Genomic DNA, 51,428 nt, shown 5'->3' with positions numbered 1-51,428 from the left:
CGCACGTCCGGTGGTGTGAGAGGAGGGCCGGGAAACCCGGCCCTCCTACTCGATTATGCACACAGGTGTGGTCCGGGCGTACGGCATGCTCGCGGTGCGGCGCGCCAGCGAGCATACGTGGTTGTAAACAGACTTTGCCAAGTCAAATGAGGTGGGACACGTAGACATCGGGCATGGCGGGCGTTACCCTACGCTGTAGTAACCTACGTACAGGTAAGTTACTGGGGAGTCGGGCGGGGTTGGCCGCGAACCGGTCGACAGACCGTCTGGCATCGGGGTGAATCGCCTCGGGGTGAATCGTGTTGTGGGCCAACAGGGGGGCTTGACGGCCGGGTGTCGCAGCGCGAGCAAACCACCGAGGGTGAGAGGTTTTCGGCCGGTCGAGTTGTGCCTTTCGAGGGGTGAGGCATACACGGCGGAACGGCGGACGGGGTCGCAGACCGGGGGAGGGGCCGCGTGGTCGGATGGGGGTCGGGTAGGGGAGTGCTCGAATCATCCGGCCACGCATTTGGCCCCGGAACGTTCTTCCTGGCGGCTTGGGGGCGACAGGAAGAACGAACAATGGGGGAAGATCCACCCCGTTTCGAGTGGAACCCATAGGTCAGCCGTGCAGGATCAGGTCGGCGCCGCGGTGGGCGATCATCATGGTGGGGGCGTTCGTGTTTCCCGACGTCAGCGTGGGCATCACCGATGCGTCGGCGATCCGCAGGCCGGCGATGCCGCGTAGACGCAGGTCGGGGTCGACGACGGTGCCCATCGCGCAGGTGCCGACGGCATGATAGATGCTGCCCTCGTGCTGGGTCAGCCAGTCCGGTCCGGTGAGGTCGTCGCGGTTCTTGCTGCGGCCCCGCACGGGTGTCATCGCGGGTGATTCGACGAGGTCGCGGACCAGCCGGGCGCCGCGTAGCAGGGCGTCGACGTCGGCGGGGTGGCCGAGCCGGGCGAAGTCGACCACCGGTCGGCTGTCGCGCAGGATGACCCGGCCACGGCCCTGCGGATGCATGAGCACCGAATAGACGGTGAACGCGTCCTTGCGTTCGATGCGGGTGCGGCCGTCGACACGCCCGATGGTGTAGTGGATGGGGGTGACCGCCACCTGAAACTCGTCGGTGAACAGTTGCGCCTCAAAGGGACTGGCGGCAATAGTGCCGGTTCCGGAGGCTGCGAAAGATGCCGCGGCCCTGACCGCGTCGATCGGTCCCATGGTGTTGGCGGTGGGGACTTTCGATTCCCAGTACTGGGTGACCGAAAGGTGATCCTGGAAGTTCTCGCCTACTCCGGGCAGATTCGCGATCTCCCCGTCGGGCCCGATCCCGGATCGCAGCAGCAGTGCCGCCGATCCGATCGCTCCGGCGCACAGTATCACTTCCTCGCGGGCCCGCAGAATCGTTCCACCACAGTCGATTCCGGTTGCCCGACCGTTCTCGACGACGATCCGCTCCGCGTGGGTGCGGGTCAGCAGTCGTGGTCGCCGGTCGCGTGGGGCGCGGTGCATAAACGCCCGCGCCGACGACGACCGGAACCCTCGTCGCTGATTAGTCTGACTCTTGGACACACCCGTCTGCGATGCGCCGTTGTAGTCCGGGTTCGGCTCGTGTCCGGCGTCGACGGCCGCGGCGATGAACGCGTCGTCGACGGGGTGATCGTGTCCGCACCACGACACCGAGATCGGGCCGGCATCGCCGCGGTACTCGTCGGCGCCGTCGACCCAGTTCTCGATGGCCCGGAAATGCGGCAGCACATCGTCATACGACCAGCCGTCGCAGCCGGTCGCGGCCCAGTCGTCGTAGTCGGAGCGGCGCCCGCGCACGTAGACCATCGCGTTGATGGAGCCGCTGCCGCCGACGATGCGACCGGATGCGAACCGCTCGGCCACCCCGCCGCGACTGGGGTCGGGGGTGCATTCGTATTTCCAGTTGGCGGTGGCGAACAGCGACAACATGCCCGGCCCGGCAACCACATCGGGCCGGCGGTCGGTGCCACCGGCCTCGACGACGATCACGTCGGCACCGGCCGCGGCCAGCCTGGTGGCCACGATCGAGCCGGCCGAACCAGCGCCGACCACAATGTAGTCAGCTATGACGGGCGCTGAACTCATTGTGCCACAGCACTTTCCGATTCCGTGGGCACCGCTGTCGCCGCGGAAATCCGGTCACCGTTCTTCAAGACTGCCACGGTCGGTGCTGCTCCAATGCTCGTCGGTGCCGGCTACCGATAGTGCAGGGTCTCATCTCCCCATGCCTGCCGGATTGCCGCGTCCAGGTCGTCGACGACGCTGTCGGTGGCGTCGATGACCAACGTCGAGCGTACGTGTTCGTCGAAGGCCGGCCAATGGGGCTCGACACCCGACGGTGTCGCCAGATGAGCGAACGCGGTCCAGCGTCTGCGCATCCGGTATGAGACGTCCTCACCGGTCTTGCGGCCGTCGAGGCGGAACGCGGCGCCGACCTTGCCGCGCAGGATCGGATTGCCCCACACGTACGGGAGTTCGGTGGCGTGGGTGGCGCCCATTCGCAGCGCCTTCATCACCTTTGTGGCCCAATCGAATCGGTACAGGTACACGGGTGCGTGGCGGCTGTGTGCCTCGGCCAGCCAGATCGTAGGCATACGGAAGGCGATATCGCGGGCGATGCCGAGACCGGCCACCTTGGTGCTCGTTCCGGCGTATGCCGCCGATAACGACTCCCGGGTGGGCACCGCCGCCGTCGGATCCTCGGCGAGGATGGTGTCGAACATCTTCTTGATCCCGGGGAGCTTCACCGGCATCAGCGGTGGCCGCAGCAATGCGAACAGCGAGGCCTCGTCCTTGTTGGTGCCGATCAGCAGCGGCACCGACAGCGATCGGCCGGCCCGGAACGCATCCATCGGGTGCTCCGGAACCAGATCACCGTCGATGACGGGCGCGAAGGCCAGAGTGCCCGGCGTTTCCTCAGGCACCTGCCCGTACACCTTCATCGTCGCGCGTACGAGTTGCTTGACGTCGATGTCGTGCAACTGCGCTACGTCGCGGACCCCGATGTCGAGTACCGACAGCAGGTTGCCGGCCACCTTCGCGGCCCGCGTATTGCTGTAAACCGATGAGGCGGGGGAACTTTCGGCGATGGCCCGATGGAACAGGCCCTTGGCGGCGGGCATCGTCAGCAGGGTGGTGACGATGCCGGCGCCCGCCGACTCGCCGAACACGGTGATTCTGCCGGAGTCACCGCCGAATCCGGCGATGTTCTCGCGCACCCAGGTGAGTGCGGCCAGTACGTCGCTCATCGCGGCATTCGACTCGAATCCGTGCTCGCCGGGTTCGTTGAACGCGGTCAGGTCCGCGAAGCCCAGCGCACCGAGCCGGTAGTTGACGGTGACGATGACGACCTGGCCGTCGACCGCGAGCCGCGTCCCGTCGTACAGGTTCTGGCTGCCCGCGCCGAGCACGTACGCGCCGCCGTGAATCCAGACCATCACCGGCAGCACGGTCCCCGGCGTGACGACCGTCGGCCGCCACACGTTCAGGAACAGGCAGTCCTCGCTCGACGGCGTTCCGGTGTCCATGCCCGGGATCGATGCCTGCGGGCTGATCGGGCCGAATGCCGCAGCGTCGACGACCTCGGTGTGCGGTTCGGGCGGTGTGGCACGCCGCCAGCGCTGCGCCCGCGCGAACCGGATCCCTTTCCAGACATCGGCACCGGATTCCCGGACGCCCCGATACGGTCCGTACGCGGTGTTCACGACAAGCCCATCGTTCATGCCGTACATCCCACCACGAGCGCGGGTGGATTCACCCCGAATCGGAACGGCCGGGTATGTCGGTCTGTTCGGCGATGTGTTCTCGTGCGTGCGCGATCGCGTCGTCGAGGTCGCCGATCAAGTGCTTCTCATGACGGAGCGAATCGAAGACCCCGACACCGCTGAGCAGTTGGTGATGCTCGTCCTGGACACCTTTGAGGATGACGGTGACGCCGCGGCCCTCGAGTTCGGTGACGATCTCGGCGAGCGTATGTGCGCCGGTCGCATCGATCATGCCCAGCCGCGACATCCTGATGATCACGACGCGCACGTCGGGGTGGTCGTCGGCACCACCGGTGATGGCTGTCGAAATACGTTCGGCCGCACCGAAGAACATCGCTCCGTCGAGCAGCAGCAGGGCGATGTGCTCGTCGCCGGGGCGGGCCGGGCCGGGTAGCGGTTCGCGGGTGACGCTGGAGCGGCGGGCCACTTGGCGCAGCGCGAAGAACGCCGCCACCACGATCCCGATCTGCACCGCCTCGATCAGATCGAAGCAGATGGTGATCACGGCGGTCACCGCGAAGATCGCCGCGTCGGCGCGGGTGGAGCGCAGGATGGACCGCGCGGTGTGCGGCGAGACCATCCGGAACGAGGTCACCATGAGCACACCGGCGAGTGCGGCGAGCGGGATGCCGGAGACGGGGCCGGTCGCCAGGTAGACGACCGCCAGCAACACGAGCGAGTGCACGATCGCCGCGACCCGGGTACGGGCGCCCGCCCGTACGTTGACGGCGGTTCGGGCGATGGCGCCGGTGGCGGGCATACCGCCGAACAGTCCCGACGCCACCGACGCCAGGCCCTGACCGGTGAGTTCGCGATCGGGGTCATACGGCCCGGTCGGCGACATGGTGGCCGCGACCCGTGCCGACAGCAGGGATTCGATAGCGGCGAGCGCCGCGATCGCTGCGGCGGCCCCGGCCAGTGACTTCAGCGCACCGAGGTCGACGTCCGGCAGTGCGGGCGCGGGGAGTTCGGACGGCAGTTCGCCGATCTGCGCCACGTCGACATCGAGCAGTCCCGCGACGATCGTCACCACGATCACCGCGGTGAGCGATTCGGGGATGGACCGGTGGATCCGCGGCAGGATCAGCATCATCGCCGCGACTGCAGCGACCACCGCGAGCGCGGGCAGTGCCTTGCCCCACTGCACGTGTGCGACGACGTCGATGGCCGCGAACAACGTGCGTTCACCGGCGGGTGCGGTGGCGCCGAATGCGGCCGGAACCTGCTGGAGGAAGATGATCGCGGCGATGCCGAGGGTGAACCCCTCGATCACCGGCCACGGAATGAACGTCACGGCCCGCCCGAGGCCGACGACCCCGGCGACGAGCACGATCAGACCGGACATGATGGTGACGATCGCGATGCTGCCGATACCGTGTTCGGCGACGATCGGGGCGAGGATCACCGCCATCGCGCCGGTCGGTCCGGACACCTGGACGTGCGATCCGCCGAAGACCGCGGCCACCAGCCCCGCGACGACGGCGGTGATGAGCCCGGCGGCGGCGCCCACACCGGACGAGATGCCGAATGCCAGCGCCAGCGGTAACGCGACCACTCCGACGGTGACTCCCGCGAGGACGTCGGCGCGCCAACTCGTGCGCAACTGGCTGTAGTCGCTCGGGCGCGGCAGGAATCGGGCACCGCGGCTCAGCGTGCCCGCGGGAATCGGTTCACTCACGGGGAATGCGCAGGGCGCGTAGAGTGCCGCCGCCCGGCTCCAGACCGATCCCGGCCCAGGGCACGGACACGTCGACGATCGCGTATGCCGACGTCGGGAACCGGTCGATGTCGCCGTCGGGGTCGAGGGTCAGTGCGGTGGCCGGCATACCCGGCTCGTGGCCGACGACCAGCACCGTTGCCGCGTCGTGGGGAACGTGGATGCGGATCGCTTCGAGGATCTCGAACGGGGAGCCGCCGTAGATGTCGTCGATGAAGATGGTCGGCGCGTCGACGCCGGTCCGCATCAAGGTCTGACGGGTCCGGGTGGCCGTCGAGCACAGCGTCATATCGACGTTCAGCCCGTCGTCGGACATCCATTCTCCGGCCAGGGCGGCCTCCCGGATGCCGCGGTCGGCCAGTGGCCGGTCGTGGTCCCAAACGCCGGGCGGATAGCCGGATTTGCCGTGACGCATCAGCACCAGGGTACGGACGGTCATGCGATACCGGCCCTGCTGACATGGGCGGGGGTGTCGGCGTGGGGTGCGCATTCGGTGGTGCGGCCGTGGATCTCGAGCCGCTTGAGGGCGGTCACCGTGGCGCGCCACGCCGCGGCCTCCTGATGCAGGTACATGGCCTCGTCGTTGTCGCCCGCGGCAAATGCCGCATCGGCCTGGTCATCGAGGTCGAGATACTGGTCGACGGCGTTCGAGATCAGCGGGTACATGGCACGCGGGTCGCGCAGGGCGATGTCGATGGTCGCCGCGTCGAGCGTGGCGAGCCGCTCGAGTTCGGTCCGGTGCGTGCACCGCACGGAACCGGTGGTCTCGGGGCGAGGGTGGCCATCGGGCTGGTGCATGGGAACACCGTAAGGGGCGGTATGCGCGGCAACAATGAGCAACAGGCCTCTATTTTCACGAACAGGGGGTGAAATATGCGCTGGTCTCAGGCGCCGACCGCCCCCGCTGGTCAGGCGGTGACGGAATCGATGACGGAGGTGAGTGCGCCGGCCCATTCCTCGGCCTGCGTGGTCGGCTTGACGGCGGATGCCGCGTCGTGACGACCGTGCTCGCCCACCTGGGTGGCGCCGAGGTCGCTCAGCTTCTTGGCCATGATCTCGCCACCGTGGTTGAACGTCTCGTCGTAGATCGAGTCGCCCAGCCCGAAGACGGCGAAGTTCAGCCCGGTCAGGTCCGGCTTCTTCTCGTCGAGTTCTTCGGCGAACGGTTCGGCGCCGGTCGGCAGTTCGCCGTCGCCGTAGGTGGAGCAGACGATGACGTAAAAGTCGGCGGCGTCGAGATCCTCGACCGCGTAGTCGCTCATGTCGTAGATCGACGGGTCGTAGTCGGTGAGCACGTCGGCCACCGAATCGGCGACGATCTCCGCGTTGCCGCTCTCTGTTCCGTAAAGGATGACGACGGACATGTGGCAGCTCTCCTTTCGTTGTGAGGCACGCTACCCCAATCGGCTTCTTCTGCCGAATATGCGCAGGTAGGTGGGGCTGGGCAAATTTACTAGGATGTCCTAGTATTATATCCCGTGGGCCACGCCCCCGACTTCGGGGGACCGGGCCGGATGTGCACATCATCGGCCCTGACAGGCGCAATCCAACTCGCCGCAATCCGCTCGACGGAACCCGCGGCGCCCCGCGAAAGGCTGAACGACTATGACGCAACTCACAGAACTGCGGAGTGTTCCGCACTACCTGAACGGTGCCGCGGTGACCGTCACCGAGGGCCGCCAGGCCGACGTCCTGGACCCCAGCACCGGCACGACGCAGGCGCGGGTGCCGCTGGCGTCGGCCGACGAGGTGTCGGCCGCGGTCGCCACCGCGGTGCAGGCGCAACGCGGCTGGGCGGCCTGGAACCCGCAGCGCCGGGCCCGCGTCATGATGAAGTTCATCGACCTGGTCAACCAGAACGCCGACGAACTGGCCACCCTGCTCAGCTCCGAACACGGCAAGACCCACGCCGACGCCCTCGGTGACATCCAGCGCGGCATCGAGGTCATTGAGTTCTCCGTCGGCATCCCGCACCTGCTCAAGGGCGGTTTCACCGAGGGCGCGGGCCCCGGCATCGACATCCACTCGATCCGCCAGCCGCTCGGTGTGGTCGCCGGCATCACCCCGTTCAACTTCCCGGCGATGATCCCGCTGTGGAAGGCCGGGCCCGCGCTGGCCTGCGGTAACGCCTTCATCCTCAAGCCCAGCGAACGCGATCCGTCCGTTCCGGTGCGCCTGGCCGAACTGTTCACCCAGGCGGGGCTGCCCGACGGCGTGTTCCAGGTGATCAACGGCGACAAGGTGGCCGTCGACGCACTTCTGACGCATCCCGACGTGAAGGCGCTCGGCTTCGTCGGCAGCTCCGATATCGCCCAGTACATCTACTCGACGGCCGCCGCCAACGGCAAGCGCTCACAGTGTTTCGGCGGCGCCAAGAACCACATGATCATCATGCCCGACGCCAACCTCGACCAGGTGGTCGACGCGTTGATCGGTGCCGGCTACGGCAGCGCGGGCGAGCGCTGCATGGCCATCTCCGTCGCAGTCCCGGTGGGGGAGCAGACCGCCGAGCGGCTGCGCGCCAAGCTCATCGACCGCGTCACCGCGCTGCGGGTGGGCCACAGCCTCGACCCGAAGGCCGACTACGGACCGCTCGTCACCGGCGCGGCCCTGGCACGTGTACGTTCCTACATCGACAAGGGCGTCGAAGAAGGCGCCGATCTGGTGGTCGACGGCCGCGAACGTGGCAGTGACGAACAGCAATTCGGCGACCACGACCTGTCCGGCGGCTACTTCATCGGCCCCACCCTGTTCGATCACGTCACCAAGGACATGGTCATCTACACCGACGAGATCTTCGGCCCGGTGCTCTCGATCGTCCGGGCCGCCGACTACGAGGAAGCCCTCGCTCTGGCATCGGATCACCAGTACGGCAACGGTGTCGCGATCTTCACCCAGGACGGCGACGCGGCCCGCGACTTCACCGCCCGTGTTGAGGTGGGCATGGTGGGTGTCAACGTGCCCATCCCGGTTCCCGTGGCGTACTACACCTTCGGCGGCTGGAAGCGCTCGGGCTTCGGTGATCTCAACCAGCACGGCCCGGCGTCGATCGAGTTCTACACCAAGACCAAGACCGTCACCACCCGCTGGCCCTCGGGCATCAAGGACGGTGCCGAGTTCGTCATCCCGACGATGGACTGACCCGGGCGTACGGAAGGACAACGGTGACAGCAACTTTCGATGCCGATCTCGATGAAGACGCCCGCGTCATCGCCGAGACCGCGGCGGCCTTCGCCGCCAAGAAGATCGCGCCGTTCGCGCTCGAATGGGACCAGACGCACCACTTTCCGGTCGATGTCCTGCGGGAGGCCGCCGAACTGGGCATGGCGGCCATCTACTGTGCCGAGGACGTCGGCGGAAGTGGACTGTCCCGGCTCGACGGCGTTCGGATCTTCGAGCAACTCGCACACGCCGACCCGGCCGTCGGCGCGTTCCTGTCGATCCACAACATGTGCACGTGGATGATCGACCGGTACGGCACCGACGATCAGCGTCGCGCCTGGGTGCCGCGGCTGGCGTCGATGCAGGCCGTCGCCAGCTACTGCCTCACCGAGCCGGGCGCAGGTTCGGATGCGGCGGCGCTGGCCACCCGCGCCGTACGCGAGGGCGACGACTACGTGCTGACCGGGGTCAAACAGTTCATCTCCGGAGCCGGAGTCTCCGACGTATACGTCGTCATGGCGCGCACCGGCGGTGGCGGTCCCCGCGGCATCTCCACGTTCATCGTCGACCGGGACACGCCCGGGCTGAGTTTCGGTGCGCAGGAGCGCAAGATGGGCTGGCATGCCCAGCCCACCGCGCAGGTCATCCTCGACGGGGTGCGGATTCCGTCGTCCCGGCTGCTCGGCAACGAGGAGGGTATCGGTTTCGGAATCGCGATGAACGGGCTCAACGGCGGCCGGCTCAATATCGCGGCCTCCTCGCTCGGCGGGGCGCAGTCGGCGTTCGATCGCGCCGCGGCGTACGTCGCATCGCGAGAAGCGTTCGGTGGCAAGCTGATCGACGAGCCGACGATCCGCTTCACCCTCGCCGACATGGCCACCGCGCTACGCGCATCGCGGCTGATGCTGCACGACGCCGCGCGGGCCCTCGACAACGAGGCACCCGACAAGGTCGAGCGCTGTGCGATGGCCAAACGTTACGTGACCGACGCCTGCTTCACGGTGGCCGACCAGGCGCTGCAACTGCACGGCGGCTATGGCTACCTCGCCGAATACGGACTGGAGAAGATCGTGCGCGACCTGCGGGTGCACCGGATCCTGGAGGGCACCAACGAGATCATGCGCGTCGTCGTCGGTCGTTCGATCGCCGCACGATTCGCCGAATCCTGACCGGCCAAACCTGACACCGAACGTGCGCATTGCGTGACAATATTTATCGACAACCCGATGCGAAAGCGATGAACCAATGACGACGATAGCTTTTCTGGGACTGGGTAACATGGGCGGACCGATGGCCGCCAATCTGGTGAAAGCCGGGCACACGGTGCACGGATTCGATCCGGTACCCGCCGCGGTCGAGGCCGCGGAAGCCAACGGCATCAAGGTGTTTCCGACCGCCGTCGAGTCCGTGGTGGGTGCCGAGGTGGTGATCACAATGCTCCCGAGCGGATCGATTGTGAAGACCCTGTACGCCGAAATCCTGCCGGCCGCCACTTCCGGTGCCCTGTTCATCGACTCGTCGACCATCTCCGTCGACGATGCCCGCCGCATCAACGCCCAGGCGAACGACCGCGGCTTCGCGCAGGTCGACGCGCCGGTGTCCGGTGGTGTCAAAGGTGCGGTGGCGGGCACCCTGGCTTTCATGGTCGGCGGCACCGAATCGGCGTTCGCGGCGGCCCGCTCGACGCTGGATCCGATGGCGGGCAAGATCATTCACTGCGGTAGCGCCGGTGCGGGGCAGGCGGCCAAAGTGTGCAACAACATGGTGCTGGCCGTGCAGCAGATCGCCGTCGGCGAGGCGTTCAAGCTGGCTGAGAAACTCGGCTTGTCCGATCAGGCGCTGTACGATGTGATCACCGGTGCCACCGGCAACTGCTGGGCCGTGCAGACCAACTGCCCGGTGCCCGGACCGGTGCCCACCTCGCCGGCCAACAACGACTACAAACCCGGCTTCGCCACCGCTCTGATGAACAAGGACCTCGGCCTGGCGATGGACGCGGTGACCAGCACCGGCGCCCGGGCCCCGCTCGGTACGCATGCCGCGCAGTTGTACCGGGCGTTCGCCGAACAGCATTCGGATCTGGATTTCTCGGCAATCATCAAGACGCTTCGCTAGGGATCACCAAGACGCTTCGCTGAACCGATCTTCAGAAATCACCGGCGTCGTGGCGCAGCGAGTTGATCGCGGCCACGAGGCCGGTGATCTGTTCCGGCGGGATGCCCACGCTGCCGAACACTTCGCGGTTGAGGGCCGTGGTGGCCTCCTCGGCGGTGGACCGGCCCACGTCGGTGATCTCCACCAAAGTGGTGCGCCCGTCGGTGGGATGCGGTTGCCGCCGCACCAGACTCGTCTCCTCGAGCCTGCGGATGGCATGGGTGACGCTGGTGACGTGTACTTGCAAACGGTCCGACGCCTTGGTGATCGGCAACGAGCCGCTACGTGAAAAGGCAAGCAGGCGAAGCAGTTCGAATCGGGCGAAGGTGAGGTCGTAGGGCCGCAGCACCGACTCGACCCGGGCCAGCAGGATCTGGTGCGCGCGCATCACCGAGGTGACCGCCACCATTCCGTCGGCGACGTCACCCCACCCCGCTTCGGTCCAATTCACCCGGGCCTGCTCGATGGGATCGAATCTCATGCTGCGCCCGGCCATGGGATTCAGACTAGAGCGTGTCTCCCATATCCACCGTGCAAAGGGATATGGGAGACACGCCCTAGACATCCGAGGACACTCCGGTGCAGCGGATCAGGCGCACGAGCCGAACAAGTTCACGGTCGTCGGTTGCGGATCTACGATGGACGCGTGAACGGAGAGACTGCCCGGCCTGATCCCACGAGGCCGGTTTCCCCGAGGGCCGCCGTCCAGAGATTGGATCGTCCGGGCCCCGACCCTCAGCGTCGCGATCCCATACGTCCCGACCCTCAGCGCCCCGACTCTCAGCGCCTCAATCCTGAGCGCCTCAATCCCGAGCGCCCCAATCCCGAACACCCCAATCCCGAACGCCCCAATCCCGAACGCCATCGTCCACGATCGGGACCGTCCCCACGCGGCCCGATGCCTCCGCGCCCGACCGGTGCCGGCGATCGGCCGCCCAGCCGTCCCTTTGCGGCTCAGCCGCCGAGTCAGCCCTTTGCGGCGCAGCCGCCGAGTCAGCCCTTTGCGGCGCAGCCGCCGAGTCAGCCGTTCGCCGCGCAGCCGCCGAGCCAGCCCTTTGCGGCGCAGCCGCCGAGTCAGCCGTTCGCCGCGCAGCTGCCGAGCCAGCCCTTTGCGGCGCAGCCACCCAGTCGGCCGTTCGCGGCTCAGCCGCCCGGTCCGCCGCGTCCCGGCAGGCCTCCCGGCCAGCCGTTTCCCGGTGAGTTCGGACCTGCGGGGCCGGGTTTCGGTCAGGGCGGCTACCCGGTTTCCGACGGATCGCAGTTCGATGCCCCCGACGGTGCCGGTCGGCCGGACCTCGGATGGTTGCCCATCGGCAGGCTGCGGCGCAGGCCCCGACAGCGGGTGCGGCGCAGGCCCCGGCTGCCGGGTCGGTCGACGATCCTGGTGCTGATCTCGGCGCTCGCCGGCCTGGTCACCTACACGATGGGTTTTGTCGACTGGGTGTCGTTCGACGGCTCCACCGCCGGGGACGACCTGAGCCGGTGGGGTGAGGGCCTGACGGCGCTGCCCGGCTTCTTCTCCTACGAGGTCCTGCTCAATCCGGGCAAGTTCCTGATTTTGATGGGTGCGCTGGCGGTGGCCGCGGCACTGCTGGTGGTGCCGGCCTATCGGCGGGCGTTGCCGGTGCTGGCCGTGCTCGCCTCCGGTGGGTGGCTGGCGTTGCTGTCGGCGGTGCTCACTCTGCCGGTCGTCGTCGATGTCGGCGCCGGTGCGATCATCGCCCTGGTCACCGGCTTCCTGCAGGCGGCGGCACTGGTGGCAGCGGCGTTCATACAGGGTTTGGAGCAGCGTTCCTGAACCGCTACAGCACGCGGGCGATGGCGTCGACGATCGTGTCGACCAGGGCCGTCGCGGTGTGGGCGCCGGCCTCGCCGCGGGCCTCGTCGGCTCGCACCATGATCACCGATTCGACGAGCCGGAACGGGATGGCCGAGCGCGGGTCGTCCGGGTCACCGATCGCCTCGCCGGCGAGCGTTGCGTACACGGCGGCGAGTTCGGTCCGGGATCGGCGGAAGTCGCCGAACCGTTCGGCGGAGATCTCGGGCAGTAGATAGAGCGCGCCGAGGTTCCACCGGCTGTCGGCCAGTTGCCGGACGTCGAAGCGGGCGAGGTCGAGCAGCCGGTCCAGTGCGGGCCCGTCGCCGTCGAGCAACCGCCGGGCATGGTCGAGGGAGCCTGTGACGGTCGTGTCGAGCAGCGCGGCGAGGATGTCGTCCTTGGTGGCGAAGTAGTGGTACATCGATGCCTGCCGGATTCCGACGGCTTCGGCGATCTTGCGGGTCGATGTGCCGGTGTAGCCATGGGTGGTGAACAGTTCGGCGGCGGCGTCGAGGATCTCGTCGCGTGCGGTGGGTCCGGAGCGCCTGGGCTGGACGAGTCGCGGCCGTCCCGGGCCCGGTTGGGCACGTTCGGTGGGGGCGGTCGTCGATGGCCGTGGCATGGCACCCAGCGTAGGACACCGCCGGCGCCGGCGATCGCCGGTGAGCCGCGTAACACAACCGTAGTGTTCGGTAGCGCGCCCGCAACATTTCTGTCATTCGACAGAAAAGGTGCGGGAGTTATCTATCACTCGACAGATACTCGGCTCGACGACGAGCCTCACCACCAGTGAGGATGCCCATGACAACCACAGCGACACCCGAATCGGCGCCTTCCTACGCGAGCTCGGACAAGGCGGGCTCGGGCGGGGTCCCGGCGGGGAACGACGCCGACGACCTGTCCGAGCTCGGATACCACCAGCAACTCCATCGATCACTCGGCAAGTTCGCCTCGTTCGCCGCCGGGTTCTCCTTCGTGTCGATCCTGACGACGATCTTCCAGCTGTTCGGCCTGGGCTTCGGTTTCGGCGGTCCCGCCTTCTTCTGGACCTGGCCGATCGTCTACGCCGGCCAGTTCCTCGTGGCCCTGTGTTTCGCGGAAATCGCGGCACGCTACCCGATCTCGGGCGCAATCTACCAGTGGTCGCGGCGGATGGGCGGTGAGGTGATCGGCTGGTTCGGCGGCTGGTTCATGATCATCGCGCAGATCGTCACCGCGTCGGCGGCGGCCATCGCGCTACAGGTGGTGCTGCCGACCATCTGGTCCGGTTTCCAGATCATCGGCGACGACACCGCGCTGACCAGCACCAGCGGTGCCGCCAACGCCGTGCTGCTGGGTTCGGTCCTGCTGGTGATCGTGACGACCATCAACTGCGTGGGCGTGCGCTGGATGAGCCGGGTCAACAGCATCGGTGTCACCTGCGAACTCATCGGTGTCACCGCGGTGATCCTTGCCCTGTTCACCCACGCCCAGCGTGGCCCCGACGTCGTCTTCGACACCGGTGCGCCCGGTCAGCAGCCCGGCTACATCTGGGCGTTCATCGTCTCCGGGCTGATGGCCGCCTACGTGATGGTCGGTTTCGGCTCGGCCGGTGAGCTCGCCGAGGAAACGCACAATCCGCGCCGGGTGGCGCCGCGCACCATCCGGCTGGCGCTGACGGTGTCGGCGGTCGGCGGTGGCCTGATGCTGCTCGGCGCGCTGATGGCCGCCCCCACGCTCGACGACGAACTCGCGATCGGCGGTCTGCCCTACGTGCTCGACTCGGTGCTCGGCAGCTTCTGGGGCAAGGTACTGCTGTGCGACGTCGCCGTGGCCATCCTCATCTGCACCCTCGCCATCCAGACGGCGTGCTCGCGGCTGATGTTCTCGATGGCCCGTGACGGCCGGCTCCCGTTCTCCAAGCAGCTCGCCCACATCAACGAGCGCACCGGAACCCCCATCGCCCCGTCGATCCTCATCGGAGTGCTGTGCATCGCGGTGCTGCTGGTCAACGTCGGCAACGCGGCCATCTTCACCACCCTGGCCAGCGTGTGCATCATCCTGATCTACCTTGCCTATCTGGCAGTCACCGGACCGATGCTCTACCGGCGCTTCCAGGGCTGGCCCCGCCGCAGCGAATCCGATGCTCCCGCAGTCGATGCGGACGGTAAGAAGCTGTTCAGCCTCGGCCCGTTCGGGATCGTCGTCAACCTGCTCGCGGTGATCTACGGGGCGCTGATGGTGGTGAACCTGTCTTGGCCTCGTGCCGAGGTCTTCGACCCGGCCGGTGAGATGCCCGTCCTGCGCTGGGCCGGCCCGATCTGCATCGCCGCAACCGTGATCGTAGGCATCGCCTGCTACCCGCGCGGCAAGGAGCATCCGAAGCCGGTCAAAGTCGGTTTCTAGCAATATTTTTCGATACTCACTCCAGGAGTGTTCATCATGATCACCGCCACCATCACTACCGCCACCACCACCGGCGCCCGTGACCATGCCCGGGCACAAGCGTCGGCGCACACCGACTCGATGCCGGTCGTCCCGGCCCGCGACTGGCCCACGCCGCCCGTCGGTGTCGACGCCGAGCGGCTCACCTGGGCCGAGACCGTCCCGGGTGGGCGCTACACCAGCAAGATCTTGGCCCGGGGAACCCGAATCCGATTGCGCGACATCGACGGCGCTGCTTGCGCGCACCTGCTGCTGTGGCGCGCCGACGCACCGTGGGAGCGGCTGAACGTGGCTGACACCGTCAAGGTGCCGTGGCAGGCCTACCTTGGTGCCGGACATCCGCTGCTCAGCGATCAGGGCCGGTTGCTGGCTACGATCGTCACCGACGATTCGGGTCATCACGACGCCCTCTGCGGTACTTCCACACTCGCCGGCAATGGTGCGAAGTACGGTGCGGGGGAGGTGTATTCGGCCAGCCCTGCCGGTCGGGAACTGTTCACCCTCGCGGCGGCCAAGAACGGTCTGACGCCCACGGACATCCCGCCCTCGGTGTCGTTCTTCCACGGTGTCGTCGTCGAGCCCGACGGTTCGCTGACATCGAAAGGTTCTGCCGGACTGAACAAGTCGGTGGAGCTGATCCTGCACCTGCCGTGCATCGTGGCCATCGCCAACACCGCCCACCCCCTCGATCCGGCGCCCCGGTTCGCCACCGGACCGCTCCAGGTGCTGGCCTGGCGGGCGGCGGCCGACCTCAACGACGTGCTCGCCGGCGACCACGACCCCGAATACCGGCGGGCCGCCGACAACACCGAGGACGCCTGGGCCGCCGCGCACCTCCCGTCGTAACCACCGTGCCACTGCGAAGAAGCGAGCAAAATATGACCACCGCAACAGATTTCACGCAGCTGTCGGCCACCGCAGCAGCCCTCGTACCCGGTATCGTCGTCGCCGATGTCATCGTCACCGACCGTGCCCCGTGGTCCGGGGTCGTCGCGGCCGGCGACACCCTGACCATCGTCGACCTGTACGGAAATCAGGCCGTCGATACGCTCTTCTACGGTGCCGCCGATCATTCGCTGCGATACTCGGCGCAGACGACGATCGCCGCGCAGGGCAACATCTTCCTGACAACGGGATCGGTTATCCGCGACCAGGAATCGCAGCCGATGATGACGATCGTCGCCGACGAGGTGGGCAATCACGACACCATCGGCGGCGCCTGCTCGCAGGAATCGAACACCCTGCGCTATGGCCACCACACCAAACATCAGCACGCGTGCGTGGAGAACTTCCTGATCGAGGGCAGCCGTCACGGGCTCGGCAAGGCCGACCTGGTGGGCAATATCAACTTCTTCATGAATGTGCCCGTCGATCCCGACGGATCGCTCGGCATCGTCGACGGACTGTCGGCGCCCGGTAAGCGGCTGGCGTTGCGCGCCGACACCGACACTCTGGTGCTGATCTCCAACTGTCCCCAGATCAACAACCCGTGCAACGGTTTCGATCCGACCGCGATCCGGCTGATCATCACCACGCCCGGCGTAGACGGACAGGTGTAGCCGTGGCGATCTGTGAGGTCCTGCGCGCCGGGCCGATGACGACGATCCAGGACTGGCCCGGGCGCCTGGGTTATTGGAAGGTCGGCGTGCCGCCGTCGGGTCCGATGGACGACCTGTCGTTCCGGCTGGCCAATATGGCCGTCGGCAACTCCGCCGACGCGGCCGGACTCGAGGCGACACTCATGGGTCCGTCACTGCGATTCGACGAGCCGGTGGTGGTGGCGGTGACCGGCGCGCCGGTTCGTGTCTCGGTTGGGGAAAATTCAGTGCCGCAATGGGTTCCGATTAAGCTGGCTGCGGGCGAAGTGCTCGGTGTCGGCGCTGTCGGTGAGGTGGGCATGCGCGTCTACATCGCCGTCGCCGGTGGCATCGACGCCGACGCCTACCTGGGGAGCCGGTCCACCTTCACCCTGGGGCGTTTCGGCGGACAGCACGGCAGACCGCTGGCCGACGGCGATCTCCTGACCTGCCCCGGACCCGCGGTATCGGCCCGCACGCCGCGCCGAATCCTCAGCGATGAGCAACCGGCCCTCACCAACGACTGGCAGCTCGCGGTGACGATGGGTCCGCATGGTGCGCCGGAGTTCTTCACCGACACCGACATCGATGATCTGCTGGGCACCGCGTACGAGGTGCACTTCAATTCCGACCGCACCGGGATCCGGTTGACCGGTCCGCAGCCGCGCTGGGCCCGTACCGACGGCGGCGAGGCCGGCCTGCACCCGTCCAACATCCACGACACCGCCTACTCGGTGGGGGCGCTCGACTTTACCGGCGACACACCGATTCTGCTCGGCCCCGACGGTCCGAGCCTCGGTGGATTCGTGTGCCCGGTGACGGTGGTGAGCGCGCAACGCTGGAAGCTGGGACAGCTCAAACCCGGCGACACAGTCCGGTTCGTGCCGGTGCGCTCGGAGCAGACCGCCTCGCCCGCGGTCACCGGTGCGGCACGGCGCGCGCACATCGTCGAAGTACTGTCGCCGGGCGGTGACGAGGACGCGGGCGTGCTGGCCACCGGGTACACCCGCGACGGCGCCACGACTGTCACGTACCGGCGCTCCGGTGACGACAACGTTCTCGTCGAATACGGCGACATGGCACTCGATCTGGCGTTACGGGCCCGCGTGCACGCGCTGGCCGAACGGATCGACGCCGAAAAGCCGTCCGGTCTCATCGATCTCACGCCCGGCATCCGGTCGTTGCAGGTGAAGGTGAATCCCGATGTGCTGCCGCAGCACAAGCTGCTGGACTGGCTCACCGAATGCGAGAGCCAGTTGCCCGCCGCCGACGATCTGGTCGTGCCCAGCCGCATCGTCGAACTGCCGTTGTCGTGGGACGATCCGGCGACGCGGGAAGCGATCGAACGGTACATGCTGGGTGTGCGTTCGGATGCGCCGTGGTGTCCGTGGAACATCGAGTTCATCCGCCGCATGAACGGGCTGAACTCGGTGGACGACGTGTACCGCACCGTATTCGACGCGAGCTATCTGGTGCTCGGCCTGGGAGATGTGTATCTCGGTGCGCCGGTGGCAGTTCCGCTCGATCCCCGGCACCGGCTGGTCACCACCAAGTACAACCCGGCCCGCACCTGGACGCCGGAGAATGCCGTCGGAATCGGCGGGGCATATCTGTGCGTGTACGGGATGGAAGGCCCGGGCGGATATCAGTTCGTCGGCCGCACCACCCAGGTATGGAACCATCGGCATCCGTTGCCGACACCAGGGTTCGACCCCGAAAACCCTTGGTTACTACGCTTTTTCGACCAGATTCGGTGGTATCCGGTCGGTGCCGACGAACTGCTGGATATGCGTGCCGACGTCGCGGCGGGACGCGGAAATGCCATGCGGTTCACCGACACCACGTTCTCCCTCGCCGAACACCAGCGATTCCTCGACAGCAATGCCGGGGACATTGCCGACAAACGCACCCTGATGGAGCAGGCCCGCGCCGAGGAACGCCGACGCTGGTCACTGCAGGGCGAATTCGCTTCCGGTGGAACGACTACCGAGTCAGCTACCGTGGAACCGCGCGAGGAGAAGGTCGCATGAGCAGGCTCACAGAGATCTACGAGCGGATAGACGCCGCCGACCGTCCGGAGGTGTTCATCACGCTGCGCGCGTTCGCCGACGTCGAACGCGACTACCGGGTATCAGTGGCGGCGGGCGGACCACTGGCCGGAACAATTCTGGCGGTCAAGGACAATGTGGACGTCGCCGGTCTGCCCACCACCGCGGCCTGTCCCGGATTCGCCTACGATCCGCCCGACGATGCCCCCGTGGTCGCGGCGCTGCGTGCGGCGGGTGCGGTGGTCATCGGCAAGACCAACCTCGACCAGTTCGCCACCGGACTCGTCGGCACCCGCAGCCCCTATGGGGTGGTACGGGATTCGCGACGGCCCGATCACATCTCCGGTGGTTCGAGTTCGGGTTCGGCGGTCGCGGTGGCGCTTGGCTTCGCCGACATCGCCATCGGCACCGACACCGCCGGATCGGGCCGCGTACCGGCCGCGTTGCAGGGGATCGTCGGTATCAAACCCACGCTGGGGGTGATCTCCACGCAGGGCGTGGTGCCGGCCTGCGCGAGCTACGACGCGGTGACCGTCTTCGCCGCCGACATCGACCTGGCGGACCGGGCCATGGCAGTGATGGCCGGGGCCCGCGGCCCACGCACCTTCGCCGACGCGGGCGGGCGGATACCACTTGCCGCACCCGAACAGCCGGTGGTGGCGATCCCGGCTGAGCTTCCCGAACTCGACGATGACTGGCGCGCAGCATTTTCCGACGCGGTGGTCCGGGCACAGGAATGCGGGATGCGCGTCAAGGCGATCGACCTGTCGTCATTTCTGTCCGCGGCGAAACTCCTGTACGACGACGCGCTCGTGGCCGAACGCGCCGACGCGGTGGGGGATTTCCTCGCCGCCGCGGACCCGGACCGGGCTGGAATCGATGCCACGGTGGCCGGAATCATCACCGCCGCAACCCGATTCTCCGCCGTCGACCTGTTGCGCGGTCGCCGCAGACTCGACGCGCTGAAAGTCGAGGCGATGGCGCAACTCGACGGCGTCGACGCGCTGCTGGTGCCTACCGCCCCATACCATCCGACGATCGAGCAGGTGTCCGCCGACCCGGTGGGCGTGAACTCACGCATGGGCACCTACACCAACTTCTGCAACCTTCTGGACCTGTGCGCCGTGGCGGTTCCCGCCGGAACCGCTGGTGACGGAGCACAGTTCGGGGTCACCTTCCTCGGCTGGGCACACCACGATGCGGCGGTCGCCGACCTCGCGCGGCGCTTCACCGGCGCCCCGGAATCGGTGTCGTGGCCCGAATGCGCGGGTGCGCCCGCCGTCGAACTGGCGGTGTTCGGAGCGCATATGCGGACCGGACCGCTCACCCACGAACTGTCCTCGCGGGGTGCGCGGTGGGCAGGAGAGGTCAGCACCGCACCGTCGTACCGTCTCGTCGCCCTCGACACCGTGCCGCCCAAGCCCGGCCTGATCCGCGACCCCGGCAACGGTCGGACGATCCGAGGCGAAACATGGCTCCTACCATCGCAATCGCTCGGCGACTTCCTGGCCGCGCTGCCCTACCCGATGTCCCTGGGCCAGGTGGAACTAGCCGCAGACACCGGGTCACGAATGGGCCGCTGGGTGGTCGGTTTCGGCTGCTCCGCAGACGCAGGGACCGCCGCCACCCCGCTGGACACCGATCGCTGGCCACTGCCGGGCCCGGTCTCAGCTGAGTAGGGCGGTCAGGTTGCGGCGCAGCGTGTCCCGGTAGCGGGCCACGTTGTCGAGTTTGATGTGCTCGTAGCCGCGCACCATGTCGGGCAGCGACAGCAACTCGGTGACCGCCGCCTTGTCGCCCGCACCTATCCGACCTGACCGCCATGCGTTAAGCACCTGCTCGATCACTTCGCGGTACTCGCCGATCAGTTCCCGTTCGGTGCGCCGTACGTCGGTGTGGCCGAACGGATCCAGTGCGGTGCCGCGCAGCCGCTTCATCCGGGCCAGTCCGGACAGCGCCGGACGCGCCCAGCGCCCGAAGCCGACTTTGTGGTCGACGCCGACGGCCCGAAGGGTCGGTGGATGCAGCCGCACCGCCGTCGATGCGTCGTGGCCGTAGGTGCGGGCGACGGTCTCGGCGAACACCGGGTCGGCGGTCAGCCGGGCCACCTCGTACTCGTCCTTGTAGGCCATCAGCTTGTACAGATAGCGGGCCACCGCGTCGGTGACCTCCGATCCCATTCCGGAGTCATCCACGCGGGCAACCAGATCCAGATACTCGCGGGCGTAGGCGCGGTCGGCGTAGGCCACCAGTTCGTCGTAGCGACGGACAGTCACCGCGGTTACCGCCGGATCGGTGATACCGGCCGCGAGTACCGCCCGCACCGCATCGGAGGATGCCTCGATCTCGGCGTGCAGATTGCGCGAATCGAGCACGGCCGCAAGCGTATCCTGGTCGGCCACCGACTGCCTGCCCCGGCGGAACGCCTGCACGTTGGTGTTCACGGCGACACCGTTCAGCTCGATCGCCCGCTCGATCGACGCCGCACTCACCGGCAGCGCGCCGGCCTGACAGGCGGCCCCGACGAGCAGCATATTGGCGAACTGTTCGTCGCCGAACAGCGCCTCGCTGGTCGCCACCGCATCGAGGTACACCGCCCGGGCCACATGCTCGTCGATCGCCGAATGCACGGCCGTGTCCGCCGGAAACCCGACCGTCGTGTCGATGACCATCGCGCCGGTGGGCATCCTGGTCGTCGACACCACCGCTGTCGTCCGATGTGCTTCCGTCACTTTCAGATTGGCAGGATCGGTGCCCACCAGCGCATCGCACACCAGATACAGGTCACAGGTCCGGGCGGCCACCTTCGCGGCCTCCTCCACCGGCTCGGCGCTGATCTTCACATCGCTGACCACGGCGCCGCCCTTCTGCGCCAGCCCCGTCATATCGACGGTGCGCGCCGAACGCCCGTCGAGCGTCGCCGCCATCGCCACGATCTGCGACACGGTCACCACCCCGGTCCCCCCGATCCCGGTGATCCGCATCGAGAACGTCCCGGTCGTTCGTGATGCGGGCGCCTCATCCATCGGAGGGAGATCCCCGAGGGGCTTGCGCTCCCGACCCGTGCCCGGCGTGACCGTCACGAATGCCGGACAGTCCCCGTCGAGGCACGAATAGTCGAGATTGCAGGAACTTTCGTCGATGCGGGTCTTGCGGCCGAATTCGGTCTGCACCGGTTGCACCGACAGACAGTTCGATTTACGGCCGCAGTCGCCGCAGCCCTCGCAGATGCGTTCGTTGATCATCACCCGGGTCGTCGGCGTATCCTGTTGTCCGCGCTTGCGTTTGCGGCGTTTGTCGGCCGCGCACTGCTGATCGTGGATCAGCACCGTCACACCGGGAACCCCGGCCAGTTCGCCCTGGGCGTCGAGCATCTCCTCGCGCGGGCGTACCCGCACCTTCGTGGACCCGCCGCGCAACATCCGCCGGGTGCGTCCCGGATCGTCGGAGGTTACCACCACACGCGAAACCCCTTCGGATACAAGCAGTGACACGAGGTCGGCGAGCCCGGGGCCACCGATCGCCTCCTGTCCGCCGGTCATCGCGACGGTGCCGTTGTAGAGGAGTTTGTAGGTGATGTTCGCACCCGACGCGATGGCGGCCCGCATTGCGAGCGATCCCGAGTGCGCGAACGTCCCGTCGCCGATGTTCTGCACGAAATGGTCCTGAGACACGAACGGCGCCATCCCGATCCACTGGGCGCCCTCACCGCCCATCTGGGTGGTGCCGACGACATCCCCGACCTGCCGCGGGTCCATGATCAGAACCATGGCGTGACAACCGATCCCGGCTCCCACGAGGGTGCCGTCGGCGACCTTGGTGGAACTGTTGTGCGGACATCCCGAACAGAAGTACGGGGTGCGTACCGCCAACGGCAGCTCGATCCGGGTGCGCCGGCGTCCCTCGGTGTCCAGCCACGCCCGCGCCGCCGGAACATCGTGATGCTCGGCGAGTCTGCCTGCCAGGCCACGGGAGACCGCGTCGACGTCGAGTTCACCGAAACGGGAGAACAGGGTGGAGGCATCCTCGTTGGTCTTGCCGACGATCGCAGGCGCACCCGGGTGCCGGAACAGGATGTCGCGCAACATGGTTTCGACGAAATCCCGCTTCTCCTCGACGACGATGATCTCGTCGAGCCCGCGCCCGGCGGCGGTGGCGCCGATGAACTCGTGCACGATGACCGGGTCGAGTGGATACACCATGCCCAGCTTGAGGATCCGGATTCCGAGCCGGCGCAGGTCATCGTCGCCGATCCCGAACAACCGCAACGCATTACGGACATCGAGGTAGGTTTTTCCGGCGGCGACGATGCCGATCCGGTCGTCGGGGGAGCTGACCACGATCCGGTTGATCCGATTGCGCCGGGCGTATTCGAGTGCCCGCGGAACGCGGTCGGCAACCAGGCTGCGTTCCATTTCCATGAGCGATGCCCCGAGCAGTCTGCCGCTGGGCACATGCGGGCTGCGGCCGATGAGTTCGGGAACGAGCCGGTCGGGATGTACTCGGGCCGTCGACGCGCCGTCGGCGACCTGCGCGGAGATCTTGAGGGCCGTCCAGAGCCCGCCGGCCCGGCTCATCAGCGCCGCGTGCACGCCGAAGTCGAGGATGTCCTGCGAATCGGCCGGATACAGGGTGGGGATGTACAGGTCGGCCAGCGCCATCTCCGACGCCGACGGCACGGTGGAACTCTTGGCACCCGGGTCGTCGCCGACGATCGCGACCGCACCGCCGTCGGGGTGGGTGCCCACCAGGTTGGCGTGCCGGATCGCGTCGGTCGCCCGGTCGAGGCCGGGTGCCTTGCCGTACCAGTAGCCCACGACTCCCTGGACGCCTGAGTCCGAACTCAGCCCGATGCCGGCCGCGAGCTGCGATCCCATGACCGAGGTGGCGGCCAGTTCCTCGTTGAGCCCGGGGCGGTGCACGACGTTCAGCGGTTCGAGGAGTGCGCGTCGGCGTCCGAGTTCGAGGTCGAAACCGGCCAGCGGCGAGCCTTCGTACCCGGAGATGAACGAGGCGGCACGCAGTCCGCTGCGCCGGTCGAGGCGGGTCCGGTCGGCGATCATCCGGACGAGCGCGGCGATGCCGGGAAGGTAGACGGTGCCGTCTTCGCAGGTGTACCGGTCATCGAGCCGCGGCGGAGAGCCGGGTGCACGCGGGCGGGAGGCGGTCTGGTCTTGCCCTTTCTGATCGGGCGCGGTCGCGGCCGGGGGCCGGTGCGGTGTGAGGGTCATGGGATCACCAAGCCTTCTCTGACGTCGTCCCGATGCCTGTTCGGCGGTCAGGTGCGACTATTTCGGGGTGAACCGCGGGGTGGTGGGTTCACCGCCATCGTAAACCGCAACTGTGATCTGCCACACCATCCGTTGGGGCGACGGGTACCGTGAGAGGCAGCGTGTTCGTGGAGTTGAAGCCGACGCAACCATAGGGGTGCCATGTCTGCTGTGCTGTCGTATGCCAAGGGTGAGGACGTCCCCGAACTGCTCACGGAGACGATCGGGGTCACCCTCGCGCGAACCACCGAGACTTTCGGCGCCAACCTCGCGCTCGTCGATGCCGCCGACGGCAGGCAGTGGACCTACACCGAGTTCCGCCGCGATGTGCGCGCGGCGGCGGCCGGTCTGTTGCGGATCGGCGTGCGGGTGGGCGACCGCGTCGGGCTGTGGTCGCCGAACCGAGCCGAATGGCCGATCGTGCAGTACGCCACGGCGGAGATCGGCGCGATCCTGGTCAACATCAACCCCGCCTACCGGCAGACCGAACTCGAGTACGCGCTGAACCAGTCGGGGGTGGGCGTCGTGCTGGCCACCGACCATTTCAAGGATTCGGAGTACGCGGCGATGCTCGCGCAGGCGCGGCCGGCCTGCCCGGCTCTGCGTGAGGTGGTGCTGTTCGACTCGCCGGGATGGCAGGCCATGCTCACCGAGCCGACCGCCAACGAACTGGCCGAGGTCGATCAGGTCGCGGGCTCGTTGTCACCCGACGATCCGATCAATATCCAATACACCTCGGGCACAACGGGTTTTCCCAAAGGGGCGACACTCAGTCACCGCAATATCGGCAACAACGGCTATCTGGTCGGACGGTTGCTCGACTACACCGACGCCGACCGCATCTGCCTGCCGGTGCCGTTCTATCACTGCTTCGGCATGGTGATGGGAAATCTCGCGGCCACCAGTCATGGTGCGGCGATGGTGATCCCGGCACCGGCCTTCGACCCCGAGGCCACGCTGCGGGCCGTCGAAACCTACCGCTGCACCAGCCTGTACGGCGTGCCGACGATGTTCATCGCCGAACTCGACCTGCTCGACCGCGCAGGAGATGGCTCCTACGATCTGTCGTCGCTGCGCACCGGGATCATGGCCGGATCGCCGTGCCCGGAGCACGTGATGCGCCGCGTCATCGACGAGATGCACATGTCGCAGGTGTCGATCTGCTACGGCATGACCGAGACGTCACCGGTGTCGACGCAAACCCGCGTCGACGACGAACTGTCGCTGCGGGTGGGCACGGTCGGGCGGGTGGGTCCGCATCTGGAGATCAAGATCATGGACCCGGTGACCGGCGAGACGGTGCCGCGCGGGGAGGTCGGCGAGTTCTGCACCCGCGGCTACTCGGTGATGATCGGCTACTGGGAACAGCCCGACAAGACCGCCGAGGCGATCGACTCCGACGGCTGGATGCGCACCGGAGACCTGGGGGTGATGCGCGAGAACGGTTACACGGAGATCACCGGCCGCATCAAGGACATGGTGATCCGCGGCGGCGAGAACATCTTCCCGCGGGAGGTCGAGGAGTTCCTGTACACCCACCCCGACATCCTCGACGCCCAGGTCATCGGCGTTCCCGACGACACCTACGGCGAGGAACTGATGGCCTGGATCCGCTTGCGCGAGGGCGCCGCCGGGCTGACCGCCGAGCAGGTGCGCGAGTTCGCGGCGGGCAAGATCGCCCGGCACAAGATCCCCCGGTACGTACACATCGTCGAGGCCTTCCCGATGACCGTCACCGGCAAGATCCGCAAAGTTGCGATGCGAGAGGAATCAATCGGCCTGCTCCGCCACCAACCTTCTTGATCCCTGAGGCCGAAGCGAGGAACGAGCGGTCAACCTTCTTGATCCCTGAGGCCGAAGCGAGGATCGAGCGAGGGACGCGTTGGGTCCGGTGAGACGACGGCATGAACCGACCACCGCACAACCACCGCAACCGAACGACATCCGGCCTCAGGCGAGTGCGTGCTTGCCCGCGGGGTTGTTGCTCTCTTCGAGCGCGCGCCGGCCGATACGGTCGAGGGTGGCCGTGACGTCGGCGGTGAGGTTGTCGTCGTCGGAGCCCTCGGGCAGCCAGTCGCGGACCTGCTCCACCAGCCAGTCGCGCCAGGCGCGGGCCAGTATCTCCACCTCGGCGCTGCCGGTATCGGTCAGGGTCAGGACATCGCCTTCGCGGGTCAGGTAGCCGGCGTCGGCGATACCGTCGTAGAACGAGGTCAGGACGCCCTCCGGAAGCCCGATGCGCTGCTCGAGTGACGACTGGGTGGCGGTGACGCCGAGGAATTGTGATCGGATGCCGACGGTCAGTAGGCCCCACGCGGTCGCGACATCGATCTCGCGGCCGGTATGCGCCAGGACGTTGCGCAGGATCCCCTCGCGCCCGTTACGCCGCAGGATCCGGCCGACGATGGTCTCCAATTGCACACGGCTGCTGCCCTGTTCGGGCATTCCGAAGCCTTCGGACGGGCCCGATGCGCTCTCCTTGGCGGCCTCGCGCATGGGCACCTGCGGCAGGAAGACGGCCAGGACCAGCGCCAGTATCGCGACAGGAACGACCCACAGGAACACGCCGTGCAGGGCGTCGGCGTAGGCGTGGATGATCGGCGCTCTCTGTGCCTCGGGCAGCGCGTGGAGGCCGGTCGGTGTGGTCGCCGCCGCCGGATCGGTCAGCTTCGCGGCCATGATCGCCTGCGGCAGTTCCGATCCCAGCTTGTTGGCGTACAGCGTGCCCATCACCGAGGCACCGAACGACATGCCGAGGGTGCGGAAGAACGTGACCGCCGACGTCGAGGTACCCAGATCCGAATAGCTCGCGGTGTTCTGGACGACAAGCGTGAGCACCTGCATCGTCAGACCGATGCCCAGTCCGATGACGAAGATATAGATCGAGGTCACCAGGATCGAGGTGTTCTCGTCCATGAGTGAGAGCAGATACAGCCCGAGCGCGATCACCGCGGAACCGGCGATCGGGAACATCTTGTACTGCCCGGTCTTTCCGACGTAACCGCCGGCCACGATCGAGGTGATCAGCAGGCCGATCACCATCGGCAGCATCCGGATTCCTGAATCGGTGGCCGAAGTGCCCTGCACGTATTGCAGGAATGTCGGCAGGAAGGTCATCGCACCCATCATCGCGAAGCCGACGATGAACGACAGGATCGAACAGATCGTGAACACGCGCTGGGAGAACAGGTGCATCGGCAGGATCGGTTCTGCCGCACGGCGTTCGACGAGTACGAAGATCACGAAGCTGATGACCGAGCCGACGAACAATCCGATGATCTGGACCGAACCCCAGTCGTATTCCGAACCGCCCCACGACAGACCGAGGGTGACCGCGACCGCGCCGAGGGACACGAAAACGATACCCAGGTAATCGATCTTGGACTGGACGCGCTCGTTGATACCCGGAATGGTCTTGAGCGCCAACGGAATGACGATCAGCGCGATCGGCACGTTGATGTAGAACGCCCAGCGCCACGACAGGTGATCGGTGAACAATCCGCCGAGCAGCGGGCCGATCACGGTGGTGACGCCGAACACCGCGCCGAGTGCGCCCTGGTATTTTCCGCGGTCGCGCAACGGGATCACGTCGGCGATCAGCGCTGTCGCGGTGACGGTGATCGCGCCACCGCCGATGCCCTGCACGGCACGGGCGATGATCAGCCAGGCCATGTTGTTCGCCAGGCCGCAGAAGAACGAGCCGACGATGAACACGACGACCGCGCCGATGAAGATCGACTTGCGCCCGTACAGGTCGCCGAACTTGCCCGCGAGGACCGTCGACACGGTTTGGGCGAGGAGATACGAAGTGACCACCCAGCTCATGTGCCCGCCGCCGCCGAGGTCACCGACGATGGTGGGCAGCGCTGTCGACACGATGGTCGAGTCGAGTGCCGCCAGCAGCATGCCGACGACGATCGTGCCGAAGATCCAGTTTCGCTGGGCCGGCGATACGGCCTGGCCCCCGGGCGATTCGGTTGTGGTGGATGTCACAGGTCCTCCTCGAAGTTGGCGACATCCTAACAACGCGATCCGGGCTCCGGCGCTGGTTGACGCGCGCCCGGCGCGTGTCCGGGCATTTCCGGCATCCCGCGTACCCGGACACCTTTGGTCATCCGCAGGTGCACCTTTCGGTGACGGCCGACACATGGTAGGTTCCATTTCAGTTAATCATTGCTAACTGAGAGGTGGACGGTGACCAGTACGCTCAGCTACCGCGCCACGCACGAGGCGAACGTCGCCGGCCTGCGCCAACGCCTGCGCAAGGTTGCCGAGGGCGGCGGCCCGGTCGCCCGGGAGCGGCACCTGTCCCGCGGCAAACTCCTGCCCCGTGACCGCGTCGACGGTGTGCTCGACGTCGGTTCGCCGTTTCTGGAGGTGGCACCGCTTGCCGCCGGCGGCATGTACGACGACAAGGCGCCCGCGGCCGGTGTCATCGCGGGGGTCGGGCGTATTCACGGCCGTGAGTGCATGATCGTCGCCAATGACGCCACCGTCTCGGGCGGCACCTACTACCCGATCACCGTCAAGAAGCACCTGCGCGCGCAGGAGATCGCCGCCGCCAACCGGCTGCCGTGCATCTACCTGGTCGACTCGGGCGGTGCGATGCTCCTGCAACAGGACGAGGTCTTTCCCGACCGGGACCACTTCGGCCGCATCTTCTTCAACCAGGCCACCATGAGCGCCGCCGGCATCCCGCAGATCTCGGCCGTACTCGGATCATCGACCGCGGGTGGTGCCTACGTCCCGGCGATGAGCGACGAGACCGTGATCGTGCGAGGTCAGGGCACCATCTTCCTGGCGGGCCCACCGCTGGTGAAAGCGGCCACCGGAGAAGATGTCTCGGCCGAGGACCTCGGCGGAGGGCTGATGCACTCGTCGGTGTCCGGGGTGACCGATCACCTCGTCGACAACGACGAACAGGCCCTGGCCAAGGTGCGCGAGATCGTCGCGACCCTCGGGCCTCGTCCGGCGGCACAGTGGCAGACCGAGCCGCCTCGTGAGCCGCGCCGTGCCCAGACCGACATCTACGACGTCGTGCCGACGGACTCCCGAACTCCGTATGATGTACGCGAAGTGATCGAGATCGTCGTCGACGGCGGCGACTACACCGAATTCAAGGCGCTCTACGGCACCACCCTGGTCACCGCATTCGCCCATATCCACGGCCACCCTGTGGGCATCATCGCCAATAATGGGGTGCTGTTCAGCGAATCCGCTCTCAAGGGAGCACATTTCATCGAATTGTGCGATAAGCGCAGCATTCCGCTGGTGTTCTTGCAGAACATCACCGGGTTCATGGTCGGGCGTGCCTACGAGGAGGGCGGCATCGCCAAGAACGGCGCCAAGATGGTCAATGCCGTTGCCTGTGCACGGGTTCCGAAGTTCACCGTGATGATCGGCGGATCGTTCGGCGCGGGCAACTATTCGATGTGCGGTCGCGCCTACAGCCCCCGATTCCTGTGGAGCTGGCCCAATGCCCGCATCTCGGTGATGGGCGGTCCGCAGGCCGCCGACACCCTGGCGACGGTGCGCCGCAACCAGATCGAGCGCCGTGGCGATTCCTGGGGCGCCGATGCCGAGGAACAGTTCAAGGAGCCGATCCGCGAGCAGTTCGAGCGGCAGTCCGACGCCTACTATTCCAGCGCGCGGCTGTGGGACGACGGGGTCATCGATCCCGCCGACACCCGCACAGTGCTGGGGCTGGCCCTGGAAACCTGCCGCTACGCACCCCTTTCCGACGTCTCCTACGGCGTCTTCCGAATGTGAGCCACAGCGTGACCGATCGAGATATCCACACCGTGCTCATCGCCAATCGCGGTGAGATCGCCTGCCGTGTGATCGCCACCCTGCGTCGTATGGGAATACGAAGCGTCGCAGTGTATTCCGATTCCGACACCGGTGCCCGGCATGTTGCCGAGGCCGACGTAGCGGTGCGGATCGGGCCCGCGTCAGCCGCCCATAGTTACCTCGACATCGACAAGATCGTCGGAGCCGCCCGCGCCACCGGTGCCGACGCGGTGCACCCCGGCTACGGATTCCTTTCGGAGAACCAGCGATTTGCCGCCGCTCTCGAAGCCGAGGGCATCATCTTCATCGGCCCTCCCGCCGGGGCTATCGCCACGATGGGCGACAAGATTACCGCCCGCGCCGCCGTCGTCGAACGCGACGTTCCGGTGGTGCCCGGCATCTCGCGGCCCGGACTGACCGACGACGACCTCATCGGGGCCGCCCCCGGTATCGGATTCCCCGTCCTCATCAAACCGAGCGCGGGTGGCGGGGGTAAGGGAATGCACCGCGTCTCGGACCCCGCCGAGCTGCCCGCGGCTGTGCAGCGCGCGCGGCGGGAGGCGGCGTCGGCGTTCGGTGACGACTCGCTGTTCCTGGAACATTTCGTCGACACCCCCCGCCACATCGAGGTGCAGGTTCTCGCCGACAACCACGGCAACGTGATCCACCTCGGCGAACGCGAGTGCTCGCTGCAGCGACGGCATCAGAAGGTGATCGAGGAGGCGCCGTCGGTACTGCTCGACGAGGCCACCCGCGCCCGCATCGGGCAGGCTGCCTGCGATGCCGCCCGCAGCGTCGGCTACTCCGGCGCCGGGACGGTCGAGTTTATCGTGTCGAGCAAGCGGCCCGGCGACTTCTTCTTCATGGAGATGAACACCCGCCTGCAGGTCGAACATCCGGTCACCGAATTGGTCACCGGTGTCGACCTGGTGGAACAGCAGATCCGGGTGGCCCGCGGCGAGGTGTTGTCGCTGACGCAGGACGACATCGTGCTCACCGGCCACGCAGTGGAGGCCCGCGTCTACGCCGAGGAGCCGGCCGCCGGGTTCCTGCCCACCGGCGGCACCATCGTCCACCTCGAAGAACCGCGCGGGGTGGGGGTACGGGTCGATTCGGCGATGCTGTCCGGACTGGTCGTCGGCAGTGACTACGATCCGATGCTGGCCAAGGTCATCGCGCACGGCGCCGATCGGGCGCAGGCACTTGAGCGGCTCGACGCCGCACTTGCGCACACCCGGGTGCTGGGGGTGGTCACCAACATCGACTTCTGCCGGTACGTCCTGAACCGGTCCGAGGTCATCGAGGCCCGCCTCGACACCGGATTCCTCGATCGCTTGGTGGTGGATTACGCACAGCCACAACCTGTTCCGGAAGCACTGGCGCTGGTCGGACTGTGCCGCACCGGAACCCGCGAACCGGATCCGTGGCGCAACGCGGTCGGCTGGCGGATCGGCGGCCCCGCGCCCGTGATCGCCCGTATCGCAGACGGTGCCGATGCTTACATGGTGTCGATCGTCATCGACGAGGCGACGGCGTCGTCGCTGTGCGGCACCGCGACCGTCACCCACGACGACGGACGCGACCCGTGGACGGCAAACGTGGTGTATCACGAATTCGCGCAGGGGGTTTCGCGCCTGATTGTCGACGGTGTGAGTCAGTCGTGGTCGGCCGCCGAGGTGGACGGCGCCTGGTGGATCTCCGGGGTGCCGGGCACCTGGCGGTTCACCCTGGCCCGCTCGGTCCTCGACGAGGCCGCCGGCGCGCACGCCGGTGACCTCGTCAGCCCGATGCCGGGCACGGTCGTCGCTGTCCCGGCCACAGACGGCGCTGCCGTCGCCGCCGGCGAACCGGTCGTCGTGGTGGAGGCGATGAAGATGGAACACACGCTGACCGCCCCCGTCGACGGCGTGGTCGCCCTGTCGGCCAAGGCCGGCGACAAGGTCGCCGCGGGCCAGATCCTCGCCACCGTCACTGCGGAACAGAAGGTTGAATGACATGGAATTTACGCAGGAATACACCGATCTGATGCACACGGTTCGTGACTTCGCGCAGACCGTCGTCGCCCCGGTATCGGCCAAACACGATGCCGAGCACAGCTTTCCGTACGAGGTGATCGCCAAGATGGGCGAGATGGGGCTGTTCGGCCTGCCGTTCTCGGAGGAATACGGCGGTATGGGTGGTGACTACTTCGCCCTCGCGCTCGCGCTGGAGGAACTCGGCAAGGTCGACCAGTCGGTGGCAATCACCCTGGAGGCGGGCGTCGGGCTCGGGGCGATGCCGATCTACAAATACGGCACCGAGGAACAGAAACAGAAGTATCTGCCGGATCTCCTCGCGGGCAAGGCACTCGCCGGTTTCGGGCTCACCGAACCGGGTGCCGGTTCGGACGCCGGAGCGACGGTGACCAGCGCGAAACGGGACGGCGACGAATGGGTCATCAACGGCGCCAAACAGTTCATCACCAATTCGGGTACCGATATCACCTCTCTGGTCACCGTCACCGCGGTCACCGGTCGCAAAGACGATGGCCGCAAGGAGATCTCGACGATCATCGTGCCTGCTGGGACTCCCGGATTCACCGCCGAACCGTCGTACAACAAGGTCGGCTGGAATGCCTCCGACACCCATCCGCTGTCGTTCTCCGATGTCCGGGTACCGGTGGGAAATATGCTCGGGAAGCAGGGCCGCGGTTACGCCAACTTCCTGTCGATCCTCGACGAGGGCCGCATCGCGATCGCCGCACTGGCCACCGGAGTGGCGCAGGGCTGCGTCGATGAGAGCGTGAAATACGCCAAGGATCGGCGGTCGTTCGGCAAACCGATCGGACAGTATCAGTCCATCTCGTTCGCGATCGCCCGGATGGAGGCACGCGCGCACGTGGCCCGTACCGCCTACTACGACGCCGCTGCCAAGATGCTGGCCGGCAAGCCGTTCAAGAAGGAGGCGTCGATCGCCAAGATGATCTCGTCGGAGGCGGCGATGGACAACGCGCGGATGGCCACGCAGATCCATGGTGGCTATGGATTCATGAACGAATATCCGGTGGCCCGGCACTACCGGGACTCGAAGATCCTGGAGATTGGTGAGGGCACCACCGAGGTGCAGTTGATGCTCATCGCCCGTGAGCTGGGCCTCACCTGAGCGCTCTCCCTGTGAAACAGCACACGGTGCTCTGATATACCAGATGGGTCATAGTCGTGAAAAGGATGTGAGGATGATGAGCGAGCGCATAGTGCAGCGCGGCCTGTGGTTCGAGGAATACGACATCGGTGCGATCTACGAGCACCGGCCCGGCCGGACGGTTACCGAGGCCGATAACGTCCTGTTCACGACGCTGACGATGAACACGCAGGCGCTGCACCTGGATGCTGCGTGGTCGGCGCAGCAGCCGGGATTCGGCGGGCAGCGGCTCATCAACTCCATGTTCACCCTCTCGACCATCGTCGGGTTGTCGGTGGCGCAACTGACGCAGGGCACGCTGGTGGCCAACCTTGGATTCGGTGAAGTGGCCTTTCCCGCACCGCTGTTCGCCGGTGACACCCTGTACGGCGAGACCGAATGCACGGGAAAACGCGAATCGAAGTCGCGTCCGGGTGAGGGCATCGTCAACCTGACCCATATCGGACGCAATCAGCACGGCGAGATCGTTGCCCGCGCAACACGTTCGACACTTGTCCGCAAACGTCCGGTGGAGTGAACAGATGACGGATTTCCCGACCGATGCGTGGACGCCACCCGGGCCGGCGATGTTGTTCTGCCCGGCCGACCGCCCGGACCGCTACCAAAAGGCGCTGAGTCGGGCCGATGTGGTGATCCTGGACCTCGAAGACGCTGTGGGACCGGAGAATCGGCCCGCGGCCCGCGAAGCACTCATCGCCAACCCGATCGACCCGGACCGGGTGGTCGTGCGCATCAATCCGGCCACTACCGACGACTACCGCCGCGACCTGGCGGCCGTGGCGAAAACCGACTACCGGGTGGTGATGCAGGCCAAATCCGAGACACCCGAGTCGGTGATCGAGACCGCGCTGGCGACCATCGCGCTGGTGGAGACCCCGATCGGGGCCACTCGTGTCAACGAGATCGCCGCGGTCGAGAACTGCATCGGATTGATGTGGGGCGCAGAGGATCTGGCTGCCGGTCTCGGCGGTAAGTCGAGTCGCTTCGGGGCCGGGGAGAAGAATCCCGGCACGTACCGCGAGGTAATGCGCTGGGTGCGGTCGGCCACCCGGCTGGCCGCGGCGGCATACGGCAAGTTCGCCGTCGACTCGGTCCACCTCGACATCGACGACGTCGAGGGGCTGGTCGACGAGATCCGGGACGCCGTCGCGCTCGGCTACGCCGCGACCGCGTGCATCCATCCGTCCCAGGTAGCTCACATCCAGGCCGGCTACCGGCCCACCGACGACGAAATTGATTGGGCCAAAAGGGTTGTCGCCGGTTCGCAGGAACATCTCGGCGGGGTGTTCTCGATGGACGGGCAGATGGTGGACGGGCCCGTGCTCAAGCAGGCGCGGGCGGTGCTCGCGCGAGTGGGAACCGGCAAGGTCTGACCGAAACCCCACCGATGAGGGCCGGCATCGCAATTATTGCGATGCCGGGGGCTATCGGTGGGGTTTGGGACCGGCAGCGAAGGAGACAAACATGACGACAAGGCAGATCGACCGATTCGCGGAGTCAGTGGGCCTGGCGGGTAAGGGCTACGACGAGCTGTGGTGCTGGTCGGTCGAGCAACCGGCCGCGTTCTGGCGCGGCGTCTGGGACTTCTACGGACTCTCCGACCGAGCCGCCGACGCCGACGGAAAACCGTTGGGCCCCGACAATTCCGACGTCCTGGCCGATGCGTCAATGCCGGGGGCCCGCTGGTTTCCCGCGATGCGGCTCAACTACGTGGATCAGGTTCTGGCGCATGCCGATCGGCCGGGTGCGGCGATCATCGGTGTCACCGAGGACGGCGAGCGCCGCGAACTGTCCTGGTCGCAACTCGCCGATCAGGTGTCCCGGCTCGCGGGCACCCTCGAAGACTGCGGGGTCGGTGAGGGCGACGTGGTCGCGGCATACTTGCCCGACATCCCGGAGACGGTGGTGGCCTTCCTCGCGACGGCCACGCTGGGCGCCATCTGGTCGGGTTGCGGTCAGGACTACGCCGCCGAGGGTGCGGCCGCCCGGCTGGGACAGCTCCGGCCCAAGGCGCTGTTCACCTCGACCGGCTACCGGTTCAACGGCAAACCCGTCGACAAGAACGCCGACAGCGCCGAACTCGCCGGTCTGCTGCCCGGACTCGCCGCGCACATCGTCGTCACGCCCGTCGGCGGACCACCCGCACCGGCCGGGGTGCGCAGCTATTCGGACGCGGTGCGCGGCGACAGGCAGGTCACCCCCCGGCCCGTCGCATTCGATCATCCGCTGTGGGTGCTGTTCAGCTCCGGCACCACCGGCAAACCGAAAGGGATCGTGCACGGTCACGGCGGAGTGGTGCTCGAACACCTGAAAGCCGCGGGACTGCATTGCGATCTGGGCGACGGTGACGTCTTCTTCTGGCATACGGCGCTGAGCTGGATGATGTGGAATTTCCAGGTCGCAGGTCTGCTCACCGGTGCGACAATCGTCACCTACAGTGGCTCGCCGCTCTACCCGGATGCCGACCGGCTGTGGCAGCTGGTCGAGTCCGAACACGTCACCTATTTCGGTACCAGCCCCGCGCAGTTGCGGGCCTCGCAGAAGGCCGGCCTGGTGCCCGGACGCGATCACGACCTGTCCGGACTACGCACGCTCGGCAGCACCGGATCCACCCTGGCGGCCGATCTGTTCGACTGGGTCGATGCCAATGTGTCTGCCGGACTGCCGATCTCGTCGATCAGCGGCGGCACCGACGTGGTCTCGGCGTTCGCCGGCGGCAGCGCCGGGGTTCCGGTGGTGGCCGGTGAGCTGTCGGTGCGCTATCTGGGTGTGGCACTGGACAGTTGGGCCCCGGACCGCACTCCGCTGATCGGTGAGGTGGGGGAGATGGTGATCACCGCGCCCATGCCGTCGATGCCGGTGTACTTCTGGGATGATCCCGATGGAAAACGTTATCGATCAGCCTATTTCGATCATGAGTGGGAGGGTGCGGCAGAAGAGGTGGTGTGGCGGCACGGGGACTGGGTCACCGTCACCGGCCGCGGATCACTGGTCATCCACGGCCGCAGCGACGCCACCCTCAACCGGCACGGTATCCGGATGGGATCGGCCGACATCTACGAGGTGGTCGAGGGATTCGACGAGGTCACCGAGGCTTTCGTCCTAGGCGTCGACGGTCCCGACGGCAAGTACTGGATGCCGCTGTTCGTCACCCTCGCCGACGGCGCGCGGGTCGACGACGATCTGCGGGCGCGTATCGCGGCTCGGATTCGCACCAGGCTGTCGCCCCGGCACGTTCCCGACGAGGTCATCGAGGTTCCCGGGATTCCGCACACGCGGACGGGAAAGAAGCTCGAGGTGCCGGTGACGGCGATTCTGGCCGGTCGCAGCGAGGTCAATCTCGACCCGCGGTCGGTTGACGACTACTCGCTCATCGACTTCTACACGCGGCTCGGGCACGACCACAGCTGGTGAACGCAGGCTGCCGTTCTCCGTGTCGGGTGTACTACCGTGGAACGAGGTCCATTGCGCTCACCGCGGGGGGCGACCACAACCGAGCAGGAGATCAGAGACCATGTCGTATCAACCAGGTGGTGGCTACGGGCAGCAGCCCGGTGCCTCCGGTCAACCGTACGGGCAGCAGTATCCGGGTTACGGGCAACCGGCGGGAGGGCAACCGACCGGGGGACAGCAGGCGGCGGGCCAGCAGAGCCCGGGTGTTCATGGCGGGAGTATCCATGGCGGGGGACAGCAGCCTCCGCAGTCCTACGGTCAGCCCGCGTACGGGGGGCAGCCGTCCTACGGCCAGCAGCCGCCCGGCCGCTATGACTACGGGGCACAGGCTCCGGTGCAGCCCAGGCCGAGCGCCGGTCTGCCCGCCAACGTGCGGTTGATTCTCGCCGCCGTCGTCGGCGGCCTCGGCGTCCTCACCCTGTTCTGTGGTTTCTTGCCGGGAGTACGCGAAGGCAGTGCGTCGATTCCGGTATTCGGTGCGGCCTCGCAGTTCGCGGCCCCGTATCTGGCGATCGTCGTTGCCGGCCTGCTTGCGCTGACGTTCTTCCTGCCCGGTGACAAGACGCCACCGGTCGCAGTCGTCACCGCGCTGACCCTCGGGGGAACCGTCGTCGCTTTGTTCGCGATGATCTCGAAGGGCGATTACGCCCCCGACACCGGCGCCGGCGCGATCATTCTGCTGGTCGTGGGCGTCCTGATGTCGATCGCGGCCGTGCTGTGGCTGCTCGTCGACTCCGGTCTGGTCAAGACCGCCGATACCGCAACCGCTGCGCCCGGCGTTTCGTCCGCGCCCGGAGTTCCGAATGTCCCCGGCACGCCCGCGGCACCCGGCGATTCTTCGGGGTACGCAGCTCCGTCGGCGCCCGCCCCGTCGTCGTCGGATCCGCAGTCTTACGGCAGCTACGGCACCTACGGCGCCACCCAGTACAGCCCGTCGTACGGGCAGGGCGCGCCGGGCGGGGGCAAATCGCCGGCCGATCCGGCAGCACCGTCGAGTGGTCCGTCCTACGGTGGTTACCCCAACACGCCGGGAACCGGCAGCACACCGGGTTCGGACAGTACGACCACGGTGTTCAACAATCCGGGCCGGTCCGGTGGTGGTCAGCCGGGTGGGGGGCAGCCCGGTGGGGGGCAGCAGAGCAACTTCTCCTCCGGCCCGGGGTACGGCGTCTGACGTGCCGTCTCTGACGGTGTAGTCGACCGCGGTAGCCACAACCGCGGTAGCCACAGGCCAAAAGCAGCGAGGGTTCGCCTTCCGGGCGGCCCTCGCTGCTGCTATGTGGTCGTGTTGCGCAAGACGCAGTCGGGGCGTGTGGTGACAGTGTGATTTTTGGGATTGGTGCGGCGCGTCGGGCGGATGTTGCCAGCGGGACGTGCCAGTCTCGAAGGCGATGGCAACTCGAACGGCAACCCGGACCGACAACCTCGCATCGCGCCTGAGGCAGACCCGACGCGACAATCGCGCGCGGCGTCTCGCGGCCGACGGGTCGCCCCGTGAACTGCTCATCGTCGCATTCGGCCTGCCACTGATCACGCTCGTCGTGCTGCTGGTCCTCATCGTCGCGACGCTCCTGCTTGCGGGATCGGACATCGGCGGGCTCACCGGCACCCTGGGTGCTGCCTGGCTGGCCGTGCATCAGGTGCCGATCTCATTGTCCGGAGTCACGATCGGCGCGCTGCCGATGCTGCCGACGTTGCTCGTCGTCGCAGGCACCGCGGCAGTGGTCAGGTCGGCGGGCCGCGACCGCGAGGTGCGCGAACTCGGAGCCATCGCCGCCGCGGCCGTCGGCGGGCCGCTGGTGTTCACCGCGATGGCCGTGGCCGTGGTCATGGACGGGGCGAGCACCTCGCAGATCCAGAGCCCCGACGCACTGTCGGCATTCGCGTACACGCTGCTGGTGCACGCCGTGGGCGCCGGGGTCGGCGTGGGCACGACCTCCCGCGAACCGCTGCGCCGGCATGTCGCGGTCAGCGCCGCGGACCGGACGGGGCTGCGTTTCGGCGTGGTGGCGCTGTTCGCGCTGCTCGCGGCCGGCGGAGTCGTCGTGACGGTGCGGTTGATCCTCAACTGGGATCAGCTGGGGGCCCTGTTCGCCGGCGGTTACGACTTCGACGGCTACCTCGGCCTGGGCACGCTGTCCGTGCTGTATCTTCCCAACCTCGTCATCGGCGCGGCCGCGGTCCTGGTGGGCGCGAATGCGCAGGTCGGAACCGCTTCCGTCGACCTGATGACGGTCACCGGCGGCGATGTGCCACCACTGCCCGCGCTGGCCGCGCTGCCCGCCGACGGTCTGGGCACCATCGGTGCGGTCGGCTTCGCGGTGCCCGCGGTGATTGCGTTGTTCGTCGCCGTCCGGTGCCGGTCGGCCGATCCGCTCGCCCACTTCCGCGCGGTCTGTGTCGCCGGTGCGGTCGCCGCCGCGCTGATGACAGTCCTCGCCGAACTGGCCGGTGGCCGGGTCGGTGAACTCGGGGAGGTCGGTGTCACCCCCGTGATCACCGGTACGTACACCCTGGGGTGGATCGTCCTCGTGGGCGGGCTCGTCGTAATCGTCAACGCCATGCTGCCGTCGGTCCGTGCGGCTCGGGCCGCCGTCCGCGGTACCGGAAAGACCGCGTCGAGGCCGGATAGCGACCAGCCGGAGTCGGACTGGGACGATCGGGATTGGGACGAGCAGGACTGGTACGAGCAAGACGAGGTAGGGGACCCCGATCCCCGCGTCGACCAGGATGACGCCGAATCCGGCGACGAAGAATCCGGCGACAAAGAGTCTGGTGACGAAGAATCCGAGGACGAGCCCGGTGACGGCGGGCCTGCTGCCGAGTCGCCCGAGAACCGGGACGTCGACGATGCGTCCGCATACGACGGGGCGGCATTCAAGCTCGGTGAGATGGACCTCGACGAGTACGACACCGAGCACGCCATCAGCCGCAAGCTCCTCGATCGGATGTGAACGCCGGATGTGAGCGTTGGGCCGGTGCGCGCCCGGCGACCTGGCGGCAGGCCGCATTCGGGTCACCACTAGGCTGGCACGGGTGAGTGCAGCCCCAACAGGATCGTCGGCGGTGCCGTCGTCGCCGGCGGTGTCGTCGCAGGTTGCGCCTATCACCGGTCGGTCTGCTCGGGTCGTGGTGCTCGCCTCCGGTGCGGGGTCGTTGCTCGCCGCGCTGATCGAGCGTTCACGCAGGCCCGGGTCGGTGTTCGAGGTGGTGGCTGTCGGAGTCGACAGGGATTGTGCTGCCGTCGAGATCGCGCGCGAGGCCGGCATCGCGTCATTCACCTGCCGCGTCACCGACCACCCCGATCGCGGTGTCTGGGACGACGCGTTGCGCGACCGGACCGAGCAGGCCGAACCCGACTGGGTGGTGACCGCCGGTTTCATGAAGATCCTCGGACCACAGTTCCTGGCCCGTTTCGGCGGCCACATCGTCAATTCGCATCCCGCGCTGCTGCCGTCGTTTCCCGGCGCACACGGGGTGGCCGACGCCCTCGCGCACGGCGTGAAGGTCACCGGGACAACGGTTCACCTCGTCGACGACGGCGTCGACACCGGACCGATCCTGGCTCAGCGGGCCGTCCAGATCGCCGACGACGACACCGCCGACACCCTGCACGAACGGATCAAGATCATCGAGCGCGAACTGCTCGCAGACATGGTGACCGCCCTGGTCGCCAAAGGTGTTGTCATCGAAGGACGAAAGGCCCGCATCCCGTGAACGCTCCTCTCTCAGCCGACGGCCGCCGACCCATCCGCCGGGCGCTCGTGAGTGTCTACGACAAGAGCGGGCTGCCCGAACTCGCCGCAGCCCTGCACGCGGCGGGGGTGGAGATCGTCTCCACCGGCTCCACCGCCAAGACCATCGCCGACACCGGCGTCCCGGTCATCGAGGTGTCCACCCTCACCGGATTCCCCGAATGCCTTGAGGGACGGGTCAAGACGCTCCATCCCAAGGTGCACGCCGGCATCCTCGCCGACACCCGCAAGGACGATCACCTGAGCCAGCTCGCCGAGCTCGGTGTCGAGGCCTTCGAACTAGTCGTGGTCAACCTGTACCCGTTCACCCAGACGGTGGCTTCCGGTGCCTCGCCGGACGAGTGCGTCGAGCAGATCGACATCGGCGGACCGTCGATGGTGCGCGGTGCGGCCAAGAACCATCCGTCGGTGGCTGTGGTGGTCAACCCCGGTGACTACGACGACGTGACCGCGGCCCTCGGCGCCGGCGGCTTCACCCTCGCACAGCGTAAGCAGCTGGCGGCCAAGGCTTTCCGTCACACGGCCGACTACGATGTGGCCGTCGCGTCGTGGATGTCGAGCGTCGTGGCGCCGTCGGAGGACGGCAGCGTGTTCCCCGAATGGGCCGGAGCGAGCTGGGAACGCAAGGACGTGCTGCGGTACGGCGAGAACCCGCACCAGGCCGCCGCGCTCTACCAGTCGGTGCACGCGCCGTCGGGTCTGGCCACCGCCGAGCAACTGCACGGCAAGCAGATGAGTTTCAACAACTACACCGATGCCGACGCCGCCTGGCGCAGCGCCCACGACTTCGACGGTCCCGCGGTGGCGATCATCAAGCACGCCAACCCCTGTGGCATCGCCGTCGGTGCCGACATCGGCGAGGCGCACCGCAAGGCACACGCGTGCGATCCGGTCAGCGCGTACGGCGGCGTGATCGCGGCCAACCGCGAGATCACCGTCGAGATGGCCGAACAGGTCGCCGAGATCTTCACCGAGGTGCTTATCGCTCCCGGTTTCGCCGACGGCGCGCTGTCGGTGCTCACCCGCAAGAAGAACATCCGCGTGCTGCGGGCGGTGCCGCCTACGCCGGGTGGGGTGGAGACCCGTCCGGTGTCCGGCGGCCTGCTGATCCAGCAACGCGACGTGATCGACGCCGAGGGCGACGACCCGGCAAACTGGACCCTCGCCGCCGGTGACCCGGCCGACGCCGACACCCTCGCCGACCTCGAATTCGCCTGGCGCGCATGCCGAGCCGTCAAGTCCAATGCCATCCTGCTGGCATCGGGCGGCGCGTCGGTGGGCGTGGGCATGGGCCAGGTCAACCGGGTCGATTCGGCGCATCTGGCCGTCAACCGGGCGGGGGAGCGCGCCCAGGGCAGCGTCGCCGCCTCCGACGCATTCTTCCCGTTCCCCGACGGCCTGCAGGTATTGATCAACGGCGGCGTCAAAGCCGTTGTACAGCCCGGTGGTTCGATCCGTGACACCGAGGTGATCGCAGCTGCCGCAGAGGCCGGAGTCACCCTCTACCTCACGGGCGCCCGCCATTTCGCCCACTGATCGTCCGGCCGTGCCCCGGTCGGGTGCCTCGGGTCACCGGACCCCTCGTGACCCTCGCTCGTTCCTCGCATCGGCCTCGGGGATCAAGAATCCTCCCGCCATCTTGATCGCTGAGGGTCCTTGCGCTCTCGTGGTGGGTGAGGGCTTTCCCGTCATCTTGATCCCTGAGGAGCGGTCTGCGAGCTTGCGAGCCGACCGCGACGCGTTGGGTCCGGTGACCCTCCGCTCTCAACGCGGCCACCTCCTATGAACCCGGTCACCGAATTCATCTTCCTGCTCGCCGCGGGTTTCGGGGCCGGGCTGATCGGTTTTGTGACGGGTCTGGCGTCGGTGGTGAGCTATCCGGCGCTACTGGCCGTGGGCCTGAGTCCGGTGGCGGCGAACGTCACCAACACGGTGTCGGTGGTGGCGGTCGGTATCGGCAGCACCTCCAAGGCGGGAAAGGCGCTGTTCGACGGTGAGCGGCGCCGCACCTGGTCGGGCATCGCCGCATCACTGATCGGCGGTGTCATCGGCGCCGCGGCGCTGCTGCTCGGCTCCGAGGACTCGTTCGAGATCATCGTCCCGTTCCTGGTGGCGATCGCCGCCCTGGCGCTGCTATGTCAGCCCGCGTTGCGCAGGATCGCCACGCACGAGGATCGGCCGTGGCTGTTCTTCCTCGGGATGCTGGCCATCTCGGTGTACGGAGGCTACTTCGGCGCCGGTGCCGGAATCATGGTGCTGGCGCTGATGCTGATCGTCACCAGTGAACCACTGTGGAAGGCAGCACTTTCCAAGTCACTGTTCCTCGGCATCTCCAATACAGTTGCCGCCGTGGCCTTCATGATCTGGGGCCCGGTCGACTGGTGGGCGGCACTGGCGATGGGCATCGGCTGTTTCGCCGGCGGCTGGTGCGGCCCGCCCGTGGTCAAGCGGCTGCCCGAACGCCCGCTGCGCATCACCATCGGCATCGGCGGCCTGCTCCTGGCCGTCTGGCTCGCTGTCCGCTGAGGTCTGCGGTTGCGGCCGGGTTCGTCGGGACCCGGCCGCACCGCGTCGGGTGTGGTGCACCCATCGCAGTGTGACTGACATCGCCCGGCGGCGCGGACATTACTTCACCGCGAAGTTAACTCTGTCCCTCGTCCTTCCATCGGACTACATCTTCTCGGGTGAGTCTGACTTCTGAACCGCTGCTCGACGCCGCGGCACCGCCCGCACCGGGCCGGGCCGACGCGTCCTCGCGTCTGCGGACCCTGGGATCCCAATGGGGACTGCCGCTGCTGTCGGTGGTGGTGTTCCTGATCGTGTACCAGCTCGTCGCCATCAGCGGCATCTGGAGCGAAACCTTCGTACCCAAGATCGGCACGGTCTGGGACGCCTTCATCGACTTGTCGACCACGCACGACGGGGTGCGCGGGTACGCCGACTACTTCTGGTGGGAACACCTGTACATGACGTTGCGCAGGGTACTGGCGGGCGTGGTGATCGGTGTGGTCGCCGGTGTGCTGCTGGGTCTGGCGATGGGTTCGGTCACCTGGCTGCGCCGCTTGCTGGAGCCGTGGCTGACGTTCCTGCGGGCGCTGCCGCCGCTGGCCTACTTCTTCCTGCTGGTGATCTGGCTGGGCATCGACGAGTCGCCCAAGGTCACGCTGTTGGCACTGGCCGCGCTGCCGCCGGCGGCGGTGGCCACCACCGCGGCCGTCAGTGCCGCGCCGGTGGCGCTCATCGAGGCGGCCCGGGCGCTCGGCGCCTCCCGCACCGAGGTGATCCGCGATGTCGTGGTGCCCGCCGCGCTGCCCGAGACGTTCACCGGTATCCGGTTGGCCGTCGGCATGGCGTACTCGTCGGTGGTGGCCGCCGAACTGTTCAACGGCATCCCCGGAATCGGTGGTGTGGTCAAGGACGCCAGTAATTACAACAACACCCCCGTCGTCCTGGTCGGCATCGTGCTGATCGGTCTGTCCGGTCTGATCATCGACGGGGTTTTGCGAGCAATCGAGCACCGTGCGGTGCCATGGCGTGGAAAGGCCTGAAATCCAGTGATCATCAATAACTTCCGGCGGCTCGTCGCGATCCTGTCCGCCGTGCTGGTGGCCGCACTCGCACTCGCGGGTTGCTCGGTCGACCGGTCCGGCGAGGACAAGTCCAAACCGACGATCCGCCTTGCGTACCAGTCGTTCCCGAGCGGCGACCTGATCGTCAAGAACAACAAGTGGCTCGAAGAGGCACTGCCCGATTTCAACATCAAGTGGACCAAGTTCGATTCCGGTGCCGACATCAACACCGCGTTCGTCGCCAAGGAGGTCGATTTCGCGGCGATCGGCTCAAGCCCGGTGGCGCGCGGATTGTCGGCGCCGCTGAACATCCCGTATCAGGTGGCCTTCGTCCTCGACGTCGCCGGCGACAACGAAGCCCTGGTGGCGCGCAACGGAACCGGGATCAACACGGTCGCGGACCTGCGCGGCAAGCGGGTGGCCACCGCGTTCGCCTCGACAGCCCACTACAGCCTGCTCGCCGCACTCGCGCAGGCCGGGCTGACCGTCAAGGACGTCAACCTGATCGACCTGCAGCCGCAGGCATCGCTGGCCGCGTGGCAGCGAGGCGACATCGACGCCGTCTACACCTGGCTGCCGACGCTCGACGAATTGCGTAAAGACGGCAAGACCCTGATCGCGAGCCGGGAGCTGGCCACCGCCGGCAAACCAACCCTCGACCTCGGGGTGGTGTCGTCGGCGTTCGCCGAGAAGAATCCGGATGCCGTCGACGCCTGGCGCAAGGTACAGGCACGTGCCCTCGAACTGATCAAGTCCGATCCCAAGGCGGCCGCCGAAGCCGTTGCCGCGCAACTGGGTACGACCCCCGAAGATGCCGCCAACCAGCTCAAGCAGGGTACCTACCTGACGCTGGCCGAGTTGACCTCACCCACTTGGCTGGGCACCGAGAACGCACCGGGCAACGTGGCCCAGAACCTGCAGAGCGCCGCGCAATTCTTGGCCGACCAGCAGCAGATCCCATCCGCCCCGGCCCTGGACGTCTTCCAGAAGGCCATCTATACGAGAGGATTGCCAGATGTCCTCAAGCAGTAAGACGAAGGAGACGCCCACTCGGGCGTCTGTCCCGACTGCCGCTCCTGCTCCGTTCGCCGGCGGGCGCCCAGGATCGATCAGCCTGCGCGGGGTTTCGCAGATCTACGGCAACGGCGCCGACAAGGTGACCGCCGTCGGCCCCGTCGACCTCGAAGTGGAGCCGGGCGAGTTCCTGGTCCTTGTCGGTGCGTCCGGCTGCGGCAAGTCGACACTCCTGCGGCTCATCGCCGGGTTCGAGCAACCCGCCGAGGGCGATGTCGAGATCTCCGGTGGCACAGCGATTCCCGGGACCACCGCGGGAGTGGTGTTCCAGCAGCCGCGGCTGTTTCCGTGGCGCACCGTCGGCGGCAATGTCGACCTCGCGCTCAAATATGCTGGGGTGCCGAAGGATCAGCGGCCCGCCCGCCGCAGGGAACTGCTCGAACGGGTCGGTCTCGTCGACGTCGACAAGCGCCGCATCTGGGAGATCTCGGGCGGCCAGCAGCAGCGGGTGGCGATCGCCCGGGCGCTGGCGGCGGAAACCTCCCTGCTGCTTCTCGACGAACCGTTCGCCGCTCTCGACGCGTTGACCCGCGAACGTCTGCAGAACGATCTGCGAACGGTCAGTGTGGAATTGGGACGCACCAATGTGTTCGTCACCCACAGCGCCGAAGAGGCCGCCTTCCTGGGCACCCGGATCGTGGTGCTCACCAAACGGCCGGGCCGCATCGCCCTCGACATCTCCTCGCCGATCCCGCGGACCGGCCTGAGCGCCGAGGAACTGCGTGACTCACCCGAGTACACGGTTTTGCGCACCCAGGTGCACGAGGCCATCAAAGGTGCTGCCGAATAACACCATTCACGCTGCCGGTCCCGCCCTGTGCGGGGCCGGCGGCCTTTGTAGGACAGAGGAGTCCGATGACCGCAGTGACACCGACAGCCGTAACCACCCCGACCGGCCGGGCGGCCGTGTTCTCCGGCGTCGAGTTCGACATCGACGAGTTCGGCCCGCGTTTCGGCGCCGAGATCCGCGGTGTCGACGTCGCGTCGGCCTCCGACGACCAGGTGCGCGCGATACGTGCGGCGCTGGTCAACTACAAGGTCATCGTCTTCCGTGACCAGCAGCTCGACGACGCCGCCCACATCGAATTCGGCCGTAGACTCGGCGAACTCACCTTCGGCCACCCCGTCTGGAACAGCGGCGACGTCCCCGCCGAGGTGTACTCCCTCGACAGCGCCGACAACGGTTTCGCCGACGTCTGGCACACCGACGTCACCTTCATGCAACGCCCCCCACTTGGCTCGATCCTGCGTCCGGTTGTGTTGCCGCGCAACGGCGGCGACACCAACTGGGCCGACGCCGAACTCGCCTACGAATCACTGTCGGAACCGATGCGCCGCCTGATCGACGGCCTGACCGCCGTCCACGACGGCAACCGCGAATTCGGCTACTACCTCAAACAGCGCCGAGAGGGACGCGGAAATGTCTGGGACGGAAAGGAAGTCACCGAGCTGACCCCCGTCCGCCACCCCGTGGTGCGAGTCCACCCGGAAACCGGCCGCAAATCCCTCTTCATCAACCCCGGCTTCACCTCCCACATCGACGGCGTCTCCGACGCCGAAAGCCGCGGCATCCTCGACCTCCTCTACGCCCACCTCACCAAACCCGAACACATCGTCCGCCACCGCTGGCGCCTGGGCGACCTGGTCCTCTGGGACAACCGCAACACCGCCCACTACGCCAACCGCGACTACGGCGACGCCCGCCGCCTCATGCACCGCATCACCCTCCGAGGCGACATCCCCGTCGGCCCGTAGCGCTGATCGGTTGTGGTTCCGGGTCGCCTACCGCAGACTCCGACGGTGCGGATAACGTCCGTGTTTGCCGATCCTGACGGGCACAGTTCTCTAGGCCCTACACCCTGATTGCGTGTCATAGCCGACGATGACCAGTATTCTGCGCAGTTGTTTCCCGTCGGTGTCGGTGATGGTCATAGGACGTTCGCGAGTGCTGCGCCCGATGCTTCAGTGTTGAGGTACCCATCGATGCCGTGGTGGAGGAGTCCTCCGATATCGACGAGACGGTCTTCGATCGGCCGGCGCCCCTCGGGCGGCGGAAACAGCGGACTGAGGTCTTTTCGTAGCGCGACTACGTCGTTGGGGTCGGCGATGTTGACCCACCGGGTCACTTCGCCCGGCCAAATGCCGCCGCCGGAGCCGGGAGGTGGCGTCAGACGGTCGAAAATCACGTTGCGGATCCCCAACGGTGAACCGAATGTGATCAGTAGCTCGATATTCTTCGGTTGGTATTTACACAGATATTCGTAGGCGACGACCGATCCCAGCGAATGTCCGATCAAGACACGAGTGTCGTCAGTGACGCGATCGTGTACTCGGGTGAGTACCTCGTTTTTGACCGTGCTGTTGTTGATGAAAAGAACTACCTGTTTGAGGTTGCCGATGAACGCGCGTTCCGGGACCAGGCCGGCGAACGTCTGTGAGCGCAGCAGTCGCTCGACCATCATCTGCACAGCGACGCGCGCCGGCCCCAATGCCCCTGCCGGTGGTCCCAGGGTGGGCTCCTGCTCCAAGGCGCCGTTGTACAGGTCGGTCAGCAACTCGATCTCAAGATCGGATGCCAGGTCGTAGGGGGTGTAGGGCGGCATATCGCCCAGCGCGCCCGCAGGAAGGAACAGTCGACCGAAGAAGCTGACCGACAGATCGTCATCGGCAAAGCGTTCAGACTTCGACCGGTGCCCCGCAGCGATCAGCCCGTCGCGCAATGGCGGTAACCACGCAGCGCGTAGTTGGTTCTCGCCGGAGCGCTGCTGACCTATCCCGTGAACACCTACCACGACTGCCATACCGTGAAGTTCTATCACGATCGGACGGCGGCTGTTCAGATTTGAGTGGGCAGCCCGTGTGGCGCGTCGGGCCGGGCCTTGGTGGGAAGGAGTCGGATAGGGGCCACCTTGCGAATACTCAGTGTCGAAGATTTGTTCCCTCCTGTAGCAACAACCTTTTAGATCGAGTAGCAAACTATTGCTTAGCAGCGTCTCGCCAGGCGTGGGAAGAGCGTTCCGGGTTGTTCCTCAACCAGGTGGTTGACAATGATGGGCATGGGGTGTTGACTCTTATTCAACCGAAGGGTTGAGGAAGGTTGGCAAAGGGAAACGGAGTGATGGCGGACCAGCTCTCGAAGGTGTTCGCCGCACTCGCTGACCCCACCCGGCGCGACATCGTCGCCCGGCTGACGGTCTCCGATGCGACGGTCGGCGAGATCGCGGAGCCGTACGACGTCAGTCTGCAAGCCGTTTCCAAACATCTGAAGGTGCTCGAGGACGCGGGACTGGTCTCGCGGACCCGGGAGGCGCAGCGGCGGCCGGTTCACTTGGAAGCGGAGGTATTCGACCTCATGACCAAGTGGATCGAGCGGTATCGCAGGCAGGCGGAGGAGCGATTCGTGCGCCTCGATGCCCTGCTCGACGAGATGAACGGCGTCGACGACGACGCGGACACCACCACCGAACGCGACGCGGGCTGATCGTCGTCGCGGCACCAGAAGGGCATTCTCATGACCACCTCCACCCGCTATCCGCAAGCAGCTATCGAAGCGGACCCGAAGGTCCCGGTTATCCGTATCACCCGCGACTTCCGCGGCACACCGGCGCAATTGCTGAAGGCGCACACCGATCCCGAACTGTTCGTCCGCTGGGTCGGTCCGGACTCCATCTCGTCGACGATCATCGACTGGGACGTGCGCAACGGCGGAAGCTGGCGGTACGTCTCGCGAGACGACAACGGCGAGTACCGCTTCCGTGGCTGCTTCCATTCCGTCTCCGAGGACAAGATCGTGCAGACCTTCACCTGGGAGGAGATGCCCGACGATGTGGCGCTGGAAACCCTGTGGTTCGAGGACCTCGGTGACGGAACCACCCGTCTACATGCCCAATCTCTGTGCGACAGTTTCGAATCCCGTGACGGCTGGCTGGCATCGGGAATGGAGACGGGCGTGAACGACGGCTACGCCGCCATCGACCGTCTCCTCGAATCGGGCGAACTGTGACCGATCTGACCGCACTGTCACCCGCTGACCGGCACCGGGCGGTTGCCGTCGAGTTTGCGAAAGAGATTGCCGCAACACCTGATTGGTCAGCTCCGGCGCCGGTCGACGGGTGGACCGCCCTGGATGTAGTGCGTCACCTCATCGACTGGTTCCCAGGCTTCCTCGCCGGCGGTGGCATCGAACTACCGTCGGCCGGATCGGTCGACGACGATCCCGTGGCGGCCTGGGCGTCGAGAAGCGAAGCTATTCAACAACTTCTGGACGGACCGGACGCCGAATCAGAGTTCACCCACCCGATGGCGGGCAGTCATCGGCTGGCCGATGCCATCGACCGCTTCTACACGGCCGACGTCTTCATGCACACCTGGGATCTCGCGGCCGCATCCGGTCACACCGCCGACCTCGACCCCGCGTTCGCCGAGCAGCTTCTGTCCGGGATGCTCGGTATCGAAGACATGCTCCGGGCATCGGGCCAGTACGGCCGGGCGGTGGCGGTCCCCGCCGACGCCGGCCCCGTCGAGAAGCTGATGGGTTTCATCGGCCGTGATCCCGGGACGTAACAGCCGTTCGAGGTGGACCGATCATGCGTCGAAAGGTCGCCGGACCCTTCGAGACCCTCGCTCCTACGTCGCTTCGGCCTCAGGGATCAAGATGTCGTGTCACAGCCGCTCGATTGCTGGTAGGTGTCGGGTCTCGGGGGTCACGCTGTCGTGCCGTGGCTGCGACTAGACATCTTGATCCGCGTCGTGTCGTGTCGCGGCCGCGACCACACATCTTGATCCCTGAGGGCTGTCGGGCGAGCTTGCGAGCCGACAGCGTCTCGAAGGGTCCGGTGAGACCAGGCTCCCAACCCGGCCCACGGGCCCACGGTGCGCTCATCCACACCTGTCAGGCGTGCAGAGTAGCGTGGGTGGGGTGCCAGAGGAGACCTTCACCGCAACGACCTCGCAACCCACCGAAACCCGACACCCGTCGCCCCGAACCGTGGGTGAACTGCGGGCCAGTGGGCATGTGCAGCGGACCGTCCGCGACGAGATCCGCAACAACCTGCTGACCGCGCTCCGGGAGGGTCGTGACCCGTGGCCGGGCATCGTCGGTTTCGAATCCACTGTGATTCCGCAGCTCGAACGGGCCCTCATCGCCGGTCACGACGTGGTGATGCTCGGTGAGCGTGGTCAGGGCAAGACGCGTGTGCTGCGCACCCTCTCCGGGCTTCTCGACGAATGGACGCCCGTCATCGCCGGTTCGGAACTGGGTGAGCACCCGTACGAACCGATCACCCCGGCCTCGATCCGCCGGGCCGCCGACCTGCTCGACGACCTGCCCATCGGATGGCGCCACCGCAGCGAGCGGTACAGCGAGAAGCTGGCCACCCCCGACACCTCGGTGGCCGACCTCGTCGGCGACATCGATCCGATGAAGGTGGCCGAGGGCCGCAGCCTCGGCGATCCCGAAACCATCCACTTCGGCCTCATCCCACGCGCTCACCGCGGCATCATCGCCATCAACGAACTGCCCGACCTGGCCGAACGTATCCAGGTGTCGATGCTGAATGTGATGGAGGAACGCGACATCCAGGTGCGCGGCTACTCGCTGCGGCTGCCGCTGGACGTCCTGGTCATGGCCAGCGCCAACCCCGAGGACTACACCAACCGCGGCCGCATCATCACCCCGCTCAAGGACCGGTTCGGCGCCGAGATCCGCACCCACTACCCGCTCGAACTCGACGACGAGGTCGCCGTCATCGAGCAGGAGGCCGACCTCACCGCGACCGTCCCCGCGGTGATCCTGGAGACAATCGCCCGGTTCACCCGGTACGCCCGAGACAATCCGTCCATCGACCGGCGTTCCGGTGTCTCGGCACGCTTCTCCATCGCCGCCGCCGAAACCGTCGCCGCCGCGGCCTTGCACCGGGCCACGGTTACCGGGGAGGAAACAGCCGTCGCCCGCATCGTCGACCTCGAGTCGGTGGTGGAGGTGCTGCGCGGCAAGATCGAATTCGAATCCGGTGAAGAGGGCCGCGAACTGGAGATCCTCGACCACCTGATGCGCAAATCGAAGGCCGACGCGGTGCGCGCCCACCTCGGCGGCGTCGACCTGGCCTCGCTGGTGACCGCACTGGAGGAGGGCGACCCCGTCGTCACCGGCGACCGCGTCACCGCCGCAGCTTTCCTGGCCTCCATCCCCGACGTCCCGGTCCTCGATGAGATCGCCACCCGCCTGGACGCCGACACCGAAGGCAAACGAGCCAACGCCATCGAACTGGCCCTCGAAGGCCTCTACCTGACCCGTCGAATAGACAAAGAAGCCGACGAGTCCGGCCAAACCGTCTACGGCTGATCACGTGACAGCCGCGGTGACGAACGACCGACCACACGGCCCGACCCTCGGGGTCGGGGCGAACGCAGCGCGGCCGCATGTCGTGATCCGTGAGGCCGATGCGAGGGTTGTGCGGGCGGGCATCTTGATCCCTGAGGCCGATGCGACGAAGGAGCGAAGGACGCGTTGGGTCCGGCGACATTCCGCGCCTGACGTCACCACCTCAAGGAGCGACCATGGCTGACAAACCGGCACCTCCGCGTCGTTCATTCCACCGCGCCCGCTACCAGCGGTACACCGGCGGACCGGACCCGCTCGCCCCACCCGTCGACCTGCG

40 protein-coding genes are annotated in these 51,428 nt (G+C 67.0%); 29 read left to right on the top strand and 11 right to left on the bottom strand.

The features are described 5' to 3' along the window. Positions 1–601: 601 nt before the first annotated feature. The 6 genes from Q0627_RS14280 to Q0627_RS14255 form a co-directional block, all read right to left on the bottom strand. Entirely contained in the window at positions 602–2,098 is a 1,497-nt protein-coding gene (locus Q0627_RS14280; protein WP_291014933.1) for a GMC family oxidoreductase, read from the bottom strand. Positions 2,099–2,208: 110 nt separating this feature from the next. Beyond that, complete coding sequence (locus Q0627_RS14275) at positions 2,209–3,735, bottom strand: carboxylesterase/lipase family protein (RefSeq protein WP_324387555.1); 1,527 nt, start codon at positions 3,733–3,735, stop codon at positions 2,209–2,211. A gap of 31 nt (positions 3,736–3,766) precedes the next feature. Continuing rightward, positions 3,767–5,455, bottom strand: coding sequence for a SulP family inorganic anion transporter (locus tag Q0627_RS14270; RefSeq protein ID WP_291014928.1), 1,689 nt, complete (start codon positions 5,453–5,455; stop codon positions 3,767–3,769). Beyond that, the gene (locus Q0627_RS14265) at positions 5,448–5,933 is read right to left on the bottom strand and encodes a histidine phosphatase family protein (protein WP_291014927.1); all 486 of its coding nucleotides are present in this window, start codon (positions 5,931–5,933) and stop codon (positions 5,448–5,450) included. Before Q0627_RS14265 ends, Q0627_RS14270 begins: the two co-directional genes overlap by 8 nt. Continuing rightward, entirely contained in the window at positions 5,930–6,292 is a 363-nt protein-coding gene (locus tag Q0627_RS14260; protein WP_291014925.1) for a hypothetical protein, read from the bottom strand. Before Q0627_RS14260 ends, Q0627_RS14265 begins: the two co-directional genes overlap by 4 nt. 110 nt (positions 6,293–6,402) lie before the next feature. After that, positions 6,403–6,858, bottom strand: coding sequence for a flavodoxin domain-containing protein (locus tag Q0627_RS14255; RefSeq protein ID WP_291014923.1), 456 nt, complete (start codon positions 6,856–6,858; stop codon positions 6,403–6,405). A 241-nt stretch (positions 6,859–7,099) separates the two neighbouring features. On the opposite strand from Q0627_RS14255, the gene Q0627_RS14250 reads away from it, so the two are divergent. The 3 genes from Q0627_RS14250 (at position 7,100) to mmsB (ending at position 10,771) form a co-directional block, all read left to right on the top strand. Then, complete coding sequence (locus tag Q0627_RS14250; RefSeq protein ID WP_291014921.1) at positions 7,100–8,635, top strand: CoA-acylating methylmalonate-semialdehyde dehydrogenase; 1,536 nt, start codon at positions 7,100–7,102, stop codon at positions 8,633–8,635. A gap of 23 nt (positions 8,636–8,658) precedes the next feature. Continuing rightward, positions 8,659–9,825, top strand: coding sequence for an acyl-CoA dehydrogenase family protein (locus Q0627_RS14245; RefSeq protein ID WP_291014919.1), 1,167 nt, complete (start codon positions 8,659–8,661; stop codon positions 9,823–9,825). Between the two features lie 76 nt (positions 9,826–9,901). Then, a complete protein-coding gene (gene mmsB / locus Q0627_RS14240) occupies positions 9,902–10,771 on the top strand; it encodes a 3-hydroxyisobutyrate dehydrogenase (RefSeq protein WP_291014917.1) in 870 nt (289 codons plus the stop codon). Between the two features lie 31 nt (positions 10,772–10,802). Here mmsB and Q0627_RS14235 read toward each other — a convergent pair whose 3' ends face one another. After that, complete coding sequence (locus Q0627_RS14235; protein WP_291014914.1) at positions 10,803–11,306, bottom strand: MarR family transcriptional regulator; 504 nt, start codon at positions 11,304–11,306, stop codon at positions 10,803–10,805. A 402-nt stretch (positions 11,307–11,708) separates the two neighbouring features. Between Q0627_RS14235 and Q0627_RS14230 the strand changes: the two genes are divergently transcribed. Beyond that, positions 11,709–12,608 (top strand): DUF5336 domain-containing protein, encoded by a 900-nt coding sequence (locus Q0627_RS14230; RefSeq protein ID WP_291014912.1) that lies wholly within the window; start codon positions 11,709–11,711, stop codon positions 12,606–12,608. A gap of 4 nt (positions 12,609–12,612) precedes the next feature. Here Q0627_RS14230 and Q0627_RS14225 read toward each other — a convergent pair whose 3' ends face one another. Continuing rightward, the gene (locus Q0627_RS14225) at positions 12,613–13,251 is read right to left on the bottom strand and encodes a TetR/AcrR family transcriptional regulator (protein WP_291014910.1); all 639 of its coding nucleotides are present in this window, start codon (positions 13,249–13,251) and stop codon (positions 12,613–12,615) included. Between the two features lie 179 nt (positions 13,252–13,430). Between Q0627_RS14225 and Q0627_RS14220 the strand changes: the two genes are divergently transcribed. From Q0627_RS14220 to atzF, 5 genes are read left to right on the top strand one after another with little or no spacing between them, the layout of a single operon-like run. Then, positions 13,431–15,014 carry an amino acid permease gene (locus Q0627_RS14220; protein ID WP_291014908.1) on the top strand — a complete coding sequence of 528 codons (1,584 nt, stop codon included), beginning with the start codon at positions 13,431–13,433 and terminating at the stop codon, positions 15,012–15,014. Between the two features lie 36 nt (positions 15,015–15,050). Further along, positions 15,051–15,899, top strand: a complete 849-nt coding sequence (locus Q0627_RS14215; RefSeq protein ID WP_291014907.1) for an urea amidolyase associated protein UAAP1 — start codon at positions 15,051–15,053, stop codon at positions 15,897–15,899. A gap of 32 nt (positions 15,900–15,931) precedes the next feature. Further along, positions 15,932–16,612, top strand: a complete 681-nt coding sequence (locus Q0627_RS14210) for an urea amidolyase associated protein UAAP2 (RefSeq protein ID WP_291014905.1) — start codon at positions 15,932–15,934, stop codon at positions 16,610–16,612. A gap of 2 nt (positions 16,613–16,614) precedes the next feature. Next, positions 16,615–18,660, top strand: coding sequence for a 5-oxoprolinase/urea amidolyase family protein (locus tag Q0627_RS14205; protein WP_291014903.1), 2,046 nt, complete (start codon positions 16,615–16,617; stop codon positions 18,658–18,660). Beyond that, entirely contained in the window at positions 18,657–20,357 is a 1,701-nt protein-coding gene (atzF, locus tag Q0627_RS14200) for an allophanate hydrolase (RefSeq protein WP_291014901.1), read from the top strand. The genes Q0627_RS14205 and atzF overlap by 4 nt, the downstream gene beginning before the upstream one ends. On the opposite strand, the gene Q0627_RS14195 is transcribed toward atzF, so the two are convergent. Beyond that, a complete protein-coding gene (locus Q0627_RS14195) occupies positions 20,346–23,909 on the bottom strand; it encodes an indolepyruvate ferredoxin oxidoreductase family protein (protein WP_298810848.1) in 3,564 nt (1,187 codons plus the stop codon). The genes atzF and Q0627_RS14195 overlap by 12 nt on opposite strands. Before the next feature lie 201 nt (positions 23,910–24,110). Between Q0627_RS14195 and Q0627_RS14190 the strand changes: the two genes are divergently transcribed. Continuing rightward, positions 24,111–25,751 (top strand): AMP-binding protein, encoded by a 1,641-nt coding sequence (locus Q0627_RS14190; RefSeq protein WP_298810845.1) that lies wholly within the window; start codon positions 24,111–24,113, stop codon positions 25,749–25,751. A 147-nt stretch (positions 25,752–25,898) separates the two neighbouring features. On the opposite strand, the gene Q0627_RS14185 is transcribed toward Q0627_RS14190, so the two are convergent. After that, entirely contained in the window at positions 25,899–27,941 is a 2,043-nt protein-coding gene (locus Q0627_RS14185; protein ID WP_298810843.1) for an MDR family MFS transporter, read from the bottom strand. Between the two features lie 201 nt (positions 27,942–28,142). Here Q0627_RS14185 and Q0627_RS14180 point away from each other — a divergent pair, with 201 nt between their 5' ends. From Q0627_RS14180 to Q0627_RS14110, 15 genes are all read left to right on the top strand, one after another. Further along, the gene (locus Q0627_RS14180; protein WP_298810840.1) at positions 28,143–29,717 is read left to right on the top strand and encodes a carboxyl transferase domain-containing protein; all 1,575 of its coding nucleotides are present in this window, start codon (positions 28,143–28,145) and stop codon (positions 29,715–29,717) included. Between the two features lie 8 nt (positions 29,718–29,725). After that, positions 29,726–31,732 carry a biotin carboxylase N-terminal domain-containing protein gene (locus Q0627_RS14175; protein WP_298810837.1) on the top strand — a complete coding sequence of 669 codons (2,007 nt, stop codon included), beginning with the start codon at positions 29,726–29,728 and terminating at the stop codon, positions 31,730–31,732. Between the two features lies 1 nt (position 31,733). Beyond that, complete coding sequence (locus tag Q0627_RS14170; protein ID WP_298810833.1) at positions 31,734–32,879, top strand: acyl-CoA dehydrogenase family protein; 1,146 nt, start codon at positions 31,734–31,736, stop codon at positions 32,877–32,879. Between the two features lie 76 nt (positions 32,880–32,955). After that, complete coding sequence (locus Q0627_RS14165; protein WP_291020354.1) at positions 32,956–33,435, top strand: MaoC family dehydratase; 480 nt, start codon at positions 32,956–32,958, stop codon at positions 33,433–33,435. Positions 33,436–33,439: 4 nt separating this feature from the next. Beyond that, on the top strand, positions 33,440–34,291 hold the full coding sequence (locus Q0627_RS14160) for a CoA ester lyase (RefSeq protein WP_298810831.1): 852 nt from the start codon (positions 33,440–33,442) through the stop codon (positions 34,289–34,291). A gap of 91 nt (positions 34,292–34,382) precedes the next feature. Next, entirely contained in the window at positions 34,383–36,332 is a 1,950-nt protein-coding gene (locus tag Q0627_RS14155) for an acetoacetate--CoA ligase (protein ID WP_298810830.1), read from the top strand. A gap of 100 nt (positions 36,333–36,432) precedes the next feature. After that, the gene (locus tag Q0627_RS14150; protein ID WP_298810828.1) at positions 36,433–37,545 is read left to right on the top strand and encodes a DUF5336 domain-containing protein; all 1,113 of its coding nucleotides are present in this window, start codon (positions 36,433–36,435) and stop codon (positions 37,543–37,545) included. Between the two features lie 217 nt (positions 37,546–37,762). After that, entirely contained in the window at positions 37,763–39,325 is a 1,563-nt protein-coding gene (locus Q0627_RS14145; RefSeq protein WP_298810826.1) for a DUF6350 family protein, read from the top strand. Between the two features lie 130 nt (positions 39,326–39,455). After that, a complete protein-coding gene (purN, locus tag Q0627_RS14140) occupies positions 39,456–40,088 on the top strand; it encodes a phosphoribosylglycinamide formyltransferase (protein ID WP_298810864.1) in 633 nt (210 codons plus the stop codon). After that, the gene (purH, locus tag Q0627_RS14135) at positions 40,085–41,662 is read left to right on the top strand and encodes a bifunctional phosphoribosylaminoimidazolecarboxamide formyltransferase/IMP cyclohydrolase (RefSeq protein ID WP_291015557.1); all 1,578 of its coding nucleotides are present in this window, start codon (positions 40,085–40,087) and stop codon (positions 41,660–41,662) included. Before purN ends, purH begins: the two co-directional genes overlap by 4 nt. A gap of 246 nt (positions 41,663–41,908) precedes the next feature. After that, positions 41,909–42,652, top strand: coding sequence for a sulfite exporter TauE/SafE family protein (locus Q0627_RS14130; RefSeq protein ID WP_291015555.1), 744 nt, complete (start codon positions 41,909–41,911; stop codon positions 42,650–42,652). Between the two features lie 179 nt (positions 42,653–42,831). After that, complete coding sequence (locus tag Q0627_RS14125) at positions 42,832–43,674, top strand: ABC transporter permease (RefSeq protein ID WP_298810861.1); 843 nt, start codon at positions 42,832–42,834, stop codon at positions 43,672–43,674. A 12-nt stretch (positions 43,675–43,686) separates the two neighbouring features. Beyond that, positions 43,687–44,727, top strand: a complete 1,041-nt coding sequence (locus Q0627_RS14120; RefSeq protein WP_291018448.1) for a glycine betaine ABC transporter substrate-binding protein — start codon at positions 43,687–43,689, stop codon at positions 44,725–44,727. Further along, on the top strand, positions 44,711–45,559 hold the full coding sequence (locus Q0627_RS14115) for an ABC transporter ATP-binding protein (protein WP_291018445.1): 849 nt from the start codon (positions 44,711–44,713) through the stop codon (positions 45,557–45,559). Before Q0627_RS14120 ends, Q0627_RS14115 begins: the two co-directional genes overlap by 17 nt. Before the next feature lie 65 nt (positions 45,560–45,624). After that, positions 45,625–46,524 (top strand): TauD/TfdA family dioxygenase, encoded by a 900-nt coding sequence (locus tag Q0627_RS14110; RefSeq protein ID WP_291018443.1) that lies wholly within the window; start codon positions 45,625–45,627, stop codon positions 46,522–46,524. 173 nt (positions 46,525–46,697) lie between these two features. Here the strand turns inward: Q0627_RS14110 and Q0627_RS14105 are convergent, their stop codons facing one another. Further along, complete coding sequence (locus Q0627_RS14105; RefSeq protein ID WP_291018441.1) at positions 46,698–47,570, bottom strand: hypothetical protein; 873 nt, start codon at positions 47,568–47,570, stop codon at positions 46,698–46,700. Positions 47,571–47,887: 317 nt separating this feature from the next. Here Q0627_RS14105 and Q0627_RS14100 point away from each other — a divergent pair, with 317 nt between their 5' ends. The 4 genes from Q0627_RS14100 to Q0627_RS14085 all read left to right on the top strand — a co-directional run bounded on the left by Q0627_RS14100 (position 47,888) and on the right by Q0627_RS14085 (position 51,112). Beyond that, positions 47,888–48,250, top strand: coding sequence for a helix-turn-helix transcriptional regulator (locus tag Q0627_RS14100; protein ID WP_291018438.1), 363 nt, complete (start codon positions 47,888–47,890; stop codon positions 48,248–48,250). A gap of 30 nt (positions 48,251–48,280) precedes the next feature. Then, positions 48,281–48,772, top strand: a complete 492-nt coding sequence (locus Q0627_RS14095; protein WP_291018435.1) for an SRPBCC family protein — start codon at positions 48,281–48,283, stop codon at positions 48,770–48,772. Beyond that, positions 48,769–49,332, top strand: a complete 564-nt coding sequence (locus Q0627_RS14090) for a maleylpyruvate isomerase family mycothiol-dependent enzyme (RefSeq protein WP_291018433.1) — start codon at positions 48,769–48,771, stop codon at positions 49,330–49,332. Before Q0627_RS14095 ends, Q0627_RS14090 begins: the two co-directional genes overlap by 4 nt. 346 nt (positions 49,333–49,678) lie before the next feature. Beyond that, on the top strand, positions 49,679–51,112 hold the full coding sequence (locus Q0627_RS14085; RefSeq protein WP_291018431.1) for a sigma 54-interacting transcriptional regulator: 1,434 nt from the start codon (positions 49,679–49,681) through the stop codon (positions 51,110–51,112). The last annotated feature ends 316 nt before the right edge of the window (positions 51,113–51,428 follow it).

Source organism: uncultured Gordonia sp. (assembly GCF_937858515.1).
In the GTDB taxonomy this organism is placed as follows: Bacteria; Actinomycetota; Actinomycetes; order Mycobacteriales; family Mycobacteriaceae; genus Gordonia.
The sequence above is the reverse complement of the archived record's forward strand: the minus strand, read 5'-3'. Positions and strand labels throughout refer to the sequence as shown.

Coding starts and splice junctions, on each gene's coding strand:
- Q0627_RS14280 (WP_291014933.1), bottom strand. CDS start 2,098: ATGAGTTCAGCGCCCGTCATAGCTGACTACATTGTGGTCGGCGCTGGT.
- Q0627_RS14275 (WP_324387555.1), bottom strand. CDS start 3,735: ATGAACGATGGGCTTGTCGTGAACACCGCGTACGGACCGTATCGGGGC.
- Q0627_RS14265 (WP_291014927.1), bottom strand. CDS start 5,933: ATGACCGTCCGTACCCTGGTGCTGATGCGTCACGGCAAATCCGGCTAT.
- Q0627_RS14260 (WP_291014925.1), bottom strand. CDS start 6,292: ATGCACCAGCCCGATGGCCACCCTCGCCCCGAGACCACCGGTTCCGTG.
- Q0627_RS14255 (WP_291014923.1), bottom strand. CDS start 6,858: ATGTCCGTCGTCATCCTTTACGGAACAGAGAGCGGCAACGCGGAGATC.
- Q0627_RS14250 (WP_291014921.1), top strand. CDS start 7,100: ATGACGCAACTCACAGAACTGCGGAGTGTTCCGCACTACCTGAACGGT.
- mmsB (WP_291014917.1), top strand. CDS start 9,902: ATGACGACGATAGCTTTTCTGGGACTGGGTAACATGGGCGGACCGATG.
- Q0627_RS14235 (WP_291014914.1), bottom strand. CDS start 11,306: ATGGCCGGGCGCAGCATGAGATTCGATCCCATCGAGCAGGCCCGGGTG.
- Q0627_RS14230 (WP_291014912.1), top strand. CDS start 11,709: ATGCCTCCGCGCCCGACCGGTGCCGGCGATCGGCCGCCCAGCCGTCCC.
- Q0627_RS14225 (WP_291014910.1), bottom strand. CDS start 13,251: ATGCCACGGCCATCGACGACCGCCCCCACCGAACGTGCCCAACCGGGC.
- Q0627_RS14220 (WP_291014908.1), top strand. CDS start 13,431: ATGACAACCACAGCGACACCCGAATCGGCGCCTTCCTACGCGAGCTCG.
- Q0627_RS14215 (WP_291014907.1), top strand. CDS start 15,051: ATGATCACCGCCACCATCACTACCGCCACCACCACCGGCGCCCGTGAC.
- Q0627_RS14210 (WP_291014905.1), top strand. CDS start 15,932: ATGACCACCGCAACAGATTTCACGCAGCTGTCGGCCACCGCAGCAGCC.
- atzF (WP_291014901.1), top strand. CDS start 18,657: ATGAGCAGGCTCACAGAGATCTACGAGCGGATAGACGCCGCCGACCGT.
- Q0627_RS14195 (WP_298810848.1), bottom strand. CDS start 23,909: ATGACCCTCACACCGCACCGGCCCCCGGCCGCGACCGCGCCCGATCAG.
- Q0627_RS14190 (WP_298810845.1), top strand. CDS start 24,111: ATGTCTGCTGTGCTGTCGTATGCCAAGGGTGAGGACGTCCCCGAACTG.
- Q0627_RS14170 (WP_298810833.1), top strand. CDS start 31,734: ATGGAATTTACGCAGGAATACACCGATCTGATGCACACGGTTCGTGAC.
- Q0627_RS14165 (WP_291020354.1), top strand. CDS start 32,956: ATGAGCGAGCGCATAGTGCAGCGCGGCCTGTGGTTCGAGGAATACGAC.
- Q0627_RS14160 (WP_298810831.1), top strand. CDS start 33,440: ATGACGGATTTCCCGACCGATGCGTGGACGCCACCCGGGCCGGCGATG.
- Q0627_RS14155 (WP_298810830.1), top strand. CDS start 34,383: ATGACGACAAGGCAGATCGACCGATTCGCGGAGTCAGTGGGCCTGGCG.
- Q0627_RS14150 (WP_298810828.1), top strand. CDS start 36,433: ATGTCGTATCAACCAGGTGGTGGCTACGGGCAGCAGCCCGGTGCCTCC.
- Q0627_RS14145 (WP_298810826.1), top strand. CDS start 37,763: ATGGCAACTCGAACGGCAACCCGGACCGACAACCTCGCATCGCGCCTG.
- Q0627_RS14130 (WP_291015555.1), top strand. CDS start 41,909: ATGAACCCGGTCACCGAATTCATCTTCCTGCTCGCCGCGGGTTTCGGG.
- Q0627_RS14115 (WP_291018445.1), top strand. CDS start 44,711: ATGTCCTCAAGCAGTAAGACGAAGGAGACGCCCACTCGGGCGTCTGTC.
- Q0627_RS14110 (WP_291018443.1), top strand. CDS start 45,625: ATGACCGCAGTGACACCGACAGCCGTAACCACCCCGACCGGCCGGGCG.
- Q0627_RS14105 (WP_291018441.1), bottom strand. CDS start 47,570: ATGGCAGTCGTGGTAGGTGTTCACGGGATAGGTCAGCAGCGCTCCGGC.
- Q0627_RS14100 (WP_291018438.1), top strand. CDS start 47,888: ATGGCGGACCAGCTCTCGAAGGTGTTCGCCGCACTCGCTGACCCCACC.
- Q0627_RS14095 (WP_291018435.1), top strand. CDS start 48,281: ATGACCACCTCCACCCGCTATCCGCAAGCAGCTATCGAAGCGGACCCG.